35 protein-coding genes are annotated in these 44813 nt (G+C 34.2%); 17 read left to right on the forward strand and 18 right to left on the reverse strand.

Features of this window, described 5'->3' with window-relative positions:
* Positions 1 to 173: 173 nt before the first annotated feature.
* A complete protein-coding gene (gene metG, locus VB776_RS22405) occupies positions 174 to 2207 on the reverse strand; it encodes a methionine--tRNA ligase (RefSeq protein WP_323699106.1) in 2034 nt (677 codons plus the stop codon).
* 706 nt (positions 2208 to 2913) lie between these two features.
* Positions 2914 to 4524 (reverse strand): beta-N-acetylhexosaminidase, encoded by a 1611-nt coding sequence (locus VB776_RS22410; RefSeq protein ID WP_323699107.1) that lies wholly within the window; start codon positions 4522 to 4524, stop codon positions 2914 to 2916.
* A gap of 143 nt (positions 4525 to 4667) precedes the next feature.
* Between VB776_RS22410 and VB776_RS22415 the strand changes: the two genes are divergently transcribed.
* The 9 genes from VB776_RS22415 to VB776_RS22455 all read left to right on the forward strand — a co-directional run bounded on the left by VB776_RS22415 (position 4668) and on the right by VB776_RS22455 (position 19481).
* Positions 4668 to 5099, forward strand: coding sequence for a VanZ family protein (locus VB776_RS22415; RefSeq protein ID WP_323699108.1), 432 nt, complete (start codon positions 4668 to 4670; stop codon positions 5097 to 5099).
* A 149-nt stretch (positions 5100 to 5248) separates the two neighbouring features.
* Positions 5249 to 5905 (forward strand): RNA polymerase sigma-70 factor, encoded by a 657-nt coding sequence (locus VB776_RS22420; RefSeq protein WP_323699109.1) that lies wholly within the window; start codon positions 5249 to 5251, stop codon positions 5903 to 5905.
* 33 nt (positions 5906 to 5938) lie between these two features.
* On the forward strand, positions 5939 to 6958 hold the full coding sequence (locus VB776_RS22425; protein WP_323699110.1) for a FecR family protein: 1020 nt from the start codon (positions 5939 to 5941) through the stop codon (positions 6956 to 6958).
* Between the two features lie 299 nt (positions 6959 to 7257).
* The gene (locus tag VB776_RS22430) at positions 7258 to 10602 is read left to right on the forward strand and encodes a SusC/RagA family TonB-linked outer membrane protein (RefSeq protein WP_323699111.1); all 3345 of its coding nucleotides are present in this window, start codon (positions 7258 to 7260) and stop codon (positions 10600 to 10602) included.
* A gap of 13 nt (positions 10603 to 10615) precedes the next feature.
* Positions 10616 to 12160 (forward strand): RagB/SusD family nutrient uptake outer membrane protein, encoded by a 1545-nt coding sequence (locus tag VB776_RS22435; RefSeq protein WP_323699112.1) that lies wholly within the window; start codon positions 10616 to 10618, stop codon positions 12158 to 12160.
* A gap of 154 nt (positions 12161 to 12314) precedes the next feature.
* Positions 12315 to 13634 carry a SusE domain-containing protein gene (locus VB776_RS22440; protein ID WP_323699113.1) on the forward strand — a complete coding sequence of 440 codons (1320 nt, stop codon included), beginning with the start codon at positions 12315 to 12317 and terminating at the stop codon, positions 13632 to 13634.
* A 78-nt stretch (positions 13635 to 13712) separates the two neighbouring features.
* The gene (locus VB776_RS22445; protein ID WP_323699114.1) at positions 13713 to 15575 is read left to right on the forward strand and encodes a glycoside hydrolase family 13 protein; all 1863 of its coding nucleotides are present in this window, start codon (positions 13713 to 13715) and stop codon (positions 15573 to 15575) included.
* A gap of 398 nt (positions 15576 to 15973) precedes the next feature.
* A complete protein-coding gene (locus VB776_RS22450; RefSeq protein WP_323699115.1) occupies positions 15974 to 17746 on the forward strand; it encodes a tetratricopeptide repeat-containing sensor histidine kinase in 1773 nt (590 codons plus the stop codon).
* Between the two features lie 16 nt (positions 17747 to 17762).
* A complete protein-coding gene (locus VB776_RS22455) occupies positions 17763 to 19481 on the forward strand; it encodes an OmpL47-type beta-barrel domain-containing protein (RefSeq protein ID WP_323699116.1) in 1719 nt (572 codons plus the stop codon).
* A 71-nt stretch (positions 19482 to 19552) separates the two neighbouring features.
* On the opposite strand, the gene VB776_RS22460 is transcribed toward VB776_RS22455, so the two are convergent.
* The 7 genes from VB776_RS22460 to VB776_RS22490 form a co-directional block, all read right to left on the reverse strand.
* Positions 19553 to 20152, reverse strand: coding sequence for a Uma2 family endonuclease (locus tag VB776_RS22460; RefSeq protein ID WP_323699117.1), 600 nt, complete (start codon positions 20150 to 20152; stop codon positions 19553 to 19555).
* Positions 20153 to 20275: 123 nt separating this feature from the next.
* Positions 20276 to 21211 carry a homoserine kinase gene (locus VB776_RS22465; protein ID WP_323699118.1) on the reverse strand — a complete coding sequence of 312 codons (936 nt, stop codon included), beginning with the start codon at positions 21209 to 21211 and terminating at the stop codon, positions 20276 to 20278.
* 4 nt (positions 21212 to 21215) lie between these two features.
* On the reverse strand, positions 21216 to 21539 hold the full coding sequence (locus VB776_RS22470) for a type II toxin-antitoxin system RelE/ParE family toxin (protein ID WP_323699119.1): 324 nt from the start codon (positions 21537 to 21539) through the stop codon (positions 21216 to 21218).
* Positions 21536 to 21787 (reverse strand): hypothetical protein, encoded by a 252-nt coding sequence (locus VB776_RS22475; RefSeq protein WP_323699120.1) that lies wholly within the window; start codon positions 21785 to 21787, stop codon positions 21536 to 21538. The genes VB776_RS22470 and VB776_RS22475 overlap by 4 nt, the downstream gene beginning before the upstream one ends.
* A 23-nt stretch (positions 21788 to 21810) precedes the next feature.
* On the reverse strand, positions 21811 to 24267 hold the full coding sequence (gene thrA / locus VB776_RS22480; RefSeq protein ID WP_323699121.1) for a bifunctional aspartate kinase/homoserine dehydrogenase I: 2457 nt from the start codon (positions 24265 to 24267) through the stop codon (positions 21811 to 21813).
* 113 nt (positions 24268 to 24380) lie between these two features.
* The gene (locus tag VB776_RS22485) at positions 24381 to 24866 is read right to left on the reverse strand and encodes a DUF4348 domain-containing protein (RefSeq protein WP_323699122.1); all 486 of its coding nucleotides are present in this window, start codon (positions 24864 to 24866) and stop codon (positions 24381 to 24383) included.
* A 260-nt stretch (positions 24867 to 25126) separates the two neighbouring features.
* Positions 25127 to 27499, reverse strand: coding sequence for a TonB-dependent receptor (locus tag VB776_RS22490; RefSeq protein ID WP_323699123.1), 2373 nt, complete (start codon positions 27497 to 27499; stop codon positions 25127 to 25129).
* Positions 27500 to 27957: 458 nt separating this feature from the next.
* On the opposite strand from VB776_RS22490, the gene VB776_RS22495 reads away from it, so the two are divergent.
* From VB776_RS22495 to VB776_RS22510, 4 genes are all read left to right on the forward strand, one after another.
* On the forward strand, positions 27958 to 29460 hold the full coding sequence (locus VB776_RS22495; protein WP_323699124.1) for a choice-of-anchor I family protein: 1503 nt from the start codon (positions 27958 to 27960) through the stop codon (positions 29458 to 29460).
* Between the two features lie 185 nt (positions 29461 to 29645).
* Positions 29646 to 30764 (forward strand): vWA domain-containing protein, encoded by a 1119-nt coding sequence (locus tag VB776_RS22500; protein WP_323699125.1) that lies wholly within the window; start codon positions 29646 to 29648, stop codon positions 30762 to 30764.
* 104 nt (positions 30765 to 30868) lie between these two features.
* On the forward strand, positions 30869 to 31165 hold the full coding sequence (locus VB776_RS22505; RefSeq protein ID WP_323689060.1) for a hypothetical protein: 297 nt from the start codon (positions 30869 to 30871) through the stop codon (positions 31163 to 31165).
* A 30-nt stretch (positions 31166 to 31195) separates the two neighbouring features.
* Positions 31196 to 32731, forward strand: coding sequence for a P-loop NTPase family protein (locus tag VB776_RS22510; protein WP_323699126.1), 1536 nt, complete (start codon positions 31196 to 31198; stop codon positions 32729 to 32731).
* Positions 32732 to 32780: 49 nt separating this feature from the next.
* Here the strand turns inward: VB776_RS22510 and VB776_RS22515 are convergent, their stop codons facing one another.
* Together VB776_RS22515 and rpsU are read right to left on the reverse strand one after the other, a co-directional pair.
* The gene (locus tag VB776_RS22515; RefSeq protein ID WP_323689058.1) at positions 32781 to 33665 is read right to left on the reverse strand and encodes a tyrosine-type recombinase/integrase; all 885 of its coding nucleotides are present in this window, start codon (positions 33663 to 33665) and stop codon (positions 32781 to 32783) included.
* A gap of 192 nt (positions 33666 to 33857) precedes the next feature.
* Entirely contained in the window at positions 33858 to 34052 is a 195-nt protein-coding gene (gene rpsU / locus VB776_RS22520) for a 30S ribosomal protein S21 (RefSeq protein ID WP_184131554.1), read from the reverse strand.
* Between the two features lie 436 nt (positions 34053 to 34488).
* On the opposite strand from rpsU, the gene VB776_RS22525 reads away from it, so the two are divergent.
* Entirely contained in the window at positions 34489 to 35802 is a 1314-nt protein-coding gene (locus VB776_RS22525; protein WP_323699127.1) for a gluconate:H+ symporter, read from the forward strand.
* Positions 35803 to 35849: 47 nt separating this feature from the next.
* Here VB776_RS22525 and VB776_RS22530 read toward each other — a convergent pair whose 3' ends face one another.
* From VB776_RS22530 to VB776_RS22550, 5 genes are all read right to left on the reverse strand, one after another.
* Positions 35850 to 36512 (reverse strand): MgtC/SapB family protein, encoded by a 663-nt coding sequence (locus VB776_RS22530; protein ID WP_323699128.1) that lies wholly within the window; start codon positions 36510 to 36512, stop codon positions 35850 to 35852.
* Positions 36509 to 37012 (reverse strand): DUF421 domain-containing protein, encoded by a 504-nt coding sequence (locus tag VB776_RS22535; protein ID WP_323699129.1) that lies wholly within the window; start codon positions 37010 to 37012, stop codon positions 36509 to 36511. The genes VB776_RS22530 and VB776_RS22535 overlap by 4 nt, the downstream gene beginning before the upstream one ends.
* A gap of 45 nt (positions 37013 to 37057) precedes the next feature.
* Positions 37058 to 37456 carry an ExbD/TolR family protein gene (locus VB776_RS22540; RefSeq protein WP_323699130.1) on the reverse strand — a complete coding sequence of 133 codons (399 nt, stop codon included), beginning with the start codon at positions 37454 to 37456 and terminating at the stop codon, positions 37058 to 37060.
* A 54-nt stretch (positions 37457 to 37510) separates the two neighbouring features.
* The gene (locus VB776_RS22545) at positions 37511 to 38230 is read right to left on the reverse strand and encodes a MotA/TolQ/ExbB proton channel family protein (RefSeq protein ID WP_323699131.1); all 720 of its coding nucleotides are present in this window, start codon (positions 38228 to 38230) and stop codon (positions 37511 to 37513) included.
* A 237-nt stretch (positions 38231 to 38467) separates the two neighbouring features.
* Positions 38468 to 39403 (reverse strand): Ppx/GppA phosphatase family protein, encoded by a 936-nt coding sequence (locus tag VB776_RS22550; RefSeq protein WP_323699132.1) that lies wholly within the window; start codon positions 39401 to 39403, stop codon positions 38468 to 38470.
* 77 nt (positions 39404 to 39480) lie between these two features.
* On the opposite strand from VB776_RS22550, the gene VB776_RS22555 reads away from it, so the two are divergent.
* Positions 39481 to 40506, forward strand: coding sequence for an SDR family NAD(P)-dependent oxidoreductase (locus VB776_RS22555; protein ID WP_323699133.1), 1026 nt, complete (start codon positions 39481 to 39483; stop codon positions 40504 to 40506).
* A 180-nt stretch (positions 40507 to 40686) separates the two neighbouring features.
* Positions 40687 to 42090, forward strand: coding sequence for a tetratricopeptide repeat protein (locus VB776_RS22560; RefSeq protein WP_323699134.1), 1404 nt, complete (start codon positions 40687 to 40689; stop codon positions 42088 to 42090).
* Positions 42091 to 42177: 87 nt separating this feature from the next.
* On the opposite strand, the gene VB776_RS22565 is transcribed toward VB776_RS22560, so the two are convergent.
* Together VB776_RS22565 and VB776_RS22570 are read right to left on the reverse strand one after the other, a co-directional pair.
* Positions 42178 to 42609, reverse strand: coding sequence for a VOC family protein (locus VB776_RS22565; protein ID WP_323699135.1), 432 nt, complete (start codon positions 42607 to 42609; stop codon positions 42178 to 42180).
* 19 nt (positions 42610 to 42628) lie between these two features.
* Positions 42629 to 43168, reverse strand: a complete 540-nt coding sequence (locus VB776_RS22570; protein ID WP_323699136.1) for an SRPBCC family protein — start codon at positions 43166 to 43168, stop codon at positions 42629 to 42631.
* Positions 43169 to 43400: 232 nt separating this feature from the next.
* On the opposite strand from VB776_RS22570, the gene VB776_RS22575 reads away from it, so the two are divergent.
* On the forward strand, positions 43401 to 44654 hold the full coding sequence (locus VB776_RS22575; RefSeq protein ID WP_323699137.1) for an MFS transporter: 1254 nt from the start codon (positions 43401 to 43403) through the stop codon (positions 44652 to 44654).
* Positions 44655 to 44813 lie beyond the last annotated feature (159 nt).

Here is a 44813-nt window from a genome sequence, read left to right on the forward strand (position 1 = left end):
TCTTAGCAGTAACAAAATACAGAAAAACCCCGAAAATTGCCAGTATTGACACTTCTTCGGGGTTATTTTATTGGCAATGTGTTGATTATTAAATATTTACAAGATTAAAGGGAAGCCAAAATAAGCCCCGATTCAAGAACCGAGGCTTTATTTTTACTTTTTGGATTTTTTTGTTAAGCCACCGTTCCGCCGTTCCACACATTTTTACTTGGTTGTACAAAAGCTAATGAACCGTCTTTGTCTTCCGCCATTAAAATCATTCCTTCTGATTCCATTCCCATCATTTTTCTTGGGGCAAGATTGGCTAAGAAACTTACTTGTTGTCCAATAATATTTTCTGGTTGGAAATGTTCGCCGATACCGCTCAAAATTGTTCTTTGTTTGATACCATCTTCAATCTTCAATTTCAAAAGTTTTTTACTTTTGGCTACTTTCTCAGCTTCGATAATTGTACCGATACGAATATCCATTTTTGCAAAATCATCATATTGAATTTCTTCCTTCAAAGCTGGTACTTCTTTTCCTGCTAAAAGATTTTGCATTTTGGCATCTTCTAATTTTTGTACTTGAGCAGCTACTGTTGCATCTTCTACTTTTTCAAAAAGTAATCCGATATTGGTTACAGTTTGTCCTTCTACCAATAAATCTGCACGACCAGCTTCACTCCAAGCAAAAGCTTCTACATTTAAAATCTTACGAATTTTCTCAGCCGTGAATGGCAAGAAAGGTTCTGCCAAAATAGATAGATTTGCTGCAATCTGTAAACCAATATTTAAAATTGTTGCGGTGCGTTCTCTGTCAGTTTTGATTACTTTCCACGGCTCTGTTTCTGCCAAATACTTATTCCCCAAACGAGCAACGTCCATCATCAAAGCCAATGCTTCACGGAATTTATAATTAGCGATTGAATCTCCAATTTTAGCTGGCATTTCAGCCAAAGTAGCCAATACTTGTTTATCGTAATCGTTCAGTTCGCCTAATTGAGGTACTTTACTTTCGAAATTCTTTTCTGTAAGAATCACCGCACGATTGACGAAGTTTCCGAAAATTCCCACTAATTCAGAATTATTACGCACTTGGAAATCACTCCAAGTAAAATCTGAATCTTTGGTTTCTGGAGCAGAAGCTGCCAAAACATAACGTAAAATATCTTGTTTACCTTCAAATTCACGCAAGTACTCGTGCAACCAAACCGCCCAATTTCTTGAAGTAGAGATTTTATCGCCTTCTAAATTCATAAATTCATTAGCAGGTACGTTGTCTGCTAAAATGAATCTACCGTCTGCCATACACATCGCTGGGAAAATTAAGCAATGGAAAACGATATTGTCTTTCCCGATAAAATGCACCAAACGTGTTTCTTCGTCTTTCCAATATTTCTCCCAATCTTCGGTCAATTCTTTGGTCATAGAAATATAACCAATCGGTGCATCGAACCAAACATACATTACTTTTCCTTCGGTATCTGGCAAAGGAACTTTGATTCCCCAATCCAAATCACGAGTCATGGCACGTGGTTTTAGTCCGTCGTTTAGCCAAGACTTTACTTGTCCCATCACATTGGTTTTCCATTCTGGGTGACTTTCTATGTATTTTTCCAAAGCTGGTTGCATTTTATCTAAAGGCAAGTACCAGTTTTTGGTTTCTTTCATTACAGGTTTTTCGCCACTCAAAGCCGAACGTGGATTAATTAATTCCGTTGGCGAAAGGGTTGAACCACAACGCTCGCATTGGTCACCATAAGCTCCTTCATTACCACATTTCGGACAAGTACCGATGATATAACGGTCAGCTAAGAAAGTCTGAGCCTTTTCGTCATAATACTGCTCGGTGGTTTCTTCTACAAATTGACCTTTATCGTAGATATTTTTAAAAATATCCTGCGACATATCGTGGTGAACTTTGTTAGAAGTTCTTGAATAAATATCAAAGGAAATCCCAAATTCTTCAAAAGAATCTTTGATGATCGTATAATACTTATCCACTACTTCCTGTGGCGTTACTCCTTCTTTTTTGGCTTTAATCGTAATCGGTACGCCATGTTCGTCTGTTCCAGAAATAAACTTTACGTCTTGTCCAGTAGCACGCAAATAACGCACATAAATATCCGCTGGCAGATAACAGCCTGCAATATGTCCGATATGAATGGGGCCGTTGGCATAAATCAACGCTGCCGTAACGGTGGTTCTTTTGAATGGTTTGCTCATAAAATTTGTATCGTTTGAACGAAAACGTTCATTGATGTTTCATAAAATTATAAAACTTTAAATAAGAGTAATTGTAAAAATAACTTATATTATAAATAGTGTTTCCCTTTGGAAAGATTTTACTTTTCTTGTCTTGACACAAGAAAAGTAACAAAAGAAAGTCAAGAAATTCCGAAACTCGCTTCGCTCAGACAGCGGAATTTCGAAATCTGCTTACGCCTGATTAATGTAAATCTATCATTCATAGATCCTTAAAAGATAATCTTACAATAAAAATCTATATTCATTCATTAAGTCCGCAAAGTTATAAAAATAGGTCGGATTTTGGCTATTGGATTTCAGTCTTCGGCTATTAGGTTTTGGATTTTAGGATTAATATTTATGTAATGCTGACTTATTTAGCAAGTATTCAAAATTATCAAATATAAATTACCTATTTACTTCCCATCAATTTGGACAACTTTTAATAGAACTCTTTGTAGCGGAAACTATTGCTTTACCTTCGCTTGAGTCTGATAAAGTATTAGTATAGGAAACGGCAACTGCAAGAGTTGCCGCTACACGTATTTTTTGATTGATAATATGTAGTGTCTTAGTAGAATTTCACAAAAAAACCGACTACCAAAAGCATAGCCATTGACAGTCGGTTATATATTTCAAATTCTTAAAATCCGACATCCGAAACCCGATGTCCGAAATCTAAAAGCTATTTCGCACTCAAAAAGCTCTTCGCATAATTTACTTTCAAGTTTCCTAAACGCTCAACATGTGTTTTCAAACGTTTGGTGAAATCAGTATAATTTCTTGTTGAAATTGGCGACCAAGCTACTTCTGCAACGGCACAAGCTCTTGGGAAAACCATGTATTCTACGTAATCAGTAGTTTGCATATATTCTGTCCAAACGTTTGCTTGGAGTCCAAGAATAAATTTCTTTTGGTCAGCTGTCAATTCTTTTGGAGCTGGTTCATAACTATAAACTTTTTCTAAAGTCAAGAATCCACCAATTGCCAATGGTTCAGTTTTCGGGTCAGCTTGGTAATGGTCTAAGTACAAATGCGAACCGGGCGTCATAATTACATCATGTCCTTCTTTGGCAGCAGCAATACCACCTTCTTCACCTCTCCACGACATTACTGTTGCGTTTGGTGATAAACCACCTTCTAAGATTTCATCCCAACCAATCATTTTTCTACCTTTTGAAGTAATAAATTTATCAATTCTACGGATGAAGTAACTTTGTAATTCATGCTCATCTTTCAAGCCTTCACGCTTCATTAAATCCTGACAAAAACGACTTGATTTCCATTGAGTTTTAGGACATTCATCGCCACCAATATGAATATACTGACCCGGAAATAAATCCATTACTTCTGTCAACACATTTTCTAAGAAAGTAAAAGTTTCTTCTCTCGGAGCAAAAACATCATCTGAAACACCCCAAGTTGTATAAACTTCATAAATTTTATCTGGATTACAGCCTAATTCTGGATAAGCCGCCAAAGCAGCTTGTGCATGACCGGGCATTTCAATTTCAGGAACAATCGTCACAAATTTCTTTTTCGCATACGCCACTACTTCTTTTACTTCTTCTTGTGTGTAGAAACCACCATAAGGTTTTCCATCGTATTTACCAGAACCGTAATGTCCAACTAAAGTTTGTTTTCTTACCGAACCAACTTCTGTCAATTTTGGATATTTTTTGATTTCAATTCTCCAACCTTGGTCTTCTGTTAAATGCCAGTGAAAAGTATTGAATTTGTGCAAAGCAATTAAATCAATATACTTTTTCACGAAAGAAACAGGAAAGAAATGACGACCCACATCTAAATGTAAACCACGATACACATAACGTGGAGCGTCTTCAATTGTGCAATTTGGAACAGATAATTTTAAGCCTTCAACTTTCGCTTCACTGAATACTTGCGTTGGCAATAATTGTAACAAAGTTTGCACGCCATAAAACGCACCTTTAGCTGTTTTTGCAGCAATTACTACTTGTTTTGAACTTGCTTTTAAGGTATAAGTTTCGTCGCCTAATGATTCATTTTTTACAAACTGAATCGAAGAACTCGCTAAACCTTTTTCTTTGATACTTACTTTTTTGCTTGAGCCAGTTACTAAATTCAATTGTTCATTCAAGAAATTAGCAACGTCTTTAAATTCGGAAGTTGAAACAATAGCAGTGTTTTTCCCTACCACAAATTCTCCCGCCTGTGGCGTAAGTTTTTGAGGCAAAGGAATAATGTTGTATTGATTTTGAGCGAAAGTAGTAAATGACCCAATCAACAACGATAAACAAGCAAATAGTTTTTTCATGGTTTATTTATTATGGATAATAGTAAAGTATTACAGATGGGTCAAAAGTAAAGTAAAAAAAGTCAATCATAAAATTTTCTGTGGGGTAAAATCAAAATTATTTTTATAAAAATGCAATATATTTCCGATTCGTAAAATTTTTAATGATTTCTAATACTATTTTACAAACTAATTTTAAAACTATCCAAACGATAGTTTTTGTAAATTTGTGTATGAAAGCTATCACAACACTCCTCAACTTCAAATTTCCAGCAATTTTCTGGACTATCCTGATTTTCGTGCTTTGTACGATTCCAAGCGAACATATTCCACAAGGCGAAAAAATGAACGACAAAGCGAACCATTTCATCGCTTTCGCAGGTTTTACTTTTTTCTGGTTATTTCATTACGCACAAGCTTGGAAAATTATTTTAATTGGAATACTTTATGGCATTGCGATAGAATTTTGGCAAGGTATTTTACCAGAAGATTTTCACAGAAGTTTTGATTGGTACGATACAGTAGCCGATGGAATTGGCGGAATTATTGGATATTTTATTTGGCTGATTTTCAATAAATTAATGCCAAAAAAATAATTTATTTGCAAAATATTTACTTTTTCTTGAACTTAACTAAGGGTGCGAACCCTTTTTTTTGTCTATGCTCTTAATTGAATTATTTTGATAGTTAATTATACAATTAAAATACACTTCATCAACAATCTTAAGAATTTATCTTTAAAATTATGTTAGAAAATATATCATCTCAATCAACAAATAGCTTTTCTAAAACTCAGGCATTTCAAGCACCTGAGACTGGAAAAGTTATGGATGATGAATTCTTTATCAAACAGGCTTTCATTGAAGACCCTAAAAAAGGTTTTGAATTACTCTACAATCGCTATTACAAACCTCTTTGTAGCCATGCCGTTAGATTTGTTTATGCAAAAGATGTAGCAGAAGACATTATCGGAGAGATTTTCTACAACATCTGGAAAAACCAAGTTTATTTAAACATCAATACTTCCTTCCGAGCATATTTATTTACTTCGGTTCGAAATCGTTGCTTTTTGTATTTGCAACAAGAACAAGGCAATCATAATCAATCTTTCGAAAATACTGATTTACAATTTCCAGAATCAAATGTTTCGCCCGATCAAATGTTGTTTTATGATGATTTGCAAAGACAAATTGAACAAGCCATCGCTCAATTGCCTCCTCAATGTCAGAAAGTATTTTTAATGAACCGTTTTGAAGGGAAAAAGTACAAGGAAATTGCAGACGAATTACAATTGGCAACAAAAACCATCGAAGCACACATCAACAAAGCATTAGTGCATTTAAGAGACGTTGTGCTGAATAATCCTTCGTTATTTAGTTTGATATTAACCTTATTTCTCTAACGAACCCTAAACACTATTTTAAAATTTATCGACATGACAACGCTGAGTAAAAATATATTATTTGAACACTTCGCAGGAAGAACAAGTCCTTTGCAAAAGAAAATGATTGCAGATTGGCTTCAAAATCCTGAAAATAAAGAAGTGTATTATAAATGGTTGGAAGACTACGAAAATGAATTTCCACAAATAATGGCTGATAAAGAAAGTGCTAAAGCGTTTTTTTTTCAAAAAATACATTCAGAAGCCATCGCAGAATTTGACTTAATTGTGGAAGAAGAATCAATACCAGAAAAAAGTATTTGGCAATTAACTTGGTTTAAGTGGACAAATGCTGCCGTGATTTTGATGGTTTCTGGCTTGGTATTGTACTTCCAGAAAGACCAATTGATTTATCAAAATTATCATACTGCTTACGGTGAAACTCAATCTATTGATTTACCTGATGGAAGTAAAGTTACTTTAAACGCTAATTCAACCTTAAAACACAAGCGTTTCAATTTTGAAAAGGAAGCTACCAGAGAAGTCTTTTTAGATGGAGAAGCAGAATTTTCAGTAAAACATAAAACTGACAATCAGCGATTTATCGTTAGAACTTCACAAAAATTAGAAGTAGAAGTATTAGGAACAGAATTTAGCGTTTTTGCACGAAATCGTGGTTCAAAAGTAGTGTTGAGCAAAGGAAAAGTAAAAGTAAATTTCTTGAATGGTACAGCTAAACGTTCTGTCATGATGAAACCTGGTGATTTGGTTTCATTGGATAAAACAGGCAAAACAGAAATCAAGGCTGTAAAAAATGTAAAATCTTATACCGCTTGGAAAGCTCATCGCTTTGTTTTTGATGATACTTCGTTGGAAGAAATTTCTTATCAAATTGCTGAAACATTTGGCGTTCAGATTAAAATTAATTCTGAAGAATTGGCGAATCGTACAGTTACTGGCACTTTCAGCGCCGATAAAGCTGATGACTTGATTGCTATTTTACAAGAATTACTTGGTTTACAATATCAAAAAAATGAAGATGGAACGTTGGTTCTTTCTGAAGTTTATGAGTGAGTTTTTTGAGACTTTAGGACTAGAAGACTTTAGGACTAGAAGACTTTAAGACTAGAAGACTTTAAGACTAGAAGACTTTAAGACTAGAAGACTTTAAGACTAGAAGACTTTAAGACTAGAAGACAAAAGAGGCAAGATGGAAGACACAAGACTTGAGGATTTTAGACAAAAGAAACAAGAATTAAGGATTTAGAATAAAAAACAAAACAATCACTCAATCACAATTCACTAATTAACAATTAAATAAAGCAATCTTTCAAAAGTAATTTATTTCCATTAACCAACATTTTTAAAAACACATGAAAAAACGATTATTTCGATTAGTGATAATCGGAGGAATGGTAACTGCCTTTAGTTACCTACCCCATCCGTTATCTGCGCAAGCTTTGGCTTATGCCCAAAACAAGCCAAAAGTTGAAAGAAGTACTGAAACCTCATCAAGCATGAAATTGCGAGATGCCATTCTTTCACTGAAAAATCAATATAATGTTGATATTCTGTTTGAAGAAAAAACCTTATCAGGCATTTCTGTTTTGCAAGAAAATGTACGCACGAGTAAAAGTTTAGAAAAATCACTTGAAGTATTATTAGCACCCAATGGCTTAACATTCAAGAAAGTTCGCAAGAACACTTACTTGATTGTTGGAAAAAAGTCAGAAGGCAGTACGCAGCCAAAAGTTACTTCAAATGAAAAAAATCTACCTTTTAGTACAGAAGGAAATGATTTCAAAGAAAACAATACCATTTCAGAAGTAAACGCATCTGCTACCGCCGAGCAAACCGTTACAGGTAAAGTAGTTGATGATAAAGGTAGTCCGCTTCCGGGTGCTTCTGTAGCCATTAAAGGCACTACAAAAGGTGTTACGACCAACACAAACGGAGAATTCTCTATCAATGTCGCAGATGACAAAACTGTTTTGGTTGTAACTTTTATTGGTTTTCTTCCGCAAGAAATCGTTGTAGGTAACAAGACTGCTATCGAAGTTATTCTGAAAGAAGACCTAAAAACACTAACAGAAGTAGTGGTGGTTGGTTATGGTAGCCAGAAGAAAAAAGATTTGACGGGAGCCATCACAAGTATTACTTCTGCCGACTTTGTAAAGGGAAATATTGCTACGCCAGAACAATTAATCACTGGTAAATTAGCAGGTGTGCAAATTACTTCAAACGGCGGTGCTCCCGGTTCTGCTAGTCAAATTCGTATTCGTGGAGGTTCGTCATTAAGTGCAAGTAACGACCCATTAATTGTGATTGATGGAGTACCTTTAGATAATGCAGAAGTAAAAGGTTCAGCCAATCCGTTGAGTTTTATTAACCCAAATGATATTGAATCGTTTAACGTATTAAAGGATGCGTCAGCCACTGCTATTTATGGTTCTCGTGCTTCAAACGGTGTAATTATTATCACGACTAAAAAAGGAACAAAGAAAGATAAATTCAATGTGAATTTCAGTTCAATGTTCTCGGCTGGTGTAAAAACTAAAAATGTTGAAGTATTAACTGGCGACCAATTCAGAGACGTTGTTAATGCAAGAGGAACAGAATCGCAAAAGGCTTTATTAGGCACAGCTAACACTAATTGGCAAGACCAAATTTTCCGTACAGCATTAAGCAACGATAATAATTTAAGTATTACTGGTGTGTTAAAAGACATTCCTTATCGTGTTTCGGTGGGTCATACTAATCAAAATGGTATTTTATTAACATCTGGTTTAGAAAGAACTTCTGGTTCATTCGGAATTAGTCCGATGTTATTCAATAACAGTTTAAAAATTGATGTTAACGTAAAAGCATCATCGACAAAAAGTAATTTTGCTGACGAAGGTGCAATAGGAACAGCTATCGGCTTTGACCCAACACAACCTGTTTACGTAGAAAATCAAACTTATGGTGGCTATTTCAATTGGCTAGAAAGCAGTGGCAATATTGTGTCACTGGCACCATCAAACCCTTTGGCTTTATTGAATTTAAAAAGTAATAAAGCAACCGTAAACCGTATCATCGCCAATGTACAGTTTGATTACAAATTTCCATTCTTGCCTGAATTAAAAGCCAATTGGAATCTTGGTCTCGACCGTTCAAGTACTGATGGAAAAGAATCTGCTTCCAACTTAGTTTCTGCCAATTTATTTACGAATAATGGTTCAAATGGCTATTATACACAAAGCCGCAACAATTTTACAAATCAGTTTTATTTGAATTATGTGAAAGAATTTTCAAACCAAACCATCAATGTAATGGCTGGTGTTGAAAATCAAGGTTTTGTTAGAGACGAAGAAAGTGGAACTACTTTCGGAAATCCTACAGTACCAAGCACAAAATCGTATTTCAAAACAGATTATGCTTTGTTATCATACTTTGGTCGTGTGAATTACTCATTGGCAGACAAGTATTTAGCAACATTTACACTTCGTCGTGATGGTTCTTCTCGTTTTGCAGAAAATAATCGTTGGGGAACATTTCCATCAGCTGCTTTAGCTTGGAAAATCAATAATGAATTCAAAGACAGTCAGACATTTTCAGACTTAAAACTTCGTTTGGGTTGGGGGATTACTGGTCAGCAAGATATTTCTTCTGGCGACTATCCGTACTTAAATGCTTATACGCCAAGCCAAGGAATCAAATACCAAATTGGTAATACTTTTTACACGTTACTTCGTCCAAATGCCTATGACCCTAACATCAAATGGGAACAAACAGCGTCAACCAATATTGGTTTAGATTTTGGTTTGAAAAAATCTCGTATTTCAGGAAGTATCGATTTATACAGAAAACTTACTTCTGATTTGATTAACGAAATCGACGTAGCCGCTGGAACAAACTTTAGTAATAAAGTAGTAACCAACGTAGGTTCATTAGAGACAAAAGGCGTTGAAGTAATTGTAAACTACTCTCCTATTTTAACAGAAAACTTCAACTGGGATTTAAGTGCCAACTTTACTTATAACCAACGTAAAATCACAGCTTTAACCAAAGTTGATAATCCAACTTATGTAGGAGTACAAGTAGGTGGCATTGAAGGCGGAACAGGAAACAGCATCCAAGTACATTCTACTGGCTATGTTCCAAACGCTTTCTTTGTTTATAAACAAGTATATGATGCCAATGGAAAACCATTAGAAGGCGTTTTTGAAGATTTGAATGGCGATGGAAAAATCACAGATTTAGACCGTTATCGTTATAAAGGATCAGCACCAGATTATTTATTTGGTTTTACTTCACAAATGACTTACAAAAAAGCAAGCTTTGGATTTGTATTGCGTTCGAATGTTGGGAATTATGCTTACAACAACATTTTCTCGAACAGAGGGGTTTACTCTAACTTATTCAACTCAGGCTTCAACAGCAATTTATCGACGAATGTGTTAGAAACAGGTTTCAAAACTGGAACGGTAGAAACTCGTATGTCAGATTATTATGTACAAAACGCTTCATTCTTGAGAATGGATAATATCAATTTAGGTTATAACCTGAGCGATTTAATCAAAATCAAAAATGTAAGAGCTCAATTATCATTTATCGTACAAAATGTATTTGTTATCACAAATTACAAAGGATTAGATCCAGAATTAAGAGACGGCATTGGCAATCAAGTGTATCCACGTCCACGTACTTATTCTTTGGGCTTAAATGTTAATTTTTAATCAGGAAATCACAATGAAACATATATTTAAAAACGTATTAACCGCAGCGATTCTTTGTTTTTCATTGAATTCATGCAAAGATTTAGATACCGTTCCTTATGTAGGAGAAGTATCAGAATTAGTATATAAAGACCCCGCTAACTATAAACTTATCTTAGCCAAAATGTACGCAGGTTTGGCAGCATCAGGTTTGAAAAACGGTGATAACGATGTAGATTTAAAAGGCTACGACGGCGGTTCGCAAAGTTATATGCGTGCTTATTGGTACTTGCAAGAATTCACTACCGACGAATTGGTTTGTAGATGGAATGACCCTGGCGTACCAGATTTACATGCTATGAACTGGACGGCTTCTAATTCATTTACAGCCGCTTTTTATTCTCGTATTTTGTTCCAAGTAGCGGTTTCTAATGAATTTTTACGTGAAACGACCGATGCAAAATTGAGCAGTCGTGGCGTTACTAATTCTCAGGATATTAAAAACTATCGTGCAGAAGCTCGTTTCTTACGTGCATTGGCTTATGCTCATGCGATTGATTTATACGGAAATGTACCATTAATTACAGAAAACGAACAAGTAGGTGCTACTTTACCAAAACAGGCTACTCGTGCTGAACTATTTGCTTATGTAGAATCTGAATTATTGGCTTTGGATAGCGAATTACCTGCCCCAAAAACTAACGAATATGGCAGAGCAGACAAAGCAGTTGCTTGGATGACTTTAGCGAAACTTTATTTGAATGCAGAAGTATATATCGGACAAAAGAAATATACAGAAGCAGCCGCAGTTGCTAAAAAAGTAATTGATGCAGGTTATACATTAGCGAGCAATTACAAAACTAATTTCTTGGCGGATAATAATACTTCTAAAGAAATCATTTTCAGCATCAATTTCGATGGAAATGAAACACAAACTTATGGTGTAACTACCTTGGCAATTAATGGCTCAATTGGCGGAGCAATGAATCCTGCGGATTACGGAACTGAACAAAAATGGGCTGGTTTCCGTACAACTAAACAGTTAGTCAATCTTTTCGACGACAAAGCCGACAAAAGAGCGCTTTTCTATACAAATGGTCAGCAATTAGAAATTGATGAGTTCAGTACTTTCGAAAACGGTTATGCCGTAACAAAGTTCTCTAACTTAACAAGTGCTGGCGTAAAAGGTAAAAATGCACAATTTGCTGATACAGATTTCCCATTATATCGTTTGGCTGATGCTTATTTAACTTATGCAGAAGCCGTTACTCGTGGTGGTTCTGGTGATAATACGTTGGCTTTAAATTTGGTTAATCAGCTTCGTGCTCGTGCTGGTGCTGGCAATTTATCAAATCTTACTTTGAATGATTTATTGAATGAAAGAGGTCGTGAATTATTCTGGGAAGGTCATCGTCGTACAGATTTAATTCGTTTTGGCAAATTTACTTCTGGTTATAATTGGGCTTGGAAAGGTGGCGTAAAAGAAGGAAAAGATGTAGAAGCTTTCCGTACTTTATTCCCATTGGCATCTGGCGACATCATCGCTAACCCAACTTTAAAGCAAAATACTGGATACTAAAAGCTTTAGGCAATAGGCTGTAAGCTTTAGGCTATAAAATAATTAGTCTATTTCTTACAAGTAAGATAAAAGCTGAAGGTTTTAGAATAATTGCCTATCGCCTAAAGCTTATAGCATAAAGCAAAAAAATCAGACAAAAAACAGCAATCAAACGATGAAAACAATACAAAAAATATTCCTGTTAAGCCTTGTTTTCGTACTGGCTTTGGGATGTAAAAAAGACGAAGAAATGGCAATGCTAGATGGCAATGCTGTTCCTGTTGTTACTTTATCATCAAGCAACCTTGTTTTAGATAAAGATAAAGCAGATACAGAAGTACTTACTGTGTCTTGGGAAAAGCCCAATTATGGTTTTGCTGCGGCTCCATCTTACACCATTTTAATTGATAAAAAAGGTGGAGATTTTACCAAAGCAGTTAACGTCGTTACTGGAACAGAACTCAAAAAAGTATTCAAAGCATCTGAATTAAATGCTATTTTATTAGGTTTCGGTTTTTTGCCTGGAACTGTAAATGATTTAGATATTAAAGTACAATCGTCGCTAGGGGCTTCAACAGTGTTGAGTTCAACAATGAATACTTTAAAAGCAACACCATACTCTGCCAAATTAGACCTAAGTACGACTTGGGGCGTAGTAGGAAGCGCAGCAAACAATTGGGGAGCAACACCAGATTTACCTTTCTATAAAACCGATGCAGTAAATGTTTTGGTAGCTTATGTTACTTTAACTGACGGAGAAATCAAATTCCGCCAAAACAACGATTGGACAGTAAATCTTGGTGGAAGTGACGGTACTTTAAGTAGCGGTGGAAACAATATTGCCGTAAAAGCAGGTACTTATAAAATCACGTTCAATCCTGTTGCTCTAACTTATAAAATCGAGAAATATGCTTGGGGAATTGTAGGAAGTGCCGCTAACAACTGGGGTGCAACACCAGATTTACCTTTAAGTTATGACCCAACAGTTGACCTTTGGACAGGTGTTGTTGATTTAATTGATGGTGAAATTAAAATCCGTAAAGACAACGATTGGGGTACAAATTACGGTGGTTCAGGTGGTGTATTGAAAGATGGTGGTGATAACATTGCTGTAAAAAAAGGTACTTATCTGATTACTGTTGATTTCAAAAAATTAACTTATACCATCACAAAATATGCACCTTGGGGAATTGTTGGTGCTGCCACAGCAACTGGTTGGGGCGATAAACCAGACCAAAAGTTTACGTATGATTTAAGTACTGAAACTTGGGTTTTGAAAGGAGTAGTTTTAAAAGCAGACCAATTCAAATTCCGTTTGAATGATGACTGGGGAACAAATTATGGTACTACTGCCGCTGCTGCACAAGCAATTGGCACAAGTGGTGCTTTAAAATTAGGAGGAGAAAACTTTATCGCTACAGCTGGTACTTATGATTTCGAACTTAATTTAAAGGATGCTGCTAACCCAACTTACAAAGCAACCAAAGTAAAATAATTCATAATAAATTTATTTCTTAAATCTGCATAGCTTTGCTCATGCAGATTTTTTTTAACCATTGAACAGACAAATACTATGAAAAAGATATTTCAACTTTTAAGCTATCTTTTCTTGATGCAAATTTCTGTTTTTGCACAAGAAAAGATTCAGCATATCGAACCTTTAAATTGGTGGGTAGGCATGAAAAATCCTGCTTTACAATTATTGGTTCATGGAAAAAACATTGCATCGTTTACTCCTAAAATCAATTATAAAGGTGTTTCTATTACAAAAGTCAATAAAGTAGGAAATCCGAATTACTTATTTATCGACCTCCTGATTGCTCCAGAAACACAAGCAGGAGAAGTGAAAATCATTTTTGAAAACAGTAGAAAAGAAACTTTCACTTACAATTATTCTTTACTGAAAAGACAAAATAAATCTGCCGAAAGAGTCGGTTTTAACAGTAGTGATGTCTTGTACATGATTACTCCCGACCGTTTCGCCAATGGAAATCCTCAAAATGACAATGTGGCGAATTTTAAAGATTCCCTTAACCGAAAAGATCTAACAGGCAGACATGGAGGCGATATTGAGGGAATTATTAAACATTTAGATTATATCCAAAATCTTGGAATGACAGCTCTTTGGATAAATCCTTTGGTAGAAAACAATCAGCAAAAAACTTCTTATCATGGTTATGCCATTACTAATTTCAGTAAAATTGATGCTCGATTTGGGACTAATGAAGACTATGTACGACTATCAAAAGAGGCAAAAAAACACGGAATCAAATTAGTGATGGATATGGTTTTGAATCATTGTGGTTCTGAACATTGGTGGATGAAAGATTTCCCAAGTAAAGATTGGGTGAACTTTCAAGACAGCCCAAAAACGATTTACTCTACTCACCGTCGAGAAAGTCTTCACGACCCTTACGCTGCTGAATATGATATTACTTCACACAGCGACGGTTGGTTCGATTCAACTATGCCCGATTTGAATCAGCGAAATCCATTCATGGCAAATTATCTCATTCAGAATTCCATTTGGTGGGTTGAATATGCTGATTTAGGTGGAATCAGAATGGATACTTGGCCTTATCCAGACAAGAATTTCATGAGTGTTTGGAGTAAAAGAATGGAGCAGGAATATCCAAAATTCAACATTGTAGGCGAAGAATGGTCATTAAACCCAAGTATCGTTTCGGCTTGGCAAAAAGGAAAAGTAAACAAAAATGGGTATGTTTCGTATTTAAGAAGTTTGATGGATTTTCCAACAAATGCGGCTTTGATTGAGGCTTTGAACACCGATGAAAAGGTGTGGAATCAAGGTTTTACAAAATTGTATCAAACCATAGCCAATGATTTTGTGTATGCAAACCCAAACGATTTAATGATTTTCCCAGATAATCATGACATGAGTCGTTTCTTCACCCAACTTCACGAAGATTATGGGAAATTCAAAAATGGCATGGCGTTTTTGTTAACGACCAGAGGTATTCCACAAATTTATTATGGTACAGAAATCTTGATGACAAACCCTAAAAGTGATGCTCATGGAGAAATCAGAAGTGATATGCCTGGCGGTTGGGCTGGTGATAGTAAAAATGTTTTCACCGAAACAAATATGACTCCAGCAGAAATTGAAGCCAAAAAATTTGTAAGTACTTTATTGAAATGGCGAAAAAATGCACCTGTAATTCATTCAGGGAAATTAAAACATTTTGCTCCAGAAAATGGATTTTACGTACAATTCAGATATAACGACAAACAAAAAATCATGGTTATTCTGAATAAAAATCAAGAAGCCAAAACTTTAGAAATGAGTAAATTCAAAGAAATTTTAAAACCTAATTTCAGTGCGAGAGATATTATTAGCAATCAAACTTTTGAAGTAAATGGTAGCCTTACTATCGCTCCCAACAATCCACTTGTTTTAGAAATCTTCGAAAAATAAATACTCTTTCATAATACTTCTCTGTGTTTTTACGCTAAAGTTCAAATACAGAGAAGCATTATGAACAAAATCTTCCCCTCCTTTCTCCCCTTTTTCTGCATTCATTGATTAATCATTCTTTCATTAAAAATCACGATTTATACATTCTGGAATAAGCATCAATTTTGCTGTTTTTTCATTTATCTTTGTGTAATTACTAAAATCGGTTATCAATAAAAAATATTTTTTTAACGTTTAAATAGAATTTTGCTCATTAGTTTTTCAAAAATTTACATTTGACAAATTCAAAAGAAATCCAATCTCATTATAATCACTTAACAAATGGTAAATAAAGACTTTAATTTTCATTTTACTCACATTTAAAAAAATTTACCTCTTTATATTTGATTACAAGCTAAATGTACCTAACCCAAAAACTTCAGTATTTCTTTTTAATTTTTATTCTTTCTATTGGCTTTCAGTCGAAAGCACAAGTATTGCCTTTGAGTCGCACAGACTCAGGTAGAATATTACAATATCAATCACAGTACGAAAACTATTTGAATGCCAACAATTTCAAAGAAGCCTCAAGAATGATGAATGAAATTGGCTTCATTTATTGGAATTATAATCAATACAAAAGGGCCATTTCATTTTATGAAAAGAGTTTGAAATTGAATGGAAATATCGAAAACAGCAATGGCATTGCCATGATTCATAATAATTTGGGAATGCTGTACGCTGATGCAGAAGAATATGACAAAGCACTCAGTCATTTCACTCAGACCTTAGCAGCCCGCAGAGCTCAGAAAGAGCCATTCAGTATTATTTCTTCTTTAATTAATCGTTCTGTAGTTTATAATAATATCAAAAAGTATAACCAGTCAATCAATGATTTGCAGGAAGCATTGAATTTAGCCCGTGAGTTGAACGACATCAAACAAATGGCAAGTACTTATGCCATGCTGAGTGAAACTTATGAAAAAGCTGGTAATGTTGACGAATCTTTGAAGTACTTTAGTTTGTATAAATCCTTTCATGACCAATTACAGAAAAAAGAAGTAAACAAACTCGCCAGTGATTTAGAAGCCGAAAGTTTGAAAAAACAATTGGCAGAATCTATCGCAAAAACCAAAGAATTAGAGCTTGAAAAAAATGAAATTAAGCTAAAAGAAAGTGGTAAACAACTTCAAAATGCAAAGCAAAAAAACATAAATCTTTATCAGGATTTAACCAATGCTGAAATGATTGTTGGCTTACAAAAACGAGATTTAATTATTGAAAAAGCCAATGCAGAAGTAGCTGAAGCTAAAAATTTAGTATTAGAAAAAGAGAAAAGCTACGTTTATATCATTGCGGGAATCATTACTTTTTTTGTATTAATGGTTGCGACAATTGTGTATTTGAATAGCCGAAAGATTAAAGCTCAAAATCAACAATTACATCAACAAAATCTTGCAATTGCGGCACAAAAAGAACAGCTGACGATTTCAAATGATGTAAAAAACAAGATTTTCTCAATCATTGCACATGATTTACGTGGACCAATTGCTTCACTACAGAGCTTTTTTGAAATTATTGAAGAAGATTATTATGAAGAAATCCCTGAAGATTTAAGAGATATTTTGAGTCAACTTAAAAATGGAAATGCACAAATCTCAACGATTTTAGATAATTTACTAAACTGGGCAAAAACACAAATGTCTGAGCTAAAACCTAAGATTCAGGAAGTAAATATTTTTGATTTAGTCGATGAAAATATCAAATTGCTACAACGTTTGGCAGAAGGCAAAGAAATCACACTTGTGAATGAAATTCCTACAGATTTAACGGCATCATCTGACCTTGAGATGACGAAAATTGTTTTCAGAAACTTGCTACAAAATGCCATTAAATTCACTAAGAAAAAGGGAATTATTAAAGTTCAAGTCAATCCAAATGTTGATACAGGAAAAGTAGAAGTAGTTGTGATAGACAGTGGCGTAGGCATGAGTGAAGAAAAAGTAAATACTTTATTTAACTTAAAAAGTAATAAATCAACTTATGGAACGAATAACGAAAAAGGTACTGGATTAGGCTTAGTACTTTGCAACGATTTCATCAGAATTTGCGGAGGAAAACTTAAAGTAACCAGTGAATTAAATATTGGAACCACTATTACCGTAACCTTGAATAAAAAACATGATGCTTAAAAACATTTTTACAGCAATGATTTTGCTTGTTTTGGCTTTCTCAGCCACAGCACAAACCAGTAAACCTAAACATTATACCGATACGACTTCAGGTAAATTGTATTGGAACAAAAAATTGCCAGTTTATATTTGGGTTTCAACCACACCAGACCATGCTGAGGAATTATTGAATAAATCACCCAACCAAAAGTATTCTGTGCCGTTTTATTTGGATACAGAAGGTGTGAACTTTATTCGTTCAAAAAATGCCGTTGACCCAGAAACTAAAGCAATGGTTGAACCTCCGCAAGAAGTAAAACTAGAGATTTATGCCGACGGTATTGCACCCGAAACAGGCATTACTTTATTCAATGGTTCAAAAAAATATGTGAATGCTTCTGGAAAAGTATTCTTTGGACCTTTTGTAAATTTCAATTTATTGGCGAGTGATAAAACCAGTGGTGTAGAAACTGTATTTTACACAATCAACAACAGCCCTTTTGAAGTATATAAATCTGAAAAAAGATTGTCAACTCAGGGCAACTATGTGCTAAAGTATTATGCTACCGATAATGTCGGTAACGCTAGTCAGATGCAACAAGAAAGCTTTACTGTCGATAATACGCCTCCTTTCACCAATTTGAATGTAAATGGAATTACTGACGATAAAGCAATTTCTTATACCAGTAAATTGTATTTCAATACAGAGGATAGCATTTCAGGTTTAAAAGGCACTTTTTATAAGTTCGATGACGGTGCTTTACAACCTTACGATGGGAAAAGCATTCCTTTTGTATTTCTTCCAGAAGGAAAACATACTTTGTTTTATTATTCTACAGATAATGTAAATAATCAGGAAAAAGAAAAAAGATTTGATTTCTTCTTAGATAAAAGTTCTCCTTTGATGGCAACGGATATACTTGGAGATAGATATATCGCCAATAATACCATTTATTTCTCTGGAAAAACCAAGCTTAAATTAACAGCTATCGACAATAAAGTTGGTGTAAAAGAAGTAAAATACTCTATTGATAATCAACCATTTGTGAGCTATACTAATCCGTTTTACTTACCAAGTATTTCTGGAAATCATAACATCAGATATTATTCTATTGATAATCTGAATAACCAAACTACTAGCTTAGCTGGCATTGGCTACGAAGAATTTAAACATAATGTAAGTAAAGTTTATGTTGACTTAACGGGTCCAAATCTTCAACATGAAATCATCGGCGATATCGTAACAAGAAGAGATACCATGTTACTTGGACCAAATAACTTTATCCAATTAAAAGCAACTGATCCAGAATCTGGTTTACAAAAAATCACTTATAGTTTTGATGGAAAGTTAATTGAAAATGATTATTCGAAACCAATCAAGATGACAGAAAAAGGTGTTCATAAATTTGAATACTTTGGTTATGATAATGTAAACAATAGAAATGTTGCTTCGTTTGTATTCGTAAGTGATATTGAAGGACCAGAACTTTTCAACTTCTTTACAGTTGGTAGTATTAACACAACCAAGCAAGGAGTAGAAGTTTATCCAAAAACAGTTGGCTTTACACTTGCAGGAACAGATGTAATGGCGGGCTTAAAATCAATCACTTATAGTATTAATGGACAAGCGCCTAAAATATATCTGAATACCATTAATGGATTCAAAGCCAATACAAAGTATCATGTAAAAATTACTGGAACAGATTATTTAGGAAACCAATCGTTCAAAGAAGTAACATTTATGACTGGCAAGTAATTGTTACATTTACATAAAAAAAGCCCTTTTCAATATCTGAAAAGGGCTTTTTTTATGTTTAAATTTATCCTTTATTCCTTTGTTTCTTCCTCTGTTAAATTAAACTGAATACCTTCATAAATATCTTCTAAAGTAATAGAAGTATCAAATAATGGAAACTCTATTTTATCATTTAGTTGGTCTATGAAATTAAATTCAAAGGTTGAAGTAGCCTCTTTGCGACGATAAAATTCAACCAAATGTAAATTTTGATGCACCATCAAATAATATTGTAGCGATGGCAAAGCTGTATATTGTCTGAATTTCTTATTTCTATAAACTTCTTCCGTACTTTCAGAAAGTACTTCAGCAATCAAAACAGGTTCAGTTACATGACGAATATCTTTTACCGTATTAGATGCAGTAATAACTAAATCGGGATAACGGTAAATTCTTCTTTCATGAACAATTGTCCTTACATCATGAGTAAAGATACGAAAACCTTTTTTTCGTAATTCTTTGCGTAAGGTTGCTGAAATATTGCCAGCAATTTCATTGGCATCTAAAGTTTCTCCAGGCATAGGAATTAATATCCCGTCTTCAAATTCATGACGGATTTCTGAGTGATTTTCGATTTCGAAATACTCCTCAACGCTATATATTCGTGCTGAAACTTCTACTAAATCGCTCATCGTAGATTGAAAATAAAATAGATTGAAAATAAAAAAGTTTATGAGTATAAGGTTAACGAGATAAAACTCTCTAAACTTTAAACTCATAAACTAAATTAATGATTTATGCTGAAAATTACAATACTAACCTAATACGACCGGTCCCGCTTGATTAATACCGGAAACATAACATTCTGAGCCGATACCTACTTTGGCAAAACCATCTTGCATAGCTTTTCCAACTCTGTTGGCAGTAAACAAATCTTTAGACAAAGCAAACATCGAAGGACCAGATCCAGAGATAGAACAGCCTAAAGCACCATTTTCCAATGCTGCATTTTTAACATCATCAAACTGTGGAATTAAAATCGAGCGGATTGGTTCGATGATAACATCAACCAAACTTCTTGAAATTAAATCATAGTCTGGCAACATAAAACCAGCTACTAAACCTGCAACATTTCCCATTTGAGTAATGGTATTTTTCAAAGAAATTTCTCTTTTCAAAATATTACGAGCGTCCTTAGTATTTACTTCAATATGCGGATGAACAATCGTAGCATACAATTCTTTTGGGGTACGCAATTGAATAATATCCAAAGGATCGTAAGAACGAATTACAACAAAACCACCCATCAAACTCGGTCCAACGTTGTCGGCATGAGCAGACCCACAAGCGATAAATTCGCCTTCCATGGCAAAAGGTAATAACTCTTTTTGAGATAAAGGTTTTCCCAATAATTCATTTGCCGCAAAAACTCCTGCTACCGCCGAAGCCGCCGATGAACCTAAACCAGAGCCAAGTGGCATAAGCTTTTTAAGCTCCATCTCAAAACCTTGACCAGTTTCGCCGATAGCCTCCAAAAATTTAATAATCGCAATACCAGCCGTATTTTTCTCAGCTGCCAAAGGTAAACGACCTTCGTCTCCTTCAATTTTTAAAATTTTGACACCTTTTGTATCAGATTTTCTTAATATAATTTCGTCACCCGGATTATCAACCGCAAAACCGAAAATATCAAAACCACAAGCCACATTAGCCACCGTAGCAGGGGCAAATACTTTTATTGAATTTGTCATATAATCAAAGACCTGCTTGTTTCAAAAGCTGATCCAATTCATTATCATTAATATTCTCTTGTTCACTTTTATCATAAATCGTCAAGAGATAAATAGTTTCATTTATAATTTTCACACAAGTAATTACTCTTGCACCACCCGATTTCCCTTTTCTTTTAGCAGCAATTGACATTCTAACTTTGTAGCAATCTTTACCTATCGAAACTCCTTGAAAAGCATTCTCTTCCAAAGAATTTAATAGCTTTTCAAAGTCAACATCAATAGACTTATACTTCTTGGAAAGTGGCTTGAAAGCTTTTTTAAACGAAGAGAGAATAACGATTTTCATAAGTTTTCACTTCTAAGTTCTGCCAAAAAATCACGAGCAGATTGCAACTCAATCTTTCCTTGTTGATGCAAATCTACTTGTGCCAATGCCTCTTTCAAGTCTTCCACAAACTCCTTTTGCTTAGTATTAAGTTTCTTTTTAGATTTCTTAATACTGTTATCTTCCTTTACTTGAAAGTGCAAAGTCTTCGCTAATTCTTGAATCAACGAGATATGTTTGGGCTGAACATTTTCTAAAATAAGGTTCATAATCGTAAGGTTTTTAACTTTAATTAAGCCAAATAACTCCCAATCGCCACAATATCTGCAAATACGCCCGAAGCGGTTACTTCTGCTCCAGCTCCTGGGCCTTTGATGACCAATGGGCGGTCATGATAACGTTTTGTGGTGAATGAAATCACGTTGTCGGCTCCGTCCATCATATAAAATGGATGAGATTTTCCTATACTTCTTACACCAATTGTAATTTTGTTATTTTCTAAAGTAGCAATAAATCTTAATACTTCGCCTTTGGCTTCGGCTTCGTTGACCATCGCTTCAAAATAACTATTCGATACTTCCAATTCCTTGAAGAAATCTTCTACGGTTGGAGCTTTTTCACAGTTTTCTGGCAATAGTTTCAAAATTTCTACATCTTCTGGTTCAAGACGTAAACCGATTTCTCTTCCTAAAATCAAAATTTTACGGGCTACATCCATTCCACTTAAATCTTCTCGTGGGTCTGGTTCTGTATAACCTTTTACTTTGGCTTCACGAACAATGTCGGCAAATTTTACGCCCGCTTTGAAATTATTGAAGATATAAGATAAAGTACCAGAAAGTACTCCCTCGATTTTCTCAAATCTATCGCCAGAAGCAATCAAGCCTTGCAAAGTATTGATGACAGGTAAGCCTGCTCCTACATTGGTTTCATACAAGAACTTTACTCCTTTTTTCAAAGCTGTTCTGTGCAACAAAGCATAGTCTTCGTAACGCCCAGAATTGGCTACTTTATTTGGCGTAACTACCGAAATATTGGCTTCAAAAAGTCCTAAGTAATAGTTATGGATTTCTTTATTCGCAGTACAATCTGCAAAAATTGAATTTGGTAAATTCAATCGTTTTGCTTCTTCTACAAATGCCCAAATTTCTGCTGTTTTACCTTTTGAATCACGTTCTTCTTCCCAATTTTCCATCGGAATTCCTTGTGCATCAATCAACATTTTCTTAGAATTCATTACTCCTACCAAATTAATCTTCAAGGCTTTATACTTTGAAAGGTAATTTTCTTGTCCTTGTAATTGCTCTAACAATGCTTTTCCTATCAAACCTGTTCCTACTAAGAAAAGGTTCAAGGTTTTTGCTTGCGAGAAGAAGAAAGAATCATGAATGACATTCAGTGCTTTTGAAATATCTTTCTTTTCAATGACTACTGAAATATTCAACTCCGACGAACCTTGTGCTGTGGCAACAATATTGATACCATTTTTCCCTAAAACAGAAAATAATTTACCACTCACACCTGTGTGATGACGCATTCCCTCACCCACAACAGCAATTACTGAAAGGTTTTCTTGAATATCAATGCCTTCTACATCGCCATCAGCAATTTCAGCTTTGAATTCTTCTTCCAATAATGCTTTTACAGATGCTGAAGCTGATGGTTCAATCGCAAAACAAATAGAGTGTTCGGATGAAGCCTGAGAAATCAAAATCACTGAAATTTTATGCTTCGCTAAAACCGTAAATAATTTTGCTGAAACTCCAGCAACACCAATCATACCCGAACCTTGTAAATTGACCAAAGCCAAATTATCAATTGAACTGATACCTGTAATGATATACTCAGATGTTTCGGCACTGCGGTTTACGACTGTTCCTACAAAATCTGTATTAAATGTATTGAGAACCCTAATTGGGATATTTTTTGTAAAAGCTGGTTGTAACGACGGCGGGTAGATTACTTTCGCCCCAAAGTGTGTCAATTCCATCGCCTCCGCATAAGTAATCGTCGGAATGGTAAAGGCGTTTTTCACTTTACGTGGGTCGGCCGTCATCATGCCATCTACGTCTGTCCAGATTTCAATTTCTTCGGCATCTAATGCGGCTCCGAAAATCGAACCTGTATAATCAGAACCTCCACGCCCTAATGTTGTCGTTTCCCCTTTTTCTGTTGAACCAATAAAGCCTGTAATCAATTGAAGCGATTTTGTTTTAGCAAAATGCTCTTGAATCTGGCGATTGGTTACTTCAAAATTCACGGCTGCCATACCAAAGTTAGCATCAGTTCTGATTACTTTTCTGGCATCTAAAAACTGACAATCTACGCCTTGTGCATGCAAAATTTCATGAATTAATGTCGTTGAAAGTCGTTCTCCAAAACTTACAATTAAGTCGGATGTTCGAGCTGAGATTTCACGAATCAAAGAAACACCTTTCAGTAAATCTTCTAACTCATTAATAATGGTACGAATGTTAGCAAATACTTTCGACTGGGCTTTAACGTCAATTAATGCACGTACAACTGTGAAATGACGGTCTTCAATCTCTTTAATTAAGTCAAAGTAAGTGGTATCTCCTACCGACGCTAAATCTCCTGCTTTCAATAATTGGTTGGTAACACCACCCATTGCTGAAAAAACTGCTGCAACTTGTTCACCTTTAGCTTGTTTGCCTTTGATGATACCTAACACCGCTTGGATACTTTCAGTAGTACCACAAGAAGTTCCTCCGAATTTTAATACTTTCATTTTGTTTCTGAACAGGTTTCTCCTATTCTTGCTTAGATTATCTGCTTTACAACAGCAGGTTTTATTTATTATATTTTTTATTGTATTATGTGCTAAATATACCTCTGGAGGGATTATTTTTTTGATTTATCTTCTACTTCTATTAAAAACCATTTATTGTCAATCTTCTTGAATTTATGTAAAACTCTTGCATCAATGTTTTTTACATTTAGTTCAAAAATAACATTGATGCTATCTTTTTTTACATAATCTATTTTCAAAAACTCCTTAGCGTTATTTTTGGAATCTACAATCAGATTGTAATCTCCTAATTCTTTCCAACCTTGTTTAGTAATGTAATTAGTAGTTCCATTCGTTGAAATATTTTTCAATGGAAACTTTACATTATTCATTTGAAGTGTTGAATCAACATAAAACTTATTAAAAAATGTATCAAAATCATCATTTATACTGATGATTTTACTGTAGTAGTAGAATATAGTAAACATTATGAGTCCCAAAATAATAACAACCCATTTTAGAGGTGTTTGAACGAATATCTCCCAAGTAGTATCAAGACCATTCTCTTTCAAATATTCATCGCTTGGAAATCTCCACATAATCAAACTATTTCGAATTATTAAATTTCTCAAAAGCAAAGATACCAATTTCATCCCCTCAACCCAAAATACTACAAACAATCCTCCTCAACAATTATAATTTTATTGGAACACTACCAATATTATAAACTTGTCACATCGCTTATTTTCAATCTATAAAGCAAGTTTTTAAGTAATTTTACACGTTTTCTAATCTACATAAAAGAAAAAGCTTCACATCAAATGCGAAGCTTTTCTAATAAACCTTTACTTTTTACGTACTACCATTTATACGCAACAGTAAGAGAAACCATTCTTGGTGCGATAGGATTTACTGAGTTATCGTCATGAACATTGTAGCTCATTTCGTTCAAAATATTTGATACTTTTCCTCTCAATGAATACTTTCTAAAATTGTATCCGATACTTGCATCAATTTGCGTGTAAGCATTTACAGGAATCAATTTGAAAGCATCGTTAGCAACAGTTAATCTTGTTGAGCGACCAGCAACTCTTTCGCCAAAATACATGGCAGTTAAACCAAGATTCAAGCCTTTTAATTTTGTGTCAGAGAAAGTATAGTAGATACTTGCGTTCGCTGTGTGATTTGGATTATATCTCAACAAACTTCCAACAATATAAATGTTACTTGCAGTATATTTTGTTTCGTTGTAGCTATAACCTGCTAATAATGAGAACCCTAAGAAAGGTTTACTTTTCAAGTCAACTTCAACACCTTGGCTTGTTACTTCGCCAGCTAATTCTTTGATGTTTGTATTACTGTTGGCTTTTCCGTCTTTATCAACTAATGCTGTTTGAGCCAAATTACTGTTCTTGATTTGGTAAACTGTAACGTTTGCCGATACTAAACCATTGAATAATTCATTTTTCATCCCCAATTCTACTTGGTCAATCAATGATGGTTTCAAAGCTGTTCCGTAAATATCAACACCAGTATTCAACGTAAATGAATTTGAATAACTACTGAAGAATGCCATTTTCTTATTTGGTTGATACACTAAACCTAAACGTGGAGAAAGTGCATCATCATAAGCAGAAGACTCAGTAGTTGCATTCGTTCTTACTGTTAATACCGAACTTTTTGTTTCTTGGTAACTGTAACGCAAACCAGCTAAGAATTTGAATTTATCAGAAATACTTACTAAATCTTGTGCATAAACACCTACACGATTTACGGGTGCAGTAGTGATTGTATTCACTGCCAAGTTTGGTCTATCGCTACGTTTGTCAATAATTTCTGAATTGAAAACATTGATTGTATCATAAACAGCCGCAGTAAATGAAGTAGTTTTAGTATCGTAACTATCAACATCAGTACCAATCAACACATTATGTCCGATTTTTCCAGTTTTAAACTGACCTGTTAAATCAACTTGCCCCATCAAGTATTTTTCATCTACTTCCGAACGTTGGATACTTCTCACTAATCTACCATCGGCAGCAATCGTTGTTGGACGAGTTGTAGCAAATAATTCACTTTGGTAAGCTCTATAAGCAGCTGTTCCAGATATTTTCCAATTATTACTGATTTGGTGATTTATTGTAACATTGGCGGTTTGTTGTTTGATATCAAAGTATGACCATTTTACGCCAAGGAATTTTTCACGAGGTAAGTTTGTGATTACATAATTGATAGCCCCAACTCCAAAGTCAGCTGTTCTACGGTCTTTCATATAATCGCCTTCCAAAATGATTTCTGTTTTATCACTCAATTTGAATAATAAAGAAGGGTTCACATACACTCTTTCAGAATTCACATTTTCACGGAAACTTTCGCCATTTTCATAAGTACCATTGATACGATACGCTACTTTTTTACTTCCGAGTACAGAACCGTACAAGTCAACAGTAGGCTTATAAAAATTATATGAACCCAAACGCATTGAAACCGAACCACCTGATTCAAATTTTGGCTTTTTGGTGACCAAATTTAAAATACCACCTGCTGCAACGTTTCCGAATAAGATAGCAGTACTTCCTTTCATAATTTCTACTTTTTCGATAGAAGACATTTCTGGTAAAGTTCCATTGAAATATCTAGCACCATTTTTAAAAGTATTTGAACTACCAAAAGCAAAACCACGACCAGCAATTTCTTCCTGATAACCACCCGTACTACCCATGATATACACACCGTTTGCATTCATCAGGGCATCACTTAAACGTAATACTTGTTGGCGTTCCAACACTGTTCTGTCAATTGTGGCAACAGCTTGTGGCAAATCCATTGGTTTAATGTCAATTTTACCAATACTTACTGTTTTCTCATTAGCAGACTGTACACCCATTACAGTTACTTCTGATAATTCGTTTGAACCTTCTTCTAAAGAAAAATTAACTTCACTTACAGCACCAGCTTTAACATTTACTTTACTTTCTAAGGTTTTCAAACCTACAAATTGCATAACAAGTGTTGCTTCGCCTGTTTTAACATTTTTAAGCAAAAACTCTCCATCTTCATTTGAGATTGTTCCTTGCTTTGAATCCTTGATACTAATATTTACAAATTGAATAGCATCACCACTTTTATCAGTTACTTTACCTTTAATACTTCCAGTTTGAGCAAAAGCAGCTACATTCCCACTAATCATTAAAATAATTACTAAGTAGAAATTTTGAATAGATTTTTTCATTTTATTGTTTTATTTGGACTAATTCTAAGCAATTGGTCAAAAAAAATGTGGAATATTTTTAATTGCACTATACTGACTTCTATTTATGTAATATCTAAGTCATTAATGAAAATTGATTAATAAGGGTTGGTTTAGAGGTAATTCAATATCCTAATATTTTAAAATCCTTTGATTATCATTTTATCGCTTTACTTAATTGATTGTTTAGCGACACAAAATTATTAGCTATTTAGACTAAATACAAACAAATACGTAATTTTATTTAGACTGGATTTAAACAACAGTCAATAAATATCTAAAAATCAAAAGATTATCTTGTTTAGATATTCCTATTTTATCATCATTAAGGAAGTATTTCCTATCTACATGTTGGTTTTAGCGAGATAAATTAACCCAGAATTAACCCTCTGTTAACAAACTTCTTTTTTATCGAACATAGTTTTGCAGAAAAAAAAGAAATGAAAAAAACATTACTCTCCCTTTCCCTCTTACTAACATCCCTATTGTTGAGTTGCGATAAAAACGAAGAAGAATTTTTCGTGAATGAAGATGCTGCAACATTTGCAGAAATCGGAAGTATCGATATTGGTGATGTTGGTGCAGCCGAGATTTCGGCTTACGATCCACAAACAAAACGTTTATTTGTAGTAAATAATGGAACGGTCAACAAAATTGATGTCATTGATTTTGCAGACCCAACCAATATGAAAGTAATTGGTTCGATTAGCATGACTCCTTATGGTGGAGCAGTAAATAGCGTTGCCGTTTCAAATGGTAAAGTAGCAGCAGCCATCGAAGCTTCAGATAAACAAGCAAATGGTAAAGTTGCGGTATTCAATACTTCAGATTACAAAGAAGAAAAAGTAATTACTGTTGGAGCTTTGCCAGATATGATTACTTATTCTCCAGATGGTAATTTAATTCTTACCGCCAACGAAGGTGAACCCAATGCAACTTACACAAATGACCCTGTAGGTTCAATTTCTATCATTGCAGTTAATAATAATTATGCCGTAACAACGATTGATTTCGCTGGCTTTGCAAGCCAACAAACGGCTTTAATGGCAAAAGGATTAAGAATTTTTGGATTAAATACCACTTTTGCCAAAGATATTGAACCTGAATATATTGCGGTTTCTGACGATTCAAAAACTGCTTGGGTTACTCTACAAGAAAACAACGCCATTGCAAAATTAAATCTTGAAACAAAAACGATTACTGCTATCCTACCACTCGGTTTCAAAGATTATGATGTTGACGGTAATACAGTTGATATTAGCGACAGAGATAACGCCGTTGCATTAGGCAAATGGAAAGTAAAAGGAATGTATCAACCAGATGCCATTGCTTTTATACAACATGCTGGAATTCCTTACTTATTTACTGCTAACGAAGGTGATGCCAGAGAGTATGATGCCTTTGCTGAAATTAAAAGAGTAAGTGCCATGAAATTAGACCCAACTGCTTTTCCAGATGCAAGTTTTATTCAAGCAACAAAAGCTGGAAGATTGAACGTAACCACAACTTTAGGAGATACTGATGGAGATGGAGATTATGATTTTCTTTATTCTTTAGGCGCACGTTCTTTCAGTGTTTGGAATGGAAACGATGGCGCTTTGGTGTTTGACAGCAAAAATGAGTTAGATACTAAAGTGATTGCTGCAAATTTATATGATGATACAAGAAGTGACGATAAATCTATTGAACCAGAAGGCATCACAATTGGTACTGTTGGCAATAAAAAAGTAGCATTTGTAGGAATGGAAAGAGTGGATGCTGTAGCTGTTTATGATGTAACAATCCCAACAAATCCTGTTTTCTTACAAATTTTAAAATGTGGTGATGCACCAGAAGGTGTTTTATTTATTCCTGCTAAAAATAGTCCAACACAAAAAAGTTTGTTGGTTGTAAGTAGCGAAAACGATGGCGTAATCAAGGTTTACAAGCCAAATACCCTATAATTTTACTGAGTCTCTAAATATTTTTCTTGAAATCCATACTTTTAGTGAAAGCTAATTGTATGGATTTTTTGCTATGTTTTGATTAAATATCGTTCAGATTTAAACCCATTCAACAAACTTTTTGTTTTATATTTATACTATGCGAAAAAAATCGCAAAATAATACTCATCAATCCAAAATCAAATATGCTTGGCTATCGTTTTTCAGAATATATTCCACAGGAAACCGAAGACGGCAAAAAAGCCAAATTCGACCAGCTTTTAGATATTTTTAATCAATTAGTAACCATGACAGCAGGGAATGTTTCCGAAGCTTTAACATGGTTAACATCTTTAGACAAACAATATAATCTTACTGACGAATCTTACGGAATCGCTGACTTCATCGAAGACTTAAAAGTCAAAGGCTATATTAAAGAGGAAAAAAACGAAGAAGGCGAGCAAGAACAAATACTTACTTCAAAAGGCGAACAAAGTATTAGAAAGCAATCTTTGGATGAGATTTTCGGTAAGTTAAAGAAAACAGGTTCAAACGGAAATCATAGAACGCCTTATCAAGGAACAGGCGATGAAAATAATACAGATAGAAGAGAGTTTCAATTTGGCGACGCAATGGATCAAATTGCGATGACGGAATCCATCAGAAATGCCCAAATTAACAATGGCGTTGAAAGTTTTATGCTTACTGAAAACGATTTAGAAATCGTTGATAAAGAATATAAAGCACAAACTTCAACTGTTTTGATGATTGATATTTCACATTCTATGATTTTGTATGGCGAAGACAGAATTACTCCTGCTAAAAAAGTTGCGATGGCAATGGCAGAATTAATCATGACCAAGTACCCAAAAGATACTTTAGATGTGATTGTTTTTGGAAACGATGCTTGGCAAATACAGGTAAGAGATTTACCATATTTAGAAGTTGGTCCATATCATACCAATACTGTAGCTGGTTTAGAACTCGCTATGGATTTGTTGAGAAGAAGAAAGAATAAAAACAAACAGATTTTTATGATAACCGACGGCAAACCTACTTGTTTAAAAGAAGGAATTCGTTATTATAAAAATTCATTTGGTTTAGATAAAAAAATATTAAACAAAACGTTAACCTTGGCGGCACAATGCCGTCGTTTAAAAATTCCAGTAACAACTTTTATGATTGCTCGTGACCAATACTTAAAAGAATTCGTTCAAGAATTCACCAAGATAAATAATGGGCGGGCATATTATTCATCTTTAAAAGGACTCGGCGAGTTTATTTTTGAAGATTATGAAAAAAATAGAAAGAAAGGTGTGAGGTAAATAAGAGTTATGAATTATTAGTGATGAATGTTGAGTTTAAGGCTCTAACATCCAATACTTTAATTTATAATCCACATCTTTAAACCCCAAAAATTTCAGAAATCATGAATTTAAAACCCATTTATATAGCCGCTGAAAAGCACGAAGCCTACTTACAGTGTATTGACCACGAAGCAAAGGCTAAAATTTCACCCTACAGAGCCCAAGGCGAACCATTTTCAAGAGATTTGTTTGTAGCAAAATCTTATGATGATGAAAATTATGCAGAAGCATATTCAGAAGTACTCAGGTTAAAAATGAAAGGGCAAAATATACAAAATAGAGATGTTCTGGGTTTCATTGCAAACCGAAGTTATGGTTCAGCAAGCTTGAACAAAAAGAATCTTTCTCACTTAAAATAAATCTCATTTTTCATAAGATAAAATAGCATAATGTCATACAAAACCATCGATTCAACAGCAATTTTAAACATTCACACACTTGGTCAATTAAAAGCTTCTGGCTATCAACCAAAGTCAATAAAAGATGAATTAAGAGATAATTTAATTGTAAAAATTAAAAACAAAGAAAACGTTTTTGAAGGAATTTGGGGCTATGAAGACACCGTAATTCCTGATATTGAAAGAGCAATACTTTCTCAACACCATATCAATCTGTTGGGTTTACGAGGACAAGCCAAAACTCGTATTGCTCGTTTAATGGTGAATTTATTAGACGAATATATTCCTGTGGTAAAAGGTTCTGAACTGAATGATGACCCAATGCAACCACTCTCTCGTTTTGCGAAAGATTTAATCGAAGAACATGGCGATTTAACACCTGTTACTTGGATGCACCGAAACGACCGTTATACAGAGAAATTAGCAACGCCAGATGTTTCTGTAGCCGATTTAATTGGAGATGCCGACCCAATCAAAGCAGCTACACTTCGTTTGCCTTATTCAGATGAAAGAGTAGTGCATTTTGGATTGATTCCACGCTCGCATCGCTGTATTTTTGTGATTAACGAATTGCCCGATTTACAAGCACGTATTCAGGTTTCTTTGTTTAACATTTTACAAGAAGGTGACATTCAAATTCGTGGTTTCAAAATTCGTTTGCCTTTGGATTTGCAATTCGTTTTTACTGCCAATCCAGAAGATTATACCAATCGTGGTTCAATCGTAACGCCATTGAAAGACCGTATTGATTCGCAGATTGTAACGCACTATCCAAAAACTTTAGAAATCGGTAAAAAGATTACTTTACAAGAAGCGAAACTCAAAGGCGAACAAGAAGAATTAGTAACGACTAATCACATCATGGACGATTTGATTGAGCAAATTGCGATTGAAGCTCGTTCTTCTGAATTTGTTGATGCTAAATCAGGTGTTTCGGCACGTATGACGATTTCTGCTTATGAAAATTTGATTTCATCTGCTGAACGAAGAGCCTTAATCAATGGTGAAGACAAAACTTATGTGCGTGTTGCCGATTTAATTGGCGTTATTCCAGCCGTTTGTGGCAAAGTAGAATTGGTTTACGAAGGCGAAGTAGAAGGGCCGGTAATTGTTGCTCAGAATTTGGTTGGAAAAGCTATCAGAGCTCAATTCTTGAATTTTTTCCCAGATCCAGAAAAAATAAAGAAAGCGGCTAAAGATAAAGCAGGGAAAAATCCTTATAAACCCATTATTGACTGGTTTATGGATGGTAACATCATGGATATTTTAAATGATTGTTCTGATAATGAGTACTCTGCTCGTTTAAGAACAATTGAAGGCTTAGATGATTTAATCGAAAAAGTGTATCCAGCCATTCAAGGAAGAGAAAAGTTATTTATGATGGAATTTGTCTTGCACGGTTTATCAGAATTCTCAATCATTTCTAAAAAGAACCTTGAAAAAGGACTTCAATTTAAAGACTTAACTGATTCACTTTTCGATTTAGATAAGTTCAAATTTGATGATGACGAAGAAGATTATAAGTAAGTATTAGAAAAAGAGCTTGACAAAATAAAATTGTCAAGCTCTTTTTAATTTATGCCTTTGGATGTGCTTGTTCGTAAATTTTCTTAATCTTTTCCATTGAATTATGCGTATAAACTTGTGTTGCTGAAAGCGACGCATGTCCCAATAAATCTTTAATGGCATTCAAATCTGCACCATTATTTAACAAATGCGTAGCATAAGAATGTCGTAAAATATGAGGTGATTTTTTCGACAATGTGGTGACTAAAGACAAGTATTTTTTGGTAATTCTTTGGATTAAAACTGGATAACTTTTCTCTCCTTTATCCGTAATAATCAAATATTCATTTCCTAAATTTTCAGCATTTTTATAAGATTGATATGCCTGAATCAAATTAACCAACTGCTGATTGATTGGAATAATTCTTTGTTTATTTCGCTTCCCTAAAACAGTAAGCGTTCTACTGTAAAAATCAATATCACTTTCTTTCAATTCAATCATTTCAGAAAGACGCATTCCTGTGCCATAGAGCAATTCTAAAACCAATTTATCACGTACTCCCATAAAATCTTGTGTAAATTCCACATCATCCAGCAAAGTATCTAATTCCGTTTCACGCACAAAAGAAGGAATGGTTTTCTGGGTTTTCATAGCAGAAACCTTAAACATTGGGTCTTTTTCAATGATTTTTTTCCTGAGTAAAAACTTATAGAAAGTTCTGAGTGTCGCAATTTTACGATTGATTGAACGATTTTCTACTTTTGCTTCAGCCAAAGAAACAATCCATGAACGAATCATCTGAAAATCTGCCAATTGTGGATGTTCAAATTCGTAAGATTTCACCAAATACTCCGTAAACTGCTTCATATCAGAACGATAAGCCGTTACAGTATGTTCGCTACTTCGCTTTTCAAATTGAATATATTTGATGAAAAAATCGATAATTTCTGGCATTTAATTCTTGGGAGTTTACAAAATTGAGATACTTATCATTCATAATTTACAACAAAGCTACTAAAAACAAAAACGTCTGAACAAACTATGTTTATTCAGACGTTTTTTATGATGCTGACGGTTATCGGCTTAATTCACGATTAAATTGATAACAAAATACTTCTGTTATTTAAAAATAAATCAATCTATGAACTATGCTTCTTCGTTACCGTACATTCTTTGTTTGTATGACGCACGAATGATTTCAGTACGACGGCCAATTGATGGTTTCTCAAATGCCGCACGTTTACGAAGTTGCTTTACAACGCCAGTTTTTTCAAATTTTTTCTTGAATCTTTTTAACGCTTTGTCGATTGACTCGTTTTCTTTAATATTGATAATCAGCATATTATTTTGTTTGTTTAAAATCTTTTTTTGTAATAGAGGTGCAAAGATAAAACTTACTTCTTTAAATGTCAAGTAATTTAAGCAATAATTGCCTGATTGATGAGAGGTTGTAGCTACATTTAGCTCTTTTTTTGTCTCATAATTATATTTATATTAGCAATATCTTCCTTTATTCTTATTTTTTAATCAATAAGTCTTAATTATAGACAAGTAAAGATTTCACTAAATCTTCTTATGGCTTTGAATCAGATTTTATTGAGTAACCATAAGGCATTTCCTATAAAATCGGTCTTGTGATTATACCTTGTTCTCTTGTAAAAGAATTGATGGAAATATCTAAGCCTGATTTTATTAAAATTATTTCAAAAAAGGATAAATCATACAGACCAAATGTTTAGGTTTATCATATTTTTATCTTATCCAATTAATACAAACTATGACGTTATTTATTATTTTATTGTGTATTGGACTTTTAGTCCTGCTTATTACTTGGGGAAAACTTAATCCCTTTATAGCTTTCCTTATCGTTTCTATTGTTGCTGGTATCACAACAGGTATTCCTTTAAGCAGTATTGGAAAATCTTTGCAAAAAGGCGTTGGAGATATGCTAGGTTCTTTGGTAATCGTTATTGCTTTGGGTGCGATGCTTGGGAAAATTGTTGCAGAAAGCGGTGCAGCTCAGAAAATCGCTTCAGTAATGATGAAGATTTTCGGAGAAAAATACATTCAATGGGGCTTAGTTTGTACCGGTTTTATCATTGGTATTCCTCTTTTCTACAATGTAGGTTTTGTTTTGATGATTCCGCTGATATTTTCTGTAGTTAATCAATATAAATTACCTGCGGTTTACATTGGTTTGCCTATGTTAGCATCATTATCAGTTGCTCACGGATTTTTACCTCCTCACCCTTCTCCTGCGGCTTTGGTTGCTCAGTTTAATGCAGATATGGGGCTTACTTTGGTTTATGGTATCATTATCGCCATTCCTACAATCGTTATCGCTGGACCTTTTTTTTCTTTGACACTCAAAAACATTCCTTCAAAACCTTTGGAAACATTCCAAAGTAAAACACTTCCCGTAGAACAATTACCAAGTACTTTTAATAGCTTTTTCACTTCACTTTTACCCGTAATTTTATTGGCATCTACGACGTTACTATCAACATTTTTGAAAGAAAATGAATCGCTAAAATCATTTGGAGTATTTGTGGCAGATCCTTCTATTGTAATGTTGATTTCTTTACTTGTAGCAACTTTTACTTTGGGCATAAAGATGGGTACTTCTATGAAAACCATCATGTCGATTTATACCGAAGCCGTAAAAGATGTATCGATGATTGTTTTAATTATTGGCGGAGCTGGAGCTTTAAAACAAATTCTAATGGATGGTGGAGTAAGTAATGAGATTGCAATTATCCTAAAAACTTTACCATTAGACCCTTTGATTTTAGGCTGGTTAGTAGCGGCTATTATCAGAGTTTGTCTGGGTTCTGCAACTGTAGCTGGACTAACGACAGCGGGAATTATGGCACCATTGGTGGCTCAATCAGGAGTGAATCCGAACTTGATGGTTTTGTCGATTGGTGTAGGAAGTTTGATGTTCTCGCATGTAAATGACCCAGGTTTTTGGTTGTTTAAAGAGTATTTTAACCTCAGTATCAAGAATACCATTAAGTCTTGGTCGATGATGGAAAGTATCGTAGCTGTGGTGGGATTAATTGGTGTTCTGATTCTGGATGCAGTGATTTAATTATCTTCGCTGGTGTTGGATGCGACCAACACCAGCGAAAATTTATATTAAAACTCTAATTCTTTAATCGAAGTATCATCCATTAATTTCTTTACTAATTTATCGTGTTTAGAAGAACGTCCACGAATAGACCAGCTACTCACTAACAAATTGTTTTTAATTATTTGCTTTTCTCTTTTGGCTACTAAATTACACTGCTCAAAAATTGTTTCTAATTTCTTAAAACAATCAGGACTATATTCACAAACAATTCGATAATTATGAGTACGACCATACCTTTCCATGATTACTTCAAGTTTGACAAAAAGCCCTAAAACAATATAGACAACGCTAGTTCCGAGGAAAGAAAGTAAAATATGCCCATCGCCAATTGCCATTCCTAAAGATGCCGTTACCCAAATAATTGTAGCAGTTGTAAGCCCTTTTATTTTATCATCCGTTCTAAAAATTACTCCTGCACCCAAAAAACCAATTCCCGTAACCACATTGGCAGCAATACGATCTGGAGAGACAGCTATTCCCATTTTTTCAGATAAAATCGTAAAAATTGTACAACCAACTGAAATCAACGTAAAAGTTCGCAAACCCGCAGATTTACTTCGATATTCACGTTCTAAACCAATCAAAGCACCTACAACCGTAGATGCTAAGATTTTTAAAAAATCATCATTATAAAAAATGTGATTAAACAGTATTTCTAAATCACTCATTTTTTGGTTAGTGCTTTATGTATTTTTCTTTTTTGAGATGTTTTATGTACATAATTATTGGACAAAACACTAATATTTCCGTCCACTTCCAAGACTGCTAAATCAACCTTTTCGATATTTTCAACACCGTGTTCACGAATAGCAGCATTCAATTCTTCTAAAGAAAGTCCAGATTTTTGTAAAGCTTGCTCTTTAATTTTTCCTTGATATACCAACATCAAAGGTTCTCCTTGAATGATTTTACTAATGGCTTGATTACGAAACATTACTTTTTTCAAGATAAAGTTCATGACAAACAAACCTCCAGCGGCAGCAAAACCGCCGAAAAGAGAAGTATTATCACCAACCATTGCATTCTGCACAGCATTTGAAATTAAGAGAATAAAAACTAAATCAATTACAGACAATTGAGATAATTCCTTTTTGCCAAACAAACGAATAGCCGCTACGATGAATACGTAAACGGCTATTGATTTAAAAGATATAATGAGGTAATCCATTGCTTAGTTGGTCATATCGACAAGCTTTCAATTTATTTTCTACAACTACAATTTATCGGTTGCCATAACCATTCCTAAATTCAATCGAGCAACAATATCATGGATTTTAGTCAAATCTTGAACAGTTCTATCTTTCGCAATTCTCAGAATTACAGTTTCCGAACCTTTCTTTTTAGCTTCTTCACCAAGATATACTTCTAGTTCTTCAAAAGGAACAAGGTTATCATCAACGAAGTAATTATTGTTTTCATCAACGGTTAATCTAATATTCTCTTTAGTTGCCGTTTGTTGGGCAGTTGATGATTCAGGTAATAACAACTTTATAGCATCTGGACTAGCCAAGGTTGAAATCATCAAGAAGAACATCATCAAGAAAAAGAGTATATCCGCTAATGCACCAGTCTCAACTTCCGATTGTTCACGAGTACGTTTTCTTATATTCATATTTTTTCAACAATGAAGAATGAATGCTTTATTTCAGCAATCAGCCATTAAAAATTATTTAGTTGATGCTGGTTTATGCAAAATATCCAAGAAGTCGATGGCAGTAATTTCCATTTTATTCACGGCACGGTCAATCATCGTAGTTAAGATGGTATAAAAAAAGTAAGCAATAATACCCACCATCAAACCTGTAGCCGAAGTAACCATTTTCTCATAAATACCACTTGCAATCGTACTAATATCAATTTTATTCGCCACTGAAATATTGTGAAAAGTACGAATCATCCCTGAAACTGTACCTAAGAAACCAAACATTGGAGCAATTTTAGCAATGGCAGAAAGAAAACCAAGATTTTTTTCCATATTATAAATCTCTACTCTTGCAGAATTTTCAATCGCAGTTTCAATATCACGAATAGGTGAACCCAAACGGTTTAGTCCTTTTTCTAATAATCTAGCAATCGGAAATTGTGCATTCTTGCAATATGCTACAGCACCTTGTACATTTCCTGCATAAAGCATTTCACGAATAGAAAAAAGGAAATTATTATCAAGTTTAGCTGTTTTGCGGATATAAAAATATCTTTCTAAGAATAAAAACAAGGCAATAAAAAACAATACAAAAATTGGAATCATTACCCAACCTCCTTTTTCTAAGAGATTCAAAATATTCATTTCTTGATCAGCTTTACTTACTCCATTTGCTACAGATGTAGCCACAGAATCAGGGGAAATAACATTCGTTTGTAATAGGATACTTTGAAAAATCTGCATAGCTTTTTACGGATTACGAAGAGTCAAGTTTAAAATTTGGGCTTGAATCGTTGAAAAAAAATGTTGAAGATTAATTAAATTTTAACAAGTTTAACGAAAAAAAATGATTTTTGTGATATGCCTTATCTGAAAATTCTTAGTGATTAAATAGCTTATAAAAACTTAAAAATCTCAGTATGAAAACATTATGTGAATGTATTTTGGACTAAATCTTAACAAGAAAATTCACCTTTAAAATCAATTCAATGAGAGTTGCTTACTCAGGACACCCTCCTTTAACGCAAAGTTTGATACTTTTATTTGACGAATGTCGTATCGCTTCAAAACAAAATCAATCAAACAAACGCCAACCACAATCATATCTACACGAAGTGCAATCATTCCAGCTAAAGCCATTCGTTGTTCACGATTGCCGGAAACAATTTTCAAGAATGAATCATAAAATTCGGCAATGGGCAATTCAAATGAAACCTGTTCTGTAGGCGGTAATTGTCCGAAGGCTTTCATAAAGTAAAGGTCAATCAAAGTTTCAAAAGAACCAGCCGAACCAATGACACAAATTGGTGCATATTGATGCACAGCGTTGGTTAAAGGCAATAATTGTTCTTCTAAATAATGTTTTAAGGCTTGAACTGAATGAGGAGAAATTGGGTCTGAATTCATGAATTTATCCATCAATCGTTGTCCTCCAATTTCAAAACTTTGTTTCCAAAAAATTCTTTCTTGATTACAAATGATAAATTCAACAGAACCTCCACCAATATCAATGATTAATGAAGTATCATTTCCAATGGGCATTCCTAATTTCACTCCTTCATAAATCAATCCTGCTTCTTCTTCTCCAGAAATTACTTTAATTAAAATGCCTGTTCGTTTAAAAATTTCCTCACAGAAAGTTTCGCCATTGCTAGCATTTCTTACAGCACTTGTTGCTGTGGCAAAAATATTTTCAGGAATTACGCCTTCTTCACTTAGCTTTTCTTGAAAGTATTTTAAAGCGACTACGGCTCTTTCAATCCCTTCTTGCGTAATAATTCCAGAAGAAATTCCTCCTAAACCTATTTTAGCGGCATAACTATCTTCATGTATTTTTTGGTAAGTCTTACCTTCTTGTGCCACAATAAGTAGCTGAAAAGTATTTGTACCTAAATCTATAAACGCTTTCTTTATCACTTTATAATTGATTCTGATGATTTGGATTTACCTTTGTCAATGCAAATGTACGTGAATGTTTCTATGTTAAAATTATTGTGATTCAAGAACCTAAAAATATCCTAATCACCGGCATTACTGGCTTGGTGGGTAGTTTTGTAGCTAAGCGTTTCTTAGAAGCTGGCTATCAAGTAATTGGCTTAAAAAGAAATACAAGCGACTTGTCGTTGGTCAAAGATATTACCAATAAAATCACTTGGAAAGAAGGTGATATTTTAGATGTAATGTTTTTGGATGAATTGATGAAAGAGATTGATTTGGTCGTTCATGCGGCTGCCATTGTCTCTTTTGCCCCAAAAGACCGTGATAGTATGTTTAAAACTAACATTGAAGGCACAGCTAATATTGTGAATAGTTGCTTGACAAACGGAGTAAAGAAAATTTGCTTTGTGAGTTCTGTGGCAGCTTTAGGACGCAAAATTCCTGTAGATGCAAAAGCTGAATCAATCATATCAATTGATGAAAAATCAACTTGGGAAGAAAGTCCACTCAATTCAAATTATGCTAAATCGAAATACTTAGCTGAAATGGAAATTTGGAGAGGGTTTTCTGAAGGATTAGCCTCAGTAATCGTCAATCCTTCATTGATATTAGGTGAAGCCGATTGGACGAAAAGCAGTACGCAACTATTCAAATATGTTAATGAAGAACATCGTTTTTACCCACAAGGCACTTTAAATTACGTAGATGTTCAGGATGTAGCTGAGAGTATTTTTCAATTGACGACCTCAGACATTTCTGGTGAAAGGTTTATTGTAAACAGCGGACATATTTCTTTCAAAGATTTTTTCGAGAAAGTAGCTCAATTACTCAATAAAAAGCCACCAAGGAAGTTAATAAGTAAATTTTTAACAGCCATTATTTGGCGTGTAGAAGCACTTAAAAGTTACTTAACTGGCAATGCCCCTTTAATTACCAAAGAAACTGTGTTATCGTCGAGTCATCATTTCTATTATCCAAACGAAAAAATAAAAAAATCTTTGGCACTGAAATTCAAGGACTTGGATGAAACATTAAATAGAATCTGTAACAATTTAACTATAAAGTACACAAATAAGCAGTAATCCTCTTAGAAAAATGCAAAAAAGCATCTAATCTTACTGGCTGATTTTGGTAAATTAAAAGTTTTTTTATTATCTTAGCAATAAGAGAATTTGGCAAACTATAAAATGTTTTATCATTATCTAATGATAAATATTTTTTCCAGCCACTGATAAACATCACCTCACCCCCTGCAATCAAAAATGATGGAACAAGATTTTGAAGACCGCCAAGAAGAGACACTGCATTCAGTGAGGCGTTTTGAGTCTATGCTCAAACGTAGGGAGAATTCTTTCTTCGACCTCGATACCTACGAACAAATCGTAGAGCATTATATGGAAGAAGGCAAGATAGAAGATGCCATGCAAGCCTGTGACATTGCCCTTGAACAATACCCGTATTCATTAGAATTAATGCTCTGTAAAGCAGAGTTACTAGCTAATCAAGGAAAACATGATGAAGCCTTAGAAATAGTAACACAAGCAGAGATTTTTAACCCTTCTGATAGCGATACGATTTACCTTAAAAGCACCATTCATAACCTGAAAGGTGATTATCAAACTGCGATTGAACTCTTAACTGAGATTCTGGACATTGCCGAAGAACGTGATGAAGTTTATTTTCACATCGGTTTGGCATATCAAAGTTGGGGTAAACATCACAATGCAGTTGCCGCTTTTAAACAAGCGATTGAAGCTAATATTAAAAATGAAAATGCACTTTATGAATTAGCCAACAGTTTAGATGAGATTGGTAAATTAGAAGAATCTCTTCCATATTATCAGCAATTTATTGATACTGACCCTTTTTCAGAAAATGCTTGGTACAATATCGGAATTGCATATTCAAAACTAGCCAAGTTTGAAGAAGCCGCTGATGCTTATGAGTATGCAATTGCAATTAATGATAAATTCTCATCAGCTTATTTCAATTTAGGGAATTCATACATGAATTTAAGTAATTGGGCTAAAGCAGAAGAAAACTATCGTTATTGCCTTGAACACGAAGATATAAGTCCAGAAGTATATTGTTGTTTAGGTGCAAGTATTGAGCGTCAAGAACGCTTTTCAGAAGCTATTCATTATTATAAATATGCGATTCAACTAGATCCTGAATGGGATGATGGCTATTTTGGTGTAGGAATTTGTCTTTGCGAAATGAAAAGATGGATGGAAGCAATCCATTTCATCAAAAAAGCCTTGAGTATTGATGATAAAAATGCTTATTATTGGTTGGCAATGGCTGATGCCGAAACAAACTTAGGGAATATTGCCACTGGTATAGAGGCTTATCAAAAATCGGCTGAATTAGAACCCATCAATCCTGAAGCTTGGATTAAGTGGTCGGCTATAATTCACGAACAAGGTGATTTTAATCTAGCAGCAGAACTAATGGTTTCAGCGATTGATATTATGCCTGAAGAAGCTGAGTTGTATTATCGTGCTTCAATCTATTTAATAAAAGCAGGTAAATTTCAAGAAGCATTTACGTATTTAGAAACAGCTTTGGTATTAAGTTATGAAGGGCATGAATTAATGTTTGAGTACTTTAAAAGCTTGGAAACTCAAAAAACTATTTTTAGAATTATTGAGCAATACAAAAAGTAAAAATTCTTTTCTCCATAACAAACAAGAGCGGCTTCCGAAATCGGAAGCCGCTCTTGTTATATCATTTTTAACAGAAAAATATCAAAATTATACAGCTTGTTCAGCAGTATCGTGATTTACCATCCATTGAATGCCAAATTTATCAACAAACATTCCGAAGTAAGCACCCCAAAAAGTATCTTGTAATGGCATCGTTATTTGTCCACCAGCGGAAAGTCCATCAAATAAAGTAGTAGCTTCTTCTTTAGATTCTGCATTGATTGAAATTGAAAAATTACTACCAAAAGTTACTAAGCCATGTGCTTCAGAAGTATCGCTTCCCATTAAAACATGGTTGTCACCAATAGGCAAAGTAACGTGCATGATTTTTTCACCTTCACTTTCAGACAGAGGTTCTTCTGAAGGGGCATCTTTGAAGCGTCCAATGTATGAAAACTCAACGCCAAAAACAGATTTGTAAAAATTAAAAGCTTCTTCGCAGTTACCATTGAAGACCAAATAAGGAGTAATTGTTGCCATGATTATTTGTTATTAAAGATTATTTTTCAAGAATTACCTTAAGGTTTGCTAAGCCTTTTTCCAAATCTCCGCCAATCATCGTTTCCATATCAAAAAACAATAACATCAAATTCATCGGGTAAGGAGTATGTCCTTCAAAAGCCCATTTTACTTTAGTTTGTCCAACGCCAATAGAATCTGTTGTCATGTATGAAGGTGCTATCGATTCAAATGGTTTAATAAATCTGATTTCTGTTTCAATTCTTTCGCCATCTATAATTTTTTTAATTTCTTGTTCACCTTGTCCAACGTCAGCACTGTCACTTTCCCAAGCCGATACAAAACCTACTGTAGCATCAGTACCAGTAAATTCTTTTTTCATGGCTGGATCCATTTTTGCCCAAACGCTGTATTCATTTTGGTTTTTTAAATACTTTACGTATTCAAATACTTCTTTTTTAGGCTTATTGATAGAGATTTCTCTTTCAACGACATAGTCTTTTTGAGTGAATAATGCCACAAGTAAGAGTACAGCAATGAGGATTGACAAAGAGAGCAGGATTTTCTTAGCTATTTTCATTTTAGTTAAATTTTGAAGTTTATTATTAAAACAAATGTAAGATAATGCTTTGATTTACAATGGAAAGATTACGGCAATTTGAGGATAAATTCCGTCAAAATAATATTCAAATAATATTAATAAGGCATTGAAATGGTTAGAATTAGGAGATTAATAAATAGACAATGCTATTTAGCCTTTAACATTGATACATTTTTGTAAATTTGTCGATAAATTTTCAAGAAAATACAAGATGACACAACAAACAGAAAAAGTTTTTTCACCTTATCAGGTTTTTATGATTGCCATTTTGGCATTTATTCAGTTTACGGTGATTCTAGACTTTATGGTATTGTCGCCACTAGGAGCCATTTTAATGCCGACCTTAAAAATCACTACTTCACAATTTGGCTTTGTTGTTTCTGCTTATGCTTTTAGTGCTGGTGCTTCGGGTTTAATGGCGGCAGGTTTTGCCGATAAATTTGATAGAAAGAAATTCTTGTTGTTTTTCTATGTTGGTTTTATTGTTGGAACAGCACTTTGTGCGATGGCTACAGATTATCACTTTCTATTATTTGCGAGAATCTTTACAGGAATTTTTGGCGGAGTAATTGGCTCGGTAGGTTTTGCCATTATTTCTGACTTATTCAAATTAGAAGTGCGTGGCCGAGTAATGGGTTTTGTGCAAATGGCTTTTGCTGCAAGCCAAGTATTAGGTTTACCGATTGGGCTTTTATTAGCCAATAGTTTTGATTGGCATGCACCTTTCTGGATGATTGTTGACGTGAGTATTATGGGTGGTATTGTTATTTTTCTTAAAATGAAACCAGTAACCGAACACTTGAAAATACAAAGTGATTCAAATGCTTTTCAACATCTTGCCAAAACGATTTCTGAACCACATTATCTAAGAGCTTTTATTGGCACAATTTTACTTTCAACGGGTGGATTTATGCTGATGCCTTTCGGAAGTGCTTATGGAACAAATAACCTTGGTTTGAAATTAGAAGAACTCCCAATTATGTATGGAGTAACAGGTGTGTTCTCGATTATTTTTGGACCAATGATTGGGAAATTGAGTGATAGATTGGGAAAATTCAATACCTTTTTTATTGGTTCAATCATCAGTATGGTTTTAGTGGGAATTTATACACAATTAGGCATTACGCCACTTTGGGTAATTATTATTCTGAATGTGATACTTTTTACGGGTATTTCTGCTCGTATGATTTCATCATCAGCTTTAATGACTGCGATTCCTTCAATGAAGGATAGAGGTGCTTTTATGAGTATCAACTCTTCTATTCAACAAATTTCGGGTGGAGTGGCATCTTTTGTAGCGGGTTTGATTGTCGTACAAAGACCAGATGGTATTTTAGAACATTACGACATGTTGGGATATACCGTAATAGGTTCGATGTTAGTAGCCATTGGTTTAATTTATTGGGTAGATTTATATATCAAAAAGCGTGAAGCTGCCAAGAGTTTTGAAGAGTTGAAAGTGTAGATTTCTTTTGAAAAATTAATAAAAAGGATTCACTGTTGGGGAGGTCACTGAAAAAGTGATACGTTTCAATACTTGGTTAAGAAGCGATTAGATAAAATTTGATTTTATTTAATCGCTTCTTTTTTTTTTGTTTACTTTTTGTGGATTATTGTGTTCTTT

Origin of the sequence: Arcicella gelida, assembly GCF_034931025.1 — a bacterium.
GTDB lineage: Bacteria > Bacteroidota > Bacteroidia > Cytophagales > Spirosomataceae > Arcicella > Arcicella gelida.

Coding starts and splice junctions, on each gene's coding strand:
- metG (WP_323699106.1), bottom strand. CDS start 2,207: ATGAGCAAACCATTCAAAAGAACCACCGTTACGGCAGCGTTGATTTAT.
- VB776_RS22410 (WP_323699107.1), bottom strand. CDS start 4,524: ATGAAAAAACTATTTGCTTGTTTATCGTTGTTGATTGGGTCATTTACT.
- VB776_RS22415 (WP_323699108.1), top strand. CDS start 4,668: ATGATTTCTAATACTATTTTACAAACTAATTTTAAAACTATCCAAACG.
- VB776_RS22420 (WP_323699109.1), top strand. CDS start 5,249: ATGTTAGAAAATATATCATCTCAATCAACAAATAGCTTTTCTAAAACT.
- VB776_RS22425 (WP_323699110.1), top strand. CDS start 5,939: ATGACAACGCTGAGTAAAAATATATTATTTGAACACTTCGCAGGAAGA.
- VB776_RS22430 (WP_323699111.1), top strand. CDS start 7,258: ATGAAAAAACGATTATTTCGATTAGTGATAATCGGAGGAATGGTAACT.
- VB776_RS22435 (WP_323699112.1), top strand. CDS start 10,616: ATGAAACATATATTTAAAAACGTATTAACCGCAGCGATTCTTTGTTTT.
- VB776_RS22440 (WP_323699113.1), top strand. CDS start 12,315: ATGAAAACAATACAAAAAATATTCCTGTTAAGCCTTGTTTTCGTACTG.
- VB776_RS22445 (WP_323699114.1), top strand. CDS start 13,713: ATGAAAAAGATATTTCAACTTTTAAGCTATCTTTTCTTGATGCAAATT.
- VB776_RS22450 (WP_323699115.1), top strand. CDS start 15,974: ATGTACCTAACCCAAAAACTTCAGTATTTCTTTTTAATTTTTATTCTT.
- VB776_RS22455 (WP_323699116.1), top strand. CDS start 17,763: ATGATTTTGCTTGTTTTGGCTTTCTCAGCCACAGCACAAACCAGTAAA.
- VB776_RS22460 (WP_323699117.1), bottom strand. CDS start 20,152: ATGAGCGATTTAGTAGAAGTTTCAGCACGAATATATAGCGTTGAGGAG.
- VB776_RS22465 (WP_323699118.1), bottom strand. CDS start 21,211: ATGACAAATTCAATAAAAGTATTTGCCCCTGCTACGGTGGCTAATGTG.
- VB776_RS22470 (WP_323699119.1), bottom strand. CDS start 21,539: ATGAAAATCGTTATTCTCTCTTCGTTTAAAAAAGCTTTCAAGCCACTT.
- VB776_RS22475 (WP_323699120.1), bottom strand. CDS start 21,787: ATGAACCTTATTTTAGAAAATGTTCAGCCCAAACATATCTCGTTGATT.
- thrA (WP_323699121.1), bottom strand. CDS start 24,267: ATGAAAGTATTAAAATTCGGAGGAACTTCTTGTGGTACTACTGAAAGT.
- VB776_RS22485 (WP_323699122.1), bottom strand. CDS start 24,866: ATGTGGAGATTTCCAAGCGATGAATATTTGAAAGAGAATGGTCTTGAT.
- VB776_RS22490 (WP_323699123.1), bottom strand. CDS start 27,499: ATGAAAAAATCTATTCAAAATTTCTACTTAGTAATTATTTTAATGATT.
- VB776_RS22495 (WP_323699124.1), top strand. CDS start 27,958: ATGAAAAAAACATTACTCTCCCTTTCCCTCTTACTAACATCCCTATTG.
- VB776_RS22500 (WP_323699125.1), top strand. CDS start 29,646: ATGCTTGGCTATCGTTTTTCAGAATATATTCCACAGGAAACCGAAGAC.
- VB776_RS22505 (WP_323689060.1), top strand. CDS start 30,869: ATGAATTTAAAACCCATTTATATAGCCGCTGAAAAGCACGAAGCCTAC.
- VB776_RS22510 (WP_323699126.1), top strand. CDS start 31,196: ATGTCATACAAAACCATCGATTCAACAGCAATTTTAAACATTCACACA.
- VB776_RS22515 (WP_323689058.1), bottom strand. CDS start 33,665: ATGCCAGAAATTATCGATTTTTTCATCAAATATATTCAATTTGAAAAG.
- rpsU (WP_184131554.1), bottom strand. CDS start 34,052: ATGCTGATTATCAATATTAAAGAAAACGAGTCAATCGACAAAGCGTTA.
- VB776_RS22525 (WP_323699127.1), top strand. CDS start 34,489: ATGACGTTATTTATTATTTTATTGTGTATTGGACTTTTAGTCCTGCTT.
- VB776_RS22530 (WP_323699128.1), bottom strand. CDS start 36,512: ATGAGTGATTTAGAAATACTGTTTAATCACATTTTTTATAATGATGAT.
- VB776_RS22535 (WP_323699129.1), bottom strand. CDS start 37,012: ATGGATTACCTCATTATATCTTTTAAATCAATAGCCGTTTACGTATTC.
- VB776_RS22540 (WP_323699130.1), bottom strand. CDS start 37,456: ATGAATATAAGAAAACGTACTCGTGAACAATCGGAAGTTGAGACTGGT.
- VB776_RS22545 (WP_323699131.1), bottom strand. CDS start 38,230: ATGCAGATTTTTCAAAGTATCCTATTACAAACGAATGTTATTTCCCCT.
- VB776_RS22560 (WP_323699134.1), top strand. CDS start 40,687: ATGATGGAACAAGATTTTGAAGACCGCCAAGAAGAGACACTGCATTCA.
- VB776_RS22565 (WP_323699135.1), bottom strand. CDS start 42,609: ATGGCAACAATTACTCCTTATTTGGTCTTCAATGGTAACTGCGAAGAA.
- VB776_RS22570 (WP_323699136.1), bottom strand. CDS start 43,168: ATGAAAATAGCTAAGAAAATCCTGCTCTCTTTGTCAATCCTCATTGCT.
- VB776_RS22575 (WP_323699137.1), top strand. CDS start 43,401: ATGACACAACAAACAGAAAAAGTTTTTTCACCTTATCAGGTTTTTATG.